A 56,496-nucleotide genomic window follows, 5' to 3' on the forward strand; every position below is an offset into this window, starting at 1 on the left:
CAGCATCCTCGTGATCTTCGGATCCTCAGCCACCGTGTTCGAGTTCAACACCTGCGAACCGGCCTTCTCGACCACCCAGCGACCCTTCTCCCACACCAGGTCGAAGTCGAACAACGTCAACCGCTGCCCCCACTTCAGCGGCTCGGACAGCACCACCTTCTTACCGGTCTGCTTGTTCTCCACGAAATACTCGGGAATCTCCGAATGCGCATGACCCACCAGAATCGCATCGATCCCCGGCACCTGCTCCGCCACCAGACCCGCCGCATTCTCCACATACGGAATCTGGTCACCGTACGACGACGTCCCACTGCTCCCCGAGTGCGCCGACACGATCACCACATCCGCACCCATCGAACGCAGCCGCGGCACATACTTCGCCGCCTGCTCCTCCAGCCCCGGGAACACCATCTTCCCGCCCACGTTCGCCTTGTCCCAGATAGCGATCCCCGGGTTGGTCAGACCAAGAATCGCGACCTTCACATCCCGGCCGTGCGGCGTACGCAGCTTCTTGATCACATACGGCGCGAACGCCGGCCGCAACGTCTTCGCATCCAGCGCGTTCGCACCCAGCAGCGGGAAATCACACTGCTCCTCGAACTTCCGCAGCACCGGAATGCCGTAGTTGAACTCATGATTGCCGAGCGCGGCCGCGTCATAACCGATCGCGTTCATCGCCTGCGCCATCGGGTGCACCGGCCCGCGCTTCGCCGTGATCGGATCGATCTTCGCGTAGTAGTACGACAACTGCGTGCCCTGGATCGTGTCACCCGCGTCGATCATCAGGGTGTTGTGACGGCCCTTCTCCCGACGCACCTGGTCCACCAGCGTCGAGATCTTCGCCAGACCCACATCGTTGTGAGCCTTGTCGTCGAACTCCTTGTCCGTGAAGTAGTCCCAGTTGAAGACGTTCCCGTGCAGGTCCGTCGTCCCCATCACGGTGAACGAGTACCGCTTCTGCGGACGCCCGGGCCCGTGGCCATGCGCCTCGGCAGGCACCGCCCCCGCACCCACCATGGCCACACCGGCACCCGCCGCGGCCGATGTGCCCAGGAACGTCCTTCGGTTCAGCGGCATCTCGTCTCCCACATCTCTGATCTCTCCGTGCACAGTTCTGTCCGCACAACGCGCGTAGACCCCACGCACGCGTGGACAACGCGCGTAGATAATCACCCACGAACCACACCCGGCAACACCCCCAACAGGTTTCTATTCGATGACCACCCGCAGTCACCCCCGCAGCCCCGCAGCCCCGCAGCCCCGGCGTCACCCAGCAGCCGCCCCGCTGCCAACCCTTCCGGCACAACCACTGTCACACCCGAGTGCCAGGCTGAACCCCATGACCCACACCACACAGCCCTACGGCACCCCCGACCAGCCCCGCCTCGCAGTCCAAGGCAAAGCCCGCCTCCAGGTCGACCCCGAAATCGCCCGCCTCACCATCACCGTCAGCGCCCGCGGCAAAGACCGCCGCGCCGCACTCGAAGACCTCACCCGACGCAACACCACCGTCCTCGAACTCGCCCGCAGCTACGGCGAAGCCATCGAAAAACTCGAAACCGGCACCCTCTCCATCACACCCGAACTCCACCAACGCGGACGCGACGAAAAAATCCGCGCCTACCACGGCCGCGTCCACATCACCGCCACCCTCAACGACTTCACCGCACTCGGCGAATTCACCACCCGCGTCGCCGACCTCGACATGACCCGCATCGACGGACCCCGGTGGGCCCTGCGCCCCGACTCACCCGCCCACGGCCAAGCCCGCCGCCAAGCCGTCCGCGAAGCCGTCCAGCGCGCCCGCGAATACGCCGACGCCCTCGGCGCCCAACTCGCCGCCCTCGTCGAACTCGCCGACCTCGGAGCCGAGAACACGGCCCCCGCCTCCTTCGCCCGCGGCGCCTACGGCGGCCCGCCGCCCCTCGCGGGAGGCGCCACCCCCGGCGCAGCCCCCGCACTCGACCTCGAACCGCAACAGCAAACCGTCCACGCCCAGGTGAACGCCCGCTTCATCATGACCCCACCAAAACTCTGAAACCCCGAACTCTGAATCACCGAACCGAATGCTCATCCGAGCACCCCGCCGCACAATTCAACACTTGTCAAAAACCCTTCACCCAAAGGTTGTTGAGCAGTCATCCGCAGCCAATTAACTACCCGTAAGTAAGGTTTAGGCTCACACCATGCGCCGAGCCAAAATCGTATGCACCCTGGGACCCGCAACCGACACATACGACCAGATCAAAGCCCTGGTCGACGCCGGAATGGACATCGCCCGCCTCAACCTCAGCCACGGCACCTACGCCGAACATGAAGACCGCTACCACCATGTACGCAAAGCATCCGACGAAGCCGGACGCAGCGTCGGCATCCTCGCCGACCTTCAAGGCCCGAAGATCCGCCTCGGCCGCTTCCGCGAAGGACCCGTACTCCTTGAACGCGGCGACGACTTCACCATCACCGTCGAACCCATGGAAGGCGACCGCCACACCTGCGGCACCACCTACACCGGCCTCAACGCCGACGTCACCGCCGGCGAACGCATCCTCATCGACGACGGCCGCGTCACCCTCGAAGTCACCGAAGTCGACGGCCCCCGCGTCCACACCACCGTCATCGAAGGCGGCATGGTCTCCGACCACAAAGGCCTCAACCTCCCCGGCGTCGCCGTCTCCGTCCCCGCCCTCTCCGAAAAGGACATCGAAGACCTCCGCTGGGCCCTGCGCACAGGCGCCGACATCATCGCCCTCTCCTTCGTCCGCAGCGGACGCGACATCGAAGACGTCCACCGCATCATGGACGAAGAGGGCCGCCGCCTCCCCGTCATCGCCAAGGTCGAAAAACCCCAGGCCGTCGACAACATCGACGACATCGTCGCGGCCTTCGACGGCATCATGGTCGCCCGCGGCGACCTCGGCGTCGAAATGCCCCTGGAACAGGTCCCGATCGTCCAGAAGCGCGCCATCAAACTCGCCAAGCGCAACGCCAAGCCGGTCATCGTCGCCACCCAGATGCTCGACTCGATGATCGACAACTCCCGCCCCACCCGCGCCGAAGCCTCCGACGTGGCCAACGCCGTCATCGACGGCACGGACGCCGTGATGCTCTCCGGCGAGACCAGCGTCGGCAAGTACCCCGTCGAGACGGTCCGCACGATGTCCCGCATCGTCGAAGCCGCCGAGGAGGACATCCTGGCCAAGGGCCTCCCGCCCCTCACCGACCGCAACAAGCCCCGCACCCAGGGCGGCGCGGTCGCCCGCGCGGCAGCGGAGATGGGCGACTTCCTCGGAGCGAAGTTCCTGGTCGCCTTCACCCAGAGCGGTGACACGGTCAAGCGCCTCTCCCGCTACCGCTCACCCATCCCGCTCCTGGCCTTCACCCCGGACCCGGCCACCCGCTCCCAGCTGAACCTCACGTGGGGCGTGGAGACGTTCCTGGGGCCGCACGTGGACTCGACGGACGCGATGGTGGCGCAGGTCGACGAGGAACTGCTGAAGATCGGCCGCTGCCAGAAGGGCGACGTCGTGGTCATCACGGCCGGCTCCCCTCCCGGCGTCGCAGGCTCGACGAACCTGGTGCGCGTGCACCACATCGGCGAGGACGACAGCCCGAAGTAGGGGGCTGGCTCAGTATTTCGGCCCGACGTGTGCATCCATGAGTGCGACGGATGCCCGTCGGGCGACAGAGATGTTCTTGCGGCTGGCGCGCTTCCACTCGACTCCTACCTGGTCGAGTGTGCTGGTGAAGAGCCCCAGGATGTCGGCCGACAGGTTGGTGAAGAAGTAGCGGGGGTACTCGTACCGTCGTTGCTCGCCGCCGACCGGGCGCGTGGCCCAGTTGATGATCCGGCAGCCGTCGGAGTGGATGAGGCCCCGGATGAACTCCCAAGGGTGCGTGTCCACGATGATTTGCTGCCAGTCGGCGAGAGTGATCCTGCGGTCGTGCTTCTTGCCGGGGCCGTGTTGGGGAAGCAGGCAAGGCCAGTGTTTGCTGGAGCTTGTGACGTACTGACAGCCCGGACTCGACACGAGGCCTACTTTGTTGGCCGGTCGCGCGATCTGTACGGCTTTGACGCAGGCGTCGATGAGTCCCGGCCAGGCGTCGGCGCATGCGATGCGGAGGCTGTATACGCCTCGCTTGGTCGCACTGATGCAGCCGTCGCCGAGGTAGAGGCCAAGTAGGTACGCGTATGCGGCAGGGGAGTCGGGGGGCCTTGGTGCATCGCCACATCGAGGACATTCACGGCCGCGGTCGTGTCCGAGGGGCTCTATTCGCACAAGCCAGGAACGGATGGCGGCTCGAGAAATTCCAGTCTGCTTGCATACCGAATTCTGGCTGAAGCCCTGATCGAGGAGAGCCAGTGCATGCTTACGGGTTTCGAGGTCGTACACGTGGCCGAGCTTGAAGGGATCTTTGCGATCGAGGGAGGGAATGGTGATGCAGTCACACGATCACGTGAATCTGCGCCGTTTCCTTGAAACCTTGGAATCTAAGGAAAAGTGCCCCAGGTGGGATTCGAACCCACACTGTCCGCTGTTTGAGAGCGGCCTCTCTAACCAGTTGGAGTACTGGGGCCTTAGAAAGGAAGGGTATCCCCTGCCCTGTGTAGTGCCACCATATCGTAGCTAGGTAGGCTCGTGGGAGCTGTACCTGCCCTGAACCAAGGAGCCCCGTGACCACCCCCGAGTCGCCCCAGCCCGTCGCCGACGACGACAAGTCGCACGTCCCGCCGCTGACGACCCGCGTCGTCATCGCCGAGGACGAGGCGCTCATCCGCCTCGACCTCAAAGAGATGCTCGAAGAAGAGGGGTACTCGGTCGTCGGTGAGGCCGGAGACGGGCAGCAGGCGGTCGAGCTGGCCCGGGAGCACAAGCCGGACCTGGTCATCCTCGATGTGAAGATGCCGGTCCTCGACGGGATCTCCGCAGCCGAGAAGATCGCGGAGGAGTCCATCGCGCCGGTCCTTATGCTCACCGCGTTCTCGCAGCGTGACCTCGTGGAGCGGGCCCGTGACGCCGGGGCGATGGCGTACCTGGTGAAGCCGTTCAGCAAGAGCGACGTGGTGCCGGCCATCGAGATGGCGGTGTCGCGGTTCGCGGAGCTGAAGGCTCTGGAGGGCGAGGTCGCGGACCTGTCGCAGCGGCTGGAGACGCGGAAGCTCGTGGACCGGGCGAAGAGCATTCTGCAGACGGATTACGGGCTCTCGGAGCCGGCCGCGTTCCGGTGGATCCAGAAGACGTCGATGGACCGGCGGCTGTCGATGCAGCAGCTGGCGGAGGCGTTGATCGAGGACGCCGAGGAGAAGAAGCGGGCGGCGGAGTAGGCGTACCCGCCTCGCACTCGTACACGAAGAAGGCCCGCGTCCCGGAGCAGATCGTCCGGGGCGCGGGCCTTCTTCGTGTGCGGGGTCAGTCCTCGCCGAGGTACGCCTTGCGGACGGACTCGTCGTGGAGGAGGTCCGCTCCGGTGCCGGAGAGGACGATCTTGCCGATCTCCATGACGTGGCCCTGGTCCGCGAGGGAGAGGGCGGCCTGGGCGTTCTGCTCGACGAGCAGGATCGTGGTGCCTGCGGCCTTGAGCTCGACGATGGTCTCCATGATCTTCTGCATCATGATCGGGGAGAGGCCCATGGAGGGTTCGTCGAGCATGAGCAGTTTGGGCTGGGACATGAGGGCGCGTCCCATGGCGAGCATTTGCTGTTCGCCGCCCGAGAGGGTTCCTGCGGCCTGCTTTCGGCGTTCCCCGAGGATGGGGAAGAGGTCGTAGGCGCGCTGGATGTCCTTTTCGATGCCTGCCTTGTCGTTGCGGAGGTAGGCGCCGAGGAGGAGGTTTTCGGTGATCGTCAGCCGGGGGAAGATGTGGCGGCCCTCGGGGGAGTGGGCGAGGCCCAGGGCGACGATCTTGTGTGCGGGGATGTTGGCGAGTGGCTTGCCCTCGAAGAGGATGCGTCCGCCGATGGGCTTCAGCAGTCCGGAGAGGGTGCGCAGGGTGGTGGTTTTGCCGGCGCCGTTGGTGCCGATGAGGGTGACCACCTGGCCGGCGTCGACGGTGAAGGAGATGCCTTTGACGGCTTCGATCTTGCCGTAGGCGACGCGGAGGTCCTCGACCTCGAGCAGTGCGGTCATCGGGTGTCCTCCTCCTCGGTGGTGGTGTCCTTGGTGCTGGTGGGTGGTGCTGTCTCGTCTTCGGTTTCGGCGTCCGCTTCGGCCGCGGCCACGGCTTCGGCTGCTTCGACCTCGGCGACTTCTTCGGCGCCGGGGGCGCCTTCGAAGGGGGTGCCGAGGTAGGCGGCGATGACGCGTTCGTCGCTCTGGACGACTTCGGCGGTGCCTTCGACGAGTTTTTCGCCTTGGACGAGGCAGGCGACGCGGTCGCTGAGGTTGAAGATGAAGCGCATGTCGTGCTCGATGACGAGGACGGCGATGCCTTGGTCCCGGATGGCGAAGATGAGTTCTTCGGTGACGCGGGTTTCCTGGGGGTTCATGCCTGCGGTGGGCTCGTCCAGGAGGAGGAGGCCGGGGTCGCTGGCGAGGGCGCGGGCGATTTCCAGCTTGCGCTGGTCTCCGTAGGGGAGGTTGCGCGCGAGGTGGTCGGCCTTGTTGTGGAGGCCGATGAACTCCAGGAGTTCCATGGCGCGTTCGCGGCTGGCGTTCTCGGCCTTGCTGTAGCCGGGCAGGCGCAGGAGTGCTGACCAGAGGCCTTCTTTGGTTCTGGTGTGGCGTCCGACGAGGACGTTTTCCAGGACGGTCATGTTGGCGAAGAGCCTGATGTTCTGGAAGGTGCGGGCGATGCCTGCCTTGGTGACGAGGTGGGGCTTGGGTGGCAGGACGGTGCCTTTGTAGCTGACCTTGCCCTCGGTGGGGACGTAGAGGCCGGTGAGGCAGTTGAAGAAGGTGGTTTTGCCGGCGCCGTTGGGGCCGATGAGTCCGACGATTTCGCCTGCGTTGACGGTGAGGTCGACGTTGCGTACGGCGGTGAGGCCGCCGAAGCGCATGGTGACGCCGCTGGCGTCCAGGACGGGGGTCGTGGTTTTCGTGGTGGTGGTCATGGTGTTCACGCCCCCGCCTTGGTGATGCCGGCGTCGCTGTCTTCGGGCTGCCGTGGTTCGGGTACGACGACGGTTTCGTCGTTCTCGTGGAATTCGAGTTGTTTCCGGCGGTCGGCGACCAGGCCTTCGGGGCGGAAGCGCATCAGGAGGATGAGTGCGATGCCGAAGAGGAAGAGCTGGTAGTCCTGCATGAACTGCAGTTTGGCCGGGATGAGGTAGAGCAGTGCGGCGCCGACGAAGGGTCCGCTGAGGGTTCCCATGCCGCCGAGGATGACGGCGGCGAGGAGGAAGGCGGAGTTCGGGGGGACGGAGCCGGCGAACTGGTACTGCTCGGGTGTCACGGTGTAGTTGACGTGTGACTGGACGGTGCCGGCGAGGCCGGCGAGGGTGGCGCCGAGGGCGAAGGCGAGGAGCTTGAGCCGGAAGGCGTTGATGCCCATGGCGGTGGCTGCGGTCTCGTCTTCGCGGATGGCGACCCAGGCGCGGCCGATGCGGGAGTCTCCGGAGCGGCGGAAGACGAGGACGACGACGGCGGTGACGACGAGCATCAGCAGGTAGTAGTTGGCGGGCCTGCTGAGGGTGAAGGGGCCGATGTCGTGGCTGAGTCCGAAGTCGATGCCGAGCAGGTTGAGGTCGGGGATGCTCGGGATGCCTTGGGAGCCGTTGGTGAGGTCGGGTCCGCTGTTGCCGTTGAGGTTGTTGACGGTGACGCGGAAGATCTCTCCGAAGCCGAGTGTGACGATGGCGAGGTAGTCGCCGCGCAGTCGCAGGGTCGGTGCGCCGATGAGGACGCCGAAGATCAGTGAGACGGCGGCTCCGGTGAGGACGGCGGCCCAGAAGGGGAATTGGACGCCGATGGCGGAGAGGGGTGCGCCGGAGACGAGGGCGGCTGTGTAGGCGCCGACGCCGAGGAAGGCGACGTAGCCGAGGTCGAGGAGGCCGGCGAGGCCGACGACGACGTTGAGGCCGAGTGCGACGGTGGCGAAGATGAGGATGTTCGCGCCGATGAGGGCGTATTCCGCGGTGTCCTGGGTGAAGGGGAAGCAGAAGGCTGCGGCCAGGGCTGCGGTGAGGGTGACGTTGCGGTGCTTCGTGGTCAGCGCGGTGATGCGGGCGATGAGGCCGGCGCGGGTGAGTGCGGTGAAGGCGAAGGCCGCGGTGATGAGGAAGCCGATGAACTGTTCGGATTCTTCGGTGGGGATGTCGACGCAGAAGGTGAAGATGTAGAGCGCGGCGCCGAAGGCTGCGGTGATGATGAGGATTTCGGCCCAGGCGGGGAGGGGTTTGGCGCGGGCTGCGGAGGGTGCGGCGAGGCTGTTGCGGAAGAGTTTCCAGGCGCCTGGCCGGGGTTCGTCGGTGGGGAGTGGTTCGTCGCTGGGGAGTCCGAGGGCGGCGAGGAGGGCGATGAGTGCGCCGATGCCGCTGACCCAGGCTCCGGGTTCGAGGTTGACGACGCCGCCGAGCTCGTAGGTGATGGCGCCGATGGTGTAGCCGGTGACGCCGAGGGTGCCGAGGGCGAGGAGGCGTACGGGGCTGTTGGTGCCGCCGGGGGTGAGCCAGCGGAGGCCGGTGATGCCGTATCCGCAGAGGGTGAAGAGGAGGGTGAGGACGGCGCCGGTGAGGGTGAGGATCTGGAGGCCGCCGGGGTAGCCGGTGACGGTGAGGTCGCCGGGGAATTCGGAGGTCCAGGTCCAGGGGAGGAAGGTGCCGGCGAGTGCGATGGCTGCGCCGGCGGCGGTGGCGATCCGGGCGATCGGTGCGGGGAGGGGGATGAGTGCTTTCTGGGTGGTCATCCGTATCACGCCCGATCCGCGACGCGTTCGCCGAGCAGGCCTTGGGGCCGGAGCAGGAGGACGACGATGAGGAGGACGAAGGCCCATACGTCCTTCCAGGCGCCGCCGCCGAAGAGGTCCATGCCGGGGACGTCGCTCATGTAGCCGGTGGCGAGGGATTCGGCGACGCCGAGTACGACTCCGCCGAGCATGGCGCCGTAGATGTTGCCGATGCCGCCGAGTACGGCTGCGGTGAAGGCTTTGAGGCCCATGATGAAGCCCATTTTGAAGCCGATCTGGCCGTTCTTGAGCCCGTAGGCGACGGCGGCGACGGCTGCGAACGCGGCACCGATGGCGAAGGCCATGACGATGATGCGGTCGGTGTTGATGCCCATGAGTTTCGCGGTGTCGGGGTCCTGGGAGGTGGCTTGCATGCCGCGGCCGGAGCGGGTCTTGGAGACGAAGAGGCCGAGGGCGATCATGCAGACCGGTGCGGCGATGAGGACGAAGAGGTCACCGCGCTGGATGTGGGCGCCGAAGATGTCGAATGCTTCGCCCTTGAACTGGGGGAAGGGGCGGTCCTTGGTGGCGTCGGGGTACCACTTCCAGATGGCCTGCTGGAGTGCGAGGGAGAGTCCGATCGCGGTGATCAGCGGGGCGAGTCTGGGGGCGGTGCGCAGGGGCCGGTAGGCGAAGCGTTCGGCTGCGACGCTGATGGCGACGGAGCATATGACGCCGCCGATGATCATGAGTGGGACGATTGCGAGGAGGTTGGCGCCGGCCGGCATCCAGAGGTACACGGTGAGAGCTCCGAAGCCTCCGATCATGAAGATCTCGCCGTGGGCGAAGTTGATGAGCTGGATGATTCCGTAGACCATCGTGTAACCGATCGCGATGAGTCCGTACATCGCGCCGAGGATGAGTCCATTGGCCAGCTGTTGCGGCAGTTCGTGCACCGCAGGGCCTCCGTGGAGTGGTTCGGATATGGCACCGCGCGGGAGCGCTCGTAGCGCTCCCGCGCGGTCTGGTGTCAGTCAGTGCGTGACCGGGAGCTTGTTACGGCTTGTAGGCCTCGCTGAGCTTGGACGTCCACTTGCCGCCGTCGACCTGGTAGGCGGTCATCATGGTGTTGGTGGTGTCGCCGAACTCGTCGAAGGAGACGGGGCCGGTGACGCCTTCGAAGCTGACCTTGCCGACGGCGTCGAGGACCTTGGCGCGGGCGTCGTCGGGGAGCTTGCCGTCGTTGGCTGCGACGACGGCCTTGACGGCCTCGATGATGGCCCAGGTGGCGTCGTAGGTGCCGCCGCCGTAGGCCTCGTAGGCGTCCTTGTATCCGGCGGTCTTGTAGTTCGCGATGAAGGTCTTGGCGGAGTCGAGCTCCTCGACGGGCTTGCCGACGGAGGTGGCGATGTCGCCCTGGGCCTTCTTGTTGAGCTTGATGAAGTCGGCGCTGTACATGCCGTCGCCGCCCATGAGGGGGATCTGGACGCTGTCCTTGAGCTGCTGGCTCAGGGGCGCGCCGGCGGGGTACTCACCGCCGTAGTAGACGGCCTTGGCGCCGGACTTCTTGACCTTGGTGACGACGGCGTTGAAGTCGCGGTCGTCGGGGTTGACGTGGTCGGAGCCGACGATCTTTCCGCCGAGGCCGGTGAAGGTCGCCTTGAAGGAGGCGGCGAGACCGGCGCCGTAGGGCTTCTGGTCGTCGATGAGGTAGACCTGCTTGATCTTCGCGTTGTTGTACAGGTACTTCGCGGCGAAGGCGCCCTGGATCTGGTCCGTGGTGGCGGTGCGGAAGTAGGTCTTGAAGGGGCGCTTCTTGTCGCCGGTCTTCCAGTTGTCGCCCTGGGTCAGCTCGGTGCCCGTGTTGGCGGGGGAGATCTGGGTGAGGCCGGCGTCGTTGAGGGGCTTCTGCATCGACTGGGAGACGCCGGAGTTCAGCGGTCCGACGACGCCGAGGACCTTCTTGTTGTCGATGAACTTCGTGGCGTTCTGCTGGCCGACGGAGGGCTGGGCCTGGTCGTCGAGGGGCTGGACCTCGAATGTGATGCCCGGGACCGTCTTGGCCTTGTTCGCCGTCTTGGCGGCGAGGTCGGCGGAGTTCTTGATGCCGAGGCCGAGGGCGGAGAGGTCACCGGTGAGCGGTGCGTCGACGCCGATGACGACGGTCTGGTTGCCGCTGCTCTCGCTGCCCTTCTTGTCGTCGTCGCGCGACCCGCAGGCGGTGAGTGTCAGTGCTCCTGTGGTGAGCACTGTGGTGAGGATGAGCAAAGAACGGTGTCGCACGAAAAGTCCTTTCCCTGGCGCGGCCTCCTCTGCTTGAGGTGCCGTGTCGTTCGCCGGGCCGTACTGATTGGTACAGGGCCGTGCTGCAGACGCGCCCGGCGGCGCGGTGACTGGCGGTGACTCTAAGGGCAGGGGTGGGGGTCGGGGATGGGGGTGGCGCAGGATGTGACTGTCTTGTTATGCCCTTGAGCAAGGCTTGAGGTGGCTGTGTGGACATGTACGGCTTTTTACCGGACGGTGAAGTGACCGCATGGTGAGAACGCGCAGCTCTGTTAAGGGGCTTGGGGTGATCTTGATGCTGTCGCGTGAGGGGGGTGTGTGGAGGTGCGGGAGGGCGTGCCTCGGTGCCCGGTGCCTGCGGGGCCGGGTTCTCTGTGTTGCGTGGGGTGGGTGCACATTGCGCGCTTGTTACGCAGTGTTACATCCGGGGTGGTGTGGTCGACGATGTGTGGTGGTGCGCAGGCGGGTTGTGGCTGATGAGTGGGCCATGGAACGGGGTTGGTGGTCAAGGGGGTTGGCTGCCGGTGTTGTGCAAGTTCGGTGTGTGTGGCGGTGGTTGTGCCCGGATATGGGTCTGCCCGGCCGGATTGGGGTTCCGGCCGGGCAGGGGTGGTGCGGGGTGGTGTGTGGTCAGGGGGCTTCGGGTTTGGGGGTGTCGCGGAGCAGGCAGGTGAGGCGGGCGGTACAGACGCGCTTGTCCTGTTCGTCGGTGATGACGATCTCGTACGTGGCGGTGGTGCGGCCGCGGTGTACGGGGGTGGCGACGCCGGTGACGTGGCCGCTTCGTACCCCTCGGTGGTGGGTGCAGTTCAGGTCGACGCCGACGGCGACCTTGGTGGCGCCGCCGTGGAGCATGGTGCCGACGGAGCCGAGGGTTTCGGCGAGGACGGCTGAGGCGCCGCCGTGGAGGAGTCCGTAGGGCTGGGTGTTGCCTTCGACGGGCATGGTGCCGACGACGCGGTCCGCGGAGGCTTCGGTGATCGTGACGCCCATGCGTTCGCCGAGGTGGCCTGCGGAGAAGAGGGCGGGCAGGTCGACGCCGAGGGAGGCGTACTCGTCGATGATCTCCTGGGGGAACTTGGGTGTGGTGTGCTCGCCCATGGGTCCGGCTCCGATCGTCTGCGGTGGGTCGCTGCTGTGTGCACGTTCCTGCCTGTGTGCACTGTCCTGCGTGTGTGCACTGTTCATACCAGACGGCTGAGCGGGCGCTTAGTGCCGCCTGTCCGGGGGCGTCAGCGCAGGTTCTCGAAGCGGACCACGACGGATTTGCTGGCGGGTGTGTTGCTGGTGTCGGCGGTGGAGCCGAGGGGGACCAGGACGTTGGTCTCGGGGTAGTACGCGGCGGCGCACCCGCGGGCGGTGGGGTAGTGGACGACGCGGAAGCCCGGGGCGCGTCGTTCGACTCCGTCCTTCCATTCGCTGACGAGGTCGGCGTAGGTGCCGTCGGCGAGGCCGAGGGCGGTGGCGTCGTCGGGGTTGACGAGGACGACGCGGCGGCCGTTCTTGATGCCGCGGTAGCGGTCGTCGAGGCCGTAGATGGTGGTGTTGTACTGGTCGTGGGAGCGCAGGGTCTGCAACAGGAGGCGGCCTTCGGGGAGTTCGGGGAACTCGACGGGGGCGGCGGTGAAGTTGGCCCTGCCGGTGGCGGTGGGGAAGCGGCGGGAGTCGCGGGGGCCGTGGGGGAGGGTGAATCCGCCGGGGTGGGCGATGCGCCGGTTGAAGTTCTCGAAGCCGGGGACGACGCGGGAGATGCGGTCGCGGATGGTCGCGTAGTCCTTCTCGAACTCTTCCCAGGGGGTGGTGGAGGCGGGGCCGAGTACGGCGCGGGCGAGGCGGGCGACGATGGCGGGTTCGGAGAGCAGGTGGGGGCTTGCGGGGGTGAGGTTGCCGCGGGAGGCGTGCACCATGCTCATGGAGTCCTCGACGGTGACGAACTGCTTGCCGCCTGCCTGGACGTCCTTGTCGGTGCGGCCGAGGGTGGGCAGGATCAGGGCCCGGGTGCCGGTGACGGCGTGGGAGCGGTTGAGCTTGGTGGAGACGTGGACGGTGAGGCGTGCGGTGCGCATCGCGGCCTCGGTGACGTCGGTGTCGGGGGAGGCGGCGACGAAGTTGCCGCCCATGGCGAAGAAGACCTTGGCGTCGCCGTCGCGCAGGGCCTGGATGGAGCGGACCACGTCGTAGCCGTGGTGCCGTGGTGAGGTGATGGAGAATTCCTTGTCGAGGGCGTCGAGGAACGCGGGTGAGGGGCGTTCGAAGATGCCCATGGTGCGGTCGCCCTGGACGTTGGAGTGGCCGCGGACGGGGCAGACTCCGGCGCCGGCCCGGCCGATGTTGCCGCGCAGCAGGAGGAAGTTGACGACTTCGCGGATGGTCGGCACGGAGTGCTTGTGCTGGGTGAGGCCCATGGCCCAGCACACGATGGTGCGCTTGGACGCGAGGACCATGGCGAGGGCTTCTTCGATGGCGGCGCGGTCGAGTCCGGTCGCGGCGAGGGTCTGCTCCCAGTCGGCTTCCGCTGCTGCGGCGGCGAACTCCTCGTAGCCGTGGGTGTGTTCGGTGACGAAGGTTTCGTCGACGGCGCCCTGGGTGCCGAGGATCATCTTGTTGAGGAGCCGGAAGAGTGCCTGGTCGCCGCCGATGCGGATCTGCAGGAACAGGTCGTTGAGGGCGGCGCCCCTGACCATGCCGAGGGGGGTCTGCGGGTTCTTGAAGCGTTCGAGTCCGGCCTCGGGCAGCGGGTTCACCGAGATGATCTTCGCTCCGGCGGACTTGGCCTTCTCCAGGGCGGAGAGCATCCGGGGGTGGTTGGTGCCGGGGTTCTGTCCGGCGACGATGATCAGGTCGGCGTGGTGGAGGTCCTCCAGGGAGACGGATCCCTTGCCGACGCCGATGGTCTCGGTGAGTGCCGAGCCGGAGGACTCGTGGCACATGTTGGAGCAGTCGGGGAGGTTGTTCGTGCCGTATTCGCGGGCGAACAGCTGGAGGAGGAACGCGGCCTCGTTGCTGGTGCGCCCGGAGGTGTAGAAGAGCGCCTCGTCGGGGGAGGCGAGGGCGCCGAGCTCCTCGGCGATGACGGCGAAGGCGCGCTCCCAGGTCACGGCCTCGTACCGGTCCGCGCCCTCGGGCAGATACATAGGTTGCGTGATGCGTCCCTGCTGGCCGAGCCAGTAGCCGCTGCGGGCGGCGAGGTCGGCGAGGGGGTGTGCGGCGAAGAAGTCCGGGGTGACGCGGCGCAGGGTGGCTTCCTCGGCGACGGCCTTGGCACCGTTCTCGCAGAATTCGGCGGTGTGCCGCTTGTCGCCTTCGGGCCAGGCGCAGCCGGGGCAGTCGAAGCCGTCCTTCTGGTTGACCTTGAGGAGGGTCTGCGCGGTGCGGCGGATGCCCATCTGCTGCTGGGCGATGCGCAGGCTGTGGGCGACGGCGGGCAGTCCGGCGGCGGCGTGCTGGGCCGGCTCGACCTGGGGCGCGTCCTGGACCGGGTCTCCTGCGGGCGGCTTGGTGGCCATCGTGCTCCCCTTCGGGCCTGCCGCGGACCTCGTGCGGTCCGCTGTGCGTGTTTCCTTCTTCTCGATCCTGGCACGCGGTGCGGGCGGGCCGCCCGGTGAGCGGTCGCGGGGCGGCCGGGGGCGGTCGACGGTCCGGATTGTCAGTGGTACGTGGCAGGATCGGGGTGTGGCTGAGACGGCATCGAAGAAGACGGCAGACAACCGACCGCGCCTGCTCCTGATGGACGGGCACTCCCTGGCGTACCGGGCGTTCTTTGCGCTGCCTGCGGAGAATTTCACGACGGGGGCGGGGCAGCCGACGAACGCGGTGTACGGCTTCGCGTCGATGCTCGCGAACACGTTGCGTGACGAGGCGCCGACGCATTTCGCGGTGGCGTTCGACGTGTCGCGCAAGACGTGGCGCTCGGAGGAGTTCCCCGAGTACAAGGCGAACCGGTCGAAGACGCCGGACGAGTTCAAGGGGCAGGTCGAGCTGATCGGTGAGCTGCTGGACGCGATGCACGCCGACCGTTTCGCGGTCGACGGCTTCGAGGCGGACGATGTCATCGCGACGCTGGCGACCCAGGCCGAGGCGGCCGGGTTCGAGGTGCTGATCGTCACGGGTGACCGTGACTCGTTCCAGCTGATCACTGACAACGTGACGGTGCTCTACCCGACCAAGGGTGTGTCGGAGCTGACGCGGTTCACCCCGGCGAAGGTCGAGGAGAAGTACGGGCTCACTCCGCAGCAGTACCCGGATTTCGCCGCGCTGCGCGGTGACCCGTCGGACAACCTTCCGGGCATTCCCGGGGTGGGTGAGAAGACGGCCGCGAAGTGGATCAACCAGTTCGGTTCGTTCGACGAGCTCGTGGCGCGGGCCGAGGAGGTCAAGGGGAAGGCCGGGCAGAATTTCCGCGACCACCTCGACGCGGTGCGGCTGAACCGGCGGCTGACCGAGATGGTCCGCGATGTGGAGCTGCCGAAGACCCCGTCGGATCTGGAGCGTGCTCCTTACGACCGCACGGCGGTCACCGGGGTGCTCGATGTGCTGGAGATCCGCAACCCGAGCCTGCGGGAGCGGCTGCTCGCGGTGGACCCGGGCAAGGCCGAGGACGAGGCCCCGGCGCCCGCCGCCGGTGTCGAGCTGGACGGGTCGGTGCTGGGCGCGGGTGAGCTCGCCCCCTGGCTGGCCGAGCACGGCGCCCAGCCGCTCGGCGTCGCCACGGTGGACACCTGGGCGCTCGGCAGCGGCACGGTCACCGAGATCGCGCTCGCCGCGGCCGGCGGGGCCGCCGCGTGGTTCGACCCGGCGCTGCTCGACGCGGCCGACGAGCAGGCGTTCGCGGCGTGGATCGCGGACGCGGACCGGCCGAAGGTCATGCACAACGCGAAGAGCGTGATGCGGGTCTTCCCGGAGCACGGCTGGCGGACCGAGGGTGTCTCGATGGACACCGCGCTCGCCGCCTATCTGGTCAAGCCGGGCCGGCGCTCCTTCGCGCTGGACGCCCTCGCCGTGGAGTACCTGGGCCGTGAGCTCGCTCCGGCGTCCTCGTCCGACGGGCAGTTGGCGTTCGGTGCGGACGACCAGGCCGAGGCCGATGCCCTGATGACGCAGGCCCGTGCGGTCCTTGACCTCGGTGACGCGTTCACGACGCGGCTCAAGGAGGTCGGGGCCGCCGAGCTGCTGCACGACATGGAGCTGCCGACGTCGGTCCTGCTGGCCCGTCTGGAGCGGCACGGCATCGCGGCTGACCGGTCCCATCTGGAGGGCATGGAGCAGCAGTTCGCCGGCGCCGTGCAGCAGGCGGTGAAGGAGGCGCACGCAGCGGTGGGCCGCGAGTTCAATCTCGGTTCGCCCAAGCAGCTCCAGGAAGTCCTCTTCGGCGAGCTGGGTCTGCCGAAGACGAAGAAGACGAAGACGGGCTACACGACGGACGCGGACGCGCTGGCGTGGCTGGCCGGGCAGACCGAGCACGAGCTGCCGGTGATCATGCTGCGCCACCGTGAGCAGGCGAAGCTGCGGGTCACGGTCGAGGGCCTGGTCAAGACGATCGCTGCGGACGGCCGTATCCACACCACGTTCAACCAGACCGTGGCGGCGACGGGCCGGCTCTCCTCCACCGACCCCAATCTGCAGAACATCCCGGTCCGCACCGACGAGGGCCGGGCGATCCGCCGGGGCTTCGTCGTCGGCGAGGGTTTCGAGACGCTGATGACGGCGGACTACAGCCAGATCGAGCTGCGGGTGATGGCGCACCTCTCCGAGGACGCGGGCCTGATCGAGGCGTTCACGTCCGGTGAGGACCTGCACACCACGGTCGCCTCGCAGGTCTTCGGTGTCGACAAGTCCGCGGTCGACCCGGAGATGCGGCGCAAGATCAAGGCCATGAGTTACGGGCTGGCGTACGGGCTGTCGGCGTTCGGCCTGTCCCAGCAGCTGAACATCGAGGCGGGCGAGGCCCGGGGCCTGATGGACACGTACTTCGAGCGGTTCGGCGGAGTCCGTGACTATCTGCACCGGGTGGTGGAGGAGGCCCGCGCCACCGGCTACACGGAGACGGTCTTCGGCCGCCGCCGCTATCTGCCGGACCTCAACAGCGACAACCGCCAGCGCCGTGAGACGGCCGAGCGGATGGCGCTCAACGCACCGATCCAGGGCACGGCCGCGGACATCGTCAAGGTCGCCATGCTCCACGTCGACCGGGCGCTGACCGAGGCGAAGCTGAAGTCGCGGATGCTGCTCCAGGTGCACGACGAAATCGTGCTGGAGATCGCCACGGGTGAGCGGGAGCGGGTGGAGGAGATCCTGCGCCACGAGATGGCGACGGCGGTGCAACTGCGGGCGCCGCTGGACGTGTCGGTCGGGGTGGGCGCTGACTGGGAGTCCGCCGCGCACTGACGCGACGCGGTCTCTGTCGGGGGTGTTGCGTCCGCGCTGGCGCGACGCGGTCTCTGCCGGGGCGCCGTGCTCTCGGGCGCCGGTCCCCTCGGTCGCCGTTCCTCTCAGTCGCCGGTCCGGGTCGTGTCCCGGGCCGGGCCGGGGACGGGGAGCGCCGGTGTGCCGGCGCCCCGGCCGCGGAGCCGCGTCCACGCCCCGTACAGCACGAGTCCGGCCGCCAGCCCGGCGCCCGCGCCGAAGCAGGCGGTCGGAATGATGTCGAGCGGTGTGCCGATGTGTCCGAAGTACGCGTACCAGCGCGCGCAGCGGTGCACGGTGCCCAGCAGGACGCACAGCCCGAGGAACGCACATGCCCACCACCGCGCCCGCCGGTCCAGGACGGGCAGGGACGCCGGTGCCGGCCGGGCCCCGGTGCGGCGCAGCCCCGACACGGTGAACCACACGAGCACGGTGAGGGCCAGCGCCGAACTTCCGTACTGCACCAGCTGGAACACCGGGTGTCCGGCGGTGTTCCGCCCGAGCACGGGCACCAGCCGTACCCCCCACCGGTCGTGGTGGGTGAAGGCGTCCCAGACGACATGTGTGGCGGCACCGATGACGGCCGACACCACGAACCACGCGGCGTCCCGCAGGCCCCGCGGCCCCTGTTGCGGTGGGCGCCGGGCTCCGCGTACCCACGCGTGTACACGCCCCTGCCACGGGGCGGGCAGCAGTGCCACGAGGGGTTCGCGCAGCAGCAGCCAGAGTGCCACGGTCGCCGCGGTGATCAGGACGTCCACCGTGAACACGCCCCACCACGCGTGGGTGACCTGCCCGAACTCCATGGCGCCGGGGATCGCGGTGTCCGCGTAGTACGTCATGTCGGGGGCGAACGAGCCGGCGACGAGAGCCGAGGCGAGGAGCGGTCCGTGCCCTGTTCCGTCGCGGCGGATCCCGGGGAGGACGGCTGCGGCGTGGCTCAGCGTGAACGGCATGGGGGAAGTATGCGTGAGCTGCCGTCACGAACCCCTCGTGAACTGGACAACGTGCTGGCCGGAAGGTGAGAAACCGGTAAGAAGCGGTCCGGCCGCCGTGTTCGGGTCGCACAAGTTGCCGTAGGGTCGCCTGAGTCCAGGCGCAGGGGAGCGCGGACAGCCGACGAGGGGGAGGGCCCACACGTTATGGCAGCGCAATTCGGTCGCCGACTGCGCAGAGGGGCGACCACGACTGCCGTGGCCGCCGCCGCTGTGGCGGCGCTCACCGCTTCGCAGGGCCCCGGTTCACCCCTGGTGGCGGCAGAGGGTGACCAGTCGAACCAGTCGAACCAGCCGACCGCCGGTTCGGTGCCCTCGGGTGACGACGGTGCGTCCGGCAACTCGCCCTACTTCACAGACCTGCCGCCGCTGAACACGCCCAACAAGCCGGGCACCTCCGTCAATCTGCCCGTGACGGGCAGTGCGGAATCGGGCATTCCGGCCTCGATCCTGGCGGCGTACAAGAAGGCCCAGCAGACCGTCGCGGGTACGGACGCCGCCTGCCGGCTGCCGTGGCAGCTCCTCGCCGCGATCGGCAAGGTCGAGTCGGGCCAGGCCCGCGGCGGCCGGGTCGACGCGCAGGGCACCACGTTGTCCCCGATCCTCGGACCGGCTCTCAACGGCCAGGGCTTCGCCCTGATCAAGGACACCGACAACGGCGTCTACGACGGTGACTCGACGCATGACCGTGCGGTCGGCCCGATGCAGTTCATCCCGTCCACCTGGGAGACCTGGGGCCAGGACGGCAACGCCGACGGCCGCAAGGACCCCAACAACATCCACGACGCGGCGCTCGCCGCCGGGCGCTATCTGTGCGCCGGCTCCCGGGACCTGTCGCTCGCCACGGACCTGGACCGGGCGGTCCTGAGCTACAACCACTCGGACGAGTACCTGCGTACCGTCCGCACCTGGTTCGAGTACTACAACCGGGGCACCCACGAGGTTCCGGACGGCACCGGCGTCCTGCCGAACCAGACCAGCACGGGAACCCACCACAACGCCGGCTCCGGAACCCCGCACACCACCCCGTCGCCCTCGCCGACGCCCACGCCCGTTCCGACGCCCTCGCCGAAGCCTCCGGCGAAGCCGAGCCCCGGGCCCACCGATCCGGGTAAGCCGACGACGCCTCCGCCGACGCCCGATCCCACCCCGTCCCCGGTCCTGGCCGCCGTGCAGAACGCGGGCACCGGCGAGCTGACCGCCACGGCCGGCGACGCGTTCGCCGAGCGGATCAAGGTCCGGGCGAAGAGCAGCCTCGGTACTCCGCTCGCCAAGGTGTCCGTGACCTTCACCGTCACCGGTGACACGGATGCCGCGTTCGACGGTGCGAAGAGCACCGTCACCCTCGTCACCGGGGCGGACGGCACGGTCACCGCGCCGGTGCTGAAGGCGGGCGAGAAGACGGGCGCGTTCACCGTGACGGCGACGGCCACCGGCTCGTCGCTGCCCGCCGTCACGTACGCGGCGACCGTCACCGCCCGGCAGGCCGACGCCATCGCCAGGACGGGCACCGCGGACCTGACCGCCGTGGCGGGCCAGACGTTCGCCGACGTCACGGCCGAGGCCACGTACAAGGGCGCGGCCGCCGACCGGGTCGCCGTCACGGCCACCATGATCACCGATGGTGACGAGCCGGTCGAGAACGACAAGGGCCCGTACTTCACGAACGACGACGGCGACCCGGTCCGCACCCTCGTGCTGACCACGGACGCCGACGGCAAGGTCGCCCTGCCGAAGATCTACGCCGACGGGGCCGCGGGCACGTACAAGCTGCGCCTGACCACCGAGGGCGGCGCCACCGTCGTCATCGAGCTCACGGTCGAGGCCCCTGCTGCCGCCTGACGCGCACCAGGGCTCACCACGCCCAGGACAGCCCCTTCGCCGGCTCCCGGCCAAGGGGCTGTTCTACGTGTTCTCATATCGCGCCCCGGTTGCTACGGTGCCCCAGCCCTGACGACCCATCAGTTCTGAGCTCCGGGAGGCCGAGCATGCGCGCCCTGATTGCCGCCGCCATCGGACTGGCCGCCGCCCTCGCCCTCGTACTCACCATCAGTGCGATCGGCGCACCGCCCGGCGAGACCTCGCCCAAACCCCTGCTGACCACGGTCCCGGGTCCGAAGCAGTAGCCGACCGCACCGAGAAGTAACCGTCCGCACCACGTCATGCGGACGGAATGCAGAGGGAGGACACCCCATGCGCCGCCGAGCCAGCCTCATACTCCTGGCCTTCGCCGTCTTCTTCGCCGCACTGTCACCACTGCTGCGCTGGTACGCGTTCCCGCGGCTCGCGAAGATCCCGCCGAACCAGTACCAGGAGACCGTGCTGGAGGCGCGGCCCGCGACCCTCCTCAACTACAGCACCCTGAAGGCCGAGAAGGTCGACAAGATCACCATCGTGCAGACCCTCAAGGGCAACGTGGAGGAGTCCGAGAAGATCGAGCGCAGCGCCGGCCGTGACGTCGTCGTGTGGGACGCGCTGTCCTACGTGCAGGGACCCGACGGCAAGATGGTCTCCAAGATCCCCGAGCGCTACATCTTCGACGCCCACAGCCAGGACCCGGTCCACGCCACCGGCGAGTCGGTCGACGGCGACCCGGTGAGCCGCGAGGGCATCGAGTTCAAGTGGCCCTTCCTCACCGAGAAGCGCGACTACGAGTACTTCGACGCCCAGACCCGCACCAGCTCGCCCATCCACTACGAGGGCACCCGGAACTTCCGGGGCATGTCGGTCTACTACTTCGAGCAGACCATCCCGTGGACCAAGGTCCCCATGCCGAAGACCATGCCGATCAAGAACATCACCCCGGCGCAGATCGCCAAGACCGGCATGACCCGCTGGTACACCACCAAGCGGATGTTCTGGGTCGACCCCGTCACCGGGGCGCCGGTCAACGGCGAGGAGGTCCACCGGGAGGAACTGCGGAACGCGAAGGCGATGGGCATGGCCCAGGACACCGTCACCGTGTTCGCCGGGCATGTGAAGATGCGCGAGGACTACGTCGTCTCGATCGTCGACCTGGTCAAGTCCCAGCGGCTGCTCGTCCTGCTGCTGACCTCGTACCTGCCCTGGGGCTTCCTCGTCCTCGCCCTGGCGCTGCTGGCCCTGTCGCTGTGGCTGGAGGCCCGCTCCCGCCGTCCGGGCGCGGCGGAGGCCGCCGGGCAGCGGGAACCCGAACCCGCGCCTACTCCCGCCTGAGCCGTGCCTTCGTGAACCGGGTCGCCTCCACCGTCGTCGGGTCCTCGGGCCACGGGTGCCGCGGATAGCGGCCGCGCAGCTCCGCCCGCACCGCCTTGTAGCCCTCCCGCCAGAACGACGCCAGATCCGCCGTCACCGCCGCCGGGCGGCCTGCGGGGGAGAGCAGGTGCACCAGGACCGGGACCCCCGCCACCCGCGGGGTCTCCTGGAGACCGAACAGTTCCTGGAGCTTCACCGCGAGCACGGGCTGGGCGCCGCCGTACTCCACCCTGATCCGCGAACCGCTCGGCACCTCGATCCGCTCCGGGGCCAGTTCGTCCAGCCGGGCCGCCTCACCGGTCGCCCACGGCAGCAGCCTGCGCAGCGCCTGCCCCGCGTCGATCCCGGCCAGGTCGGAACGGCGGCGGGCGCGTGACAGCTCGGGCTCCAGCCACTGCTCGGTACGGTCCAGCAGCGCCTCGTCCGAGACGTCCGGCCACGGCTCGCCGAGCTCCCGGTGGAGGAAGGCCAGCCGCTCCCGCAGCTGCCCCGTGTCGCGGCTCCAGCGCAGCAGCCCGAGCCCCTCCCGCCGCAGCCCCTCCACCAGGGCCTCGCGGACCAGCGCGGCATCCGGCCGCTTCAGCGGGCGCGCCGACAGCTCGACCGCGCCGAGGCGCTCCACCCGGCGGGCCACCAGGTCGCGGCCGTCCCAGCGGACCTCCTCGCCCGTGAACAGCAGATGCCCGGCCGCCAGCCGTGCAGTGTCCTCGTCGATGACGGCGGCGAGCCGGACCTGCGCCGATGCCGCGTGGGACGGACGGTCGGCGACCGCGACCGCCAACCACGGCGCGCTGCGCAGCCGCGAGCCGTCCCGCAGCTCCGCGCCCGTGCCGGACGCCATCAGGAACGTTCCCTCGCCCCTGGCCCGCGCCACCCGCTCGGGGAACGCCAGGGCGGCCACCAGGCCGACGGCGGCGTCGTCCGTGCCGGAACCGCCGGTCCCGGCGCCCTTCGAGGAGGAGGAGGAGAGCCGTCGCACCTCCTGGCGCCAGCGGGCCGCGTAACCGTCCTTGCCCAGCCGCGCGGTACGCAGCGCGGCGGCCAGGTCGTCCCCGTAGTCCCGCGGCGGCTCCTCGCTGAGCAGCGCCACAACTTCCGCGGCCCGGCGCCCGCCGACCTCGGCCGCCCCGTCCAGCAGGGCCCTGGCCAGCCGGGGATGCAGCCCCAGCCGGGACATGCGTACGCCCCGCTCGGTCACCCGTCCGTCCGCCCCCACCGCGCCGACCGCCGTCAGCACCTCGCGGGCCGCGGCCATCGCCCCGGCAGGCGGCGGGTCCAGCAGTGCGAGTCCCGTGGCGTCCGGATCGCCCCAGCAGGCCGCCTGGAGGGCGAACGCCGCCAGATCGGCGACCTTGATCTCGGGCGAGGGGAACCGGGCGAGCCGCCCGTCCTCGGCCTGCTCCCAGCAGCGGTAGACCGTCCCGGGAGCCTCACGCCCGGCCCGGCCCGCCCGCTGGCGGCCCGCCGCCTGCGAGGCCCGTACCGTCGTCAGTGCGCTCAGCCCCCGAGCGTGGTCGGTGCGCGGCTCCCTGGCCAGCCCCGAGTCGACGACGGTCCGCACCCCCGGAACGGTCAGCGACGATTCCGCCACCGAGGTCGCCAGCACCACCCGCCGCCCCTCGGACGAACCCGCCAGCACCGCGTCCTGCACCGCGGCAGGGGCCCGTCCGTGGACCTGGAGCACCTCCGCGGCCACCCCGGACAGCTGTCCTGCCACCCTGCCGATCTCGCCGACGCCGGGCAGGAAACACAGCACGTCGCCGGCCCGCTCGGCCAGCGCCCGCCGCACCACGGCGGCGACATGGCTCAGCAGCGCCGGATCGACCCGCATCCCGTGCGGCGGCCGCACCGGCCTGACGGGCGGGGCCCACACCACCTCCACCGGGTGCGACACGCCCTGCGCCTCGATCACCGGGGCGTCGCCGAGCAGCCGCGCCCAGCCCTCGGCGTCGGTGGTCGCGGACGCGGCGACCAGGCGCAGGTCGGGGCGGAGCGCCTCGCGCACGTCCAGGAGGAACGCGGCCACGGTGTCCGCGTCCAGGTGGCGCTCGTGGCACTCGTCGATGATCACCGCATCGATGCCGGCGAGTTCCTGGTCGCGCTGGAGCCGCTGGAGCAGCACCCCGGTGGTGACGACCTCCACCACGGTGTCCGGCCCCACCACCCGCTCCCCGCGCACGGTGAACCCGACGCGTTCGCCGGTGCGCTCACCGAGCAGCCACGCCATGCGCCGGGCGGCCGCCCGAGCGGCGATCCGCCGAGGTTCGGCGACCACGACCCGGCGTACCGGCCCTTCTCCGGTCAGGCCGGCGAGGACGAGCGGGACGAGGGTCGTCTTGCCGGTGCCGGGCGGCGCGCACAGCACCGCGACCCCTCGGTCGTCGAGTGCCTGCCGCAGCGCGGGCACGGCGGTGCGGACGGGCAACTGGTCCAGGGCGTCGGTACGGATCACGCCCTCAGTCTCGTACGGCGGGGCCCCGCCTCCCGCACCGGCCGGTGCCCCCCTCCCGCACGCGGGCCGCAACCGTGGCCCCCGTGCTCAGTCCCGTACGCAGACGAAGATCGCGGTTCCCGGGATCAGGTTGCCCCGCAGCGGCGACCAGCCGCCCCACTCCTGGTTGTTCCACGCCGGCCATTCCGGCTCGACCAGGTCGGCCAGGCGGAAGCCGCCCGCGACCACGTCCCGCACCCGGTCGCCGAGCGTGCGGTGGTGCTCCACGTACACCGCGTCGCCCCGCTCGTCCTGCTCGACGTAGGGGGTGCGGTCGAAGTACGAGGCGGCGACGGACAGGCCCTCGGGGCCCGGTTCGTCCGGGAAGGCCCAGCGGAGCGGATGCGTGACGGAGAAGACCCAGCGGCCGCCGGGGCGCAGGACCCGGTGGACCTCGCGGAACACCTGGACCGGGTCGGCGACGAACGGCACCGCGCCATAGGCGGAGCAGGCCAGGTCGAAGGAGCCGTCCCGGAAGGGCAGCACTCCGGCGTCCGCCTCGACCAGGGGGATGCCCTCGCCGATCCGCAGCGCGTGCTGGAGCTGGCGGTGGGAGAGGTCGAGGGCGACCGGCCGGGCGCCCTGAGCGGCCAGCCAGCGCGAACACTGCGCGGCACCGGCGCCGATCTCCAGGACGTCCAGGCCCTTCAGCGACTCCACGGGGCCGAGGAGGCCGGCTTCGGCCTCGTCGAGCCCCTCCGGACCCCAGACGAAGCGGTCGTCGCCGAGGAAGCCGCCGTGGTCGTTCTGGTACTCGTCCGCGTTCCGGTCCCACCAGCCGCGGCTGGCCCGGCTGCTCTCGGCCTCGCCGGCGTTGCGGCGTGTCGCCTCGGGTTCGGCCGCGTAGATCTCTTGGCTCATCGTGTCCGTCGTTGTAGTTTGCCTTCACCCCGTCGTACGCGGTACGTACCAGGGGGGACCTGTGTGCACGGAACCCGTGTGTCCGGAACATCTTCGGGGCCGATGCGGCCTCGGAGAACCTGAGTTGTGCCGGGTATGGGTCGTTCCGCCCTCGGTGTGCGCCTTCGCGCATTGACCGTGCCCTGCTGCCCCCGTATGCTACAAGTTGCGCTGCGAGCCTGCGCGCCTCAGACCTAGCAGGCCGCGCTCGCATCTGTATGTATGTCCCCTCGGTTCACGAGAGGCGCCTCCCGGTTTCGGGATCGGCGCTTCCCAGGCTGTCCGGCTTCTGCAGAGGCGATACGGGCTCACGGCGTAGCAGTAACTTCGACTCACTGTCCGTACCGGAGCCCTTTCCCACATGACGAGCAGCACCGAGACCACCGCCACCACTCCGCAGGTTGCGGTCAACGACATCGGCGACGCGGACGCGTTCCTCGCGGCGATCGACGAGACGATCAAGTACTTCAACGACGGCGACATCGTTGACGGTGTCATCGTCAAGGTTGACCGCGACGAGGTTCTCCTCGACATCGGTTACAAGACCGAAGGTGTCATCCCGAGCCGCGAGCTCTCGATCAAGCACGACGTCGACCCGAACGAGGTCGTCAAGGTCGGCGACGAGATCGAGGCCCTGGTTCTCCAGAAGGAGGACAAGGAAGGCCGCCTGATCCTCTCGAAGAAGCGCGCTCAGTACGAGCGTGCCTGGGGCACCATCGAGAAGATCAAGGAAGAAGACGGCATCGTCACCGGTACCGTCATCGAGGTCGTCAAGGGTGGTCTCATCCTCGACATCGGCCTCCGTGGCTTCCTCCCGGCGTCGCTCGTCGAGATGCGCCGCGTCCGCGACCTCCAGCCGTACGTGGGCAAGGAGCTCGAGGCCAAGATCATCGAGCTGGACAAGAACCGCAACAACGTGGTCCTGTCCCGCCGTGCCTGGCTCGAGCAGACCCAGTCCGAGGTCCGCCAGACGTTCCTCACGACCCTCCAGAAGGGTCAGGTCCGCTCCGGCGTCGTCTCCTCGATCGTCAACTTCGGTGCCTTCGTGGACCTGGGTGGCGTCGACGGTCTCGTGCACGTCTCCGAGCTGTCCTGGAAGCACATCGACCACCCCTCCGAGGTTGTCGAGGTCGGCCAGGAAGTCACCGTCGAGGTTCTCGACGTGGACATGGACCGCGAGCGCGTGTCCCTGTCGCTCAAGGCGACGCAGGAAGACCCGTGGCAGCAGTTCGCCCGTACGCACCAGATCGGGCAGGTTGTTCCCGGTAAGGTCACCAAGCTCGTTCCGTTCGGTGCGTTCGTGCGCGTCGACGAGGGCATCGAGGGCCTGGTCCACATCTCCGAGCTGGCCGAGCGCCACGTGGAGATCCCGGAGCAGGTCGTCCAGGTCAACGACGAGATCTTCGTCAAGGTCATCGACATCGACCTCGAGCGTCGTCGCATCAGCCTCTCGCTGAAGCAGGCCAACGAGTCCTTCGGTGGCGACCCGGCCTCGGTCGAGTTCGACCCGACGCTGTACGGCATGGCCGCGTCGTACGACGACCAGGGCAACTACATCTACCCCGAGGGCTTCGACCCCGAGACCAACGACTGGCTCGAGGGCTTCGAGGCTCAGCGCGAGGTCTGGGAGACCCAGTACGCCGAGGCGCAGACGCGCTTCGAGCAGCACCAGGCCCAGGTCATCAAGTCCCGCGAGGCCGACGAGGCCGCTGCTGCCGAGGGCGCTGCTGCCCCGGCCGGCAGCGCTCCGGCTGCCTCTGGCGGCAGCGGTGGCGGCGGCTCGTACTCCTCGGAGTCCGCGGACAACTCCGGCGCCCTGGCGTCGGACGAGGCCCTGGCTGCCCTGCGCGAGAAGCTGGCGGGCGGCCAGAGCTGACGCTCCGACCTTCCGGCCGGTCATCGGCTGCAGTAAGTAGATGACAGTGAGGCCCGCTCCCTTCGGGGAGCGGGCCTCACTCGTTTTCCGCGACGGGATCCCTGCGGGGTTCCTGCGGACTTCTACGGGATTCCTGCGGGGACTTGGACTTCCGCGGGATTCCTGCGGGATTCCTACGGGGTGACGGTGATGTTGGTCAGGCCGTTGCCGCCGGTCACCGTGTTGCTCGCGTAGACGGTGGTGGGGCAGCTCGCTCCGTGGTTGGTGACGTTGACCGCGAGCCGTTTGTCGCCTGTCGCGCCGGACAGGTCCGAGGTGTTGTCCTTGAAGACGGTCCCGCAGCCCCATCCGCTCTGCTGGGTGTGGGTCTCGTAGCCGTTGTTGGTCGTACGGGAGCCGTGGTTGCCCTCGACCAGGACGTCGTTGCCCTTCACGTCGACCCAGGAGTCGTCGTAGTTGGCGCCGGTCAGCCCGCTGCCGTCGAAGGTGTTGCCGACGATGCGCGCACCGGTGGTGCCTTCCTTGATGTCGACGTTCTCGCCGCCGACGCCCGGCCCGATCGTGTTGTCCAGGATCTGTACCCGGTCGCTCCTGTCGGACAGGTCGCCCGCGGTGCCGACGTAGACGCCCTCGCCCATGCCGCGTCCGTCGTGCCCGGTGTCGTAGATCCTTGAGTTCCGGATGACGCCGTCGCTGCTGGACTTGCGGAAGTGGACGCCCTCCATGTCGAGGTCGTGCACGGTCACCGAGTCGATCACGACGCCGTTGGCACCGTCGGCCATGATGCCCTTCTGGCCGCCGGTGACGGTGACGCCCCGCACGGTCCAGTACGAGGCGCCGTTGAGATGGAGACCGTAACCGCCGCCGGCCGTGAGGACCGCCCCGGCGGAGCCGGTCAGGGTGATGCGTGCCGATGCGGTGCCGGGGACGAGTGCCTTGAAGTTGCCGGTGTACGTGCCGTCCGCGAGGTGGATCGTGCCGCCGGGGGTGACCGCCGTGAGCGCCGACTTCAGCTGGGCGGCGGTGCTCACCTCGATGACCGTCGCGGCGCCGGCCGTGGCGGCGGTGGCGAGGGTCAGGCCGCCGGTGGCGAGGGCGGTGGCCAGCAGGGCGGGGAACAGCGTGCGGGTGCGCATGGGGGTGCCTTCCCGTGAAGGGTTCAGGGCGTTCTCGTACATGAATGTGGGGCGAGTGTCTGAACTTTCTGCCCAGTGACGGTAGGGACGGGGTCGGGACATGTCAAGGTCTGGACCATTGCTCGCGGTGGTGGTGAGGTAGGTGAACACAGGGAAACGTGCGGGATACACGAGTAACTGATGGCCCGTAACACACCCTTGTCAGGATCCCCGCAACCTCAAGATCCGAAGGGGAGCCGGGACATGACTCACGCTTCGCACCACTCGCCCGCGATGCCGGGCGCGAGCCGCCGCACCTTTCTCCGCAACGTCGGGCTCTCCGGCGGGGCGGGCGCGATGTTCGCCACCATGGGGGCGCTCGGACTCGCCCCCACCGCCCAGGCCGCAAGCCGCGAACCGGCCTTCCGCGCCCCCAGTGAGGGCGACTTCAACCTGAAGGGCGGGGCCGCCGCCAAGGTGGTGGTCGTGGGAGGCGGCATCGCCGGTCTCGCCACCGCCTACGAGCTCGGCAAGGCGGGCTACGACTGCACGGTCCTGGAGGCCCGCAGCCGCACGGGCGGCCGCAACCTCACCGTGCGCGGCGGGGATTCCACCACCGACATCCACGGCGTCAAGCAGACGGCACGGTTCTCCGACGGGCAGTACATGAACGCCGGACCTGGCCGGATTCCGCAGTGGATGGTCACCCTCGACTACTGTCGCGAACTCGGCGTTCCCATCGAGGTGTTCACCAATGTGAATGCCAATGCCTATATCTACAACGAGAAGTCGGGCATGAAGGCCCCGACGCGCTACCGCACCGCCAAGGCGGATGTGTACGGCTACGTGGCCGAGCTCCTCTCCAAGGCCACCGACAACGGAGCCCTCGACCGGCAGATCACCGCCGACGACCAGGAGCGGCTGCTCGACTTCCTCAAGGACTTCGGCGACATCGGCGACACCCTCGACTACACCGGCAGCCCCCGGCGCGGCTACCGCGTCGACCCCGCGGCCGCCGGCACCCCCGGCGAGGAACTGGGCTCCGTCCCCTCCGCCTCCGAGGTCTTCGCCAGCGGCGTCGGGCGCTACTTCGCCTTCGAGTTCGAGTACGACCAGGCGATGCTGATGTTCCAGCCCGTCGGTGGCATGGACCGGATACCCGCCGCGCTCACCAGGGCCATAGGCGAGCGCAGGATCCGCACCGGCGCGGCCGTCACGGAGATCACCGACACCGCCCACGGCGTCACCGTCACCTACACGCAGTCCGGGCACACCCGCAGCATCGAGGCGGACTACTGCGTCGCCGCCCTGCCGCCCAACATCCTCGCCAAGACCGCCCACAACCTCGGCCCGGCCGTCCAGACCGCACTGGAGGCCTGCAAGCCGTCCTCGGCCGGGAAGATCGGGCTGGAGTACAGGAGCCGCTGGTGGGAGAGCGACCACCGGATCTACGGCGGCATCACGGAGACGGACATGGATCTCGCCCACATCTGGTATCCGTCCTACGGCCACCAGGGCCGGCGCGGCACCCTCATCGGGTACTACAACACCGGCTCCAACGCCGACGCGTACGCAGCCCTCACCCCGCGCGAGCGGGAGGCGCGGGCCGTCGCGCAGGGCGTGAAGATCCACGGGGAGAAGTACCGTACGGAACTCGCCACGTCGTTCTCCCACCACTGGCGGCAGACCCCGTACCTGGAGGCCTCCTGGCACTCCCTGCCGGGCGGCCCCGACGCCCCGGTCTTCGCACCGCTCAACCAGGCAGCGGGGCGGGTCTACTTCGCCGGTGACCACCTGAGCTACGCGGACGCCTGGCAGCACGGAGCGTTCACCTCCGCACGGAAGGCGGTCACGGCACTGCATACGCGGGTACTTGGGTAAACACCATGTGAAGGGGCGCGGGCGGGAATGCCCGTGCCCCCCGGGACGTTCTTCTTCAGGAACACAAGGAGGAGCGGTAACCGTGCTTGATCCGCAGAGTTTGTACGAATGGGAGCCGAAGGGCCTGGCTGTCGTCGACATGGCGCTCGCCCAGGAGTCGGCCGGCCTGGTCATGCTCTACCACTTCGAGGGATACATCGACGCGGGTGAGACCGGTGAGCAGATCGTCGACGGACTGCTCGAATCGCTGCCCCACCAGGTCGTGGCCCGCTTCGACCACGACCGCCTCGTCGACTACCGCGCACGGCGGCCGCTGCTGACGTTCAAGCGTGACCGCTGGTCGGCGTACGAGACCCCGACGCTGGACGTCCGCGTGGTCCAGGACGCCACCGGGGCGCCCTTCCTGCTGCTGTCCGGCCCCGAGCCCGACGTGGAGTGGGAGCGGTTCGCCAAGGCCGTCGAGCAGATCGTCGAGCGGCTCGGCGTCCGTCTCGCCGTCACCTTCCACGGCATCCCGATGGGCGTTCCGCACACCCGCCCGGTCGGCGTCACCCCGCACGGCAACCGCACCGACCTCATGCCGGGTCACCGCAGTCCGTTCGACGAGGCGCAGGTGCCCGGTTCCGCCGCCGCCCTCGTCGAGTACCGGCTGATGGAAGCCGGACACGACGTCCTCGGTGTCGCCGCCCACGTTCCGCACTACGTCGCCCGCTCCGCCTACCCGGACGCCGCGCTCACCGCGCTGGAGTCGATCACGGCGGCAACCGGACTGGTCCTGCCGACCGTCGCCCACTCCCTGCGCACCGAGGCGCACCGGACCCAGACGGAGATCGACCGCCAGATCGACCAGGGCGACGAGGAACTCGTCTCGCTGGTCGAGGGACTTGAGCACCAGTACGACGCGATCGCCGGTTCCGAGACCCGCGGCAATCTGGTCGCCGAGCCGGTGGACCTCCCGTCCGCCGACGAGATCGGCCTCGAATTCGAGCGGTTCCTGGCCGAGCGTGAAGGCGACGGCTGACCTCGGCCGGACCCGCTTTCCGCAGCGCCACGGGCAGGGCACTAGGCTGCCGCCCATGCTGAAAGTGGGCCTGACCGGTGGTATCGGCGCCGGCAAGAGCGAAGTGTCCCGGATGCTCGCCGGCTACGGAGCGGTCCTCATCGACGCCGACCGGATCGCCCGCGAGGTCGTCGAGCCCGGCACGCCCGGGCTCGACGCCGTCGTCGAGGCGTTCGGCACCGGCATCCTCACCTCCGAGGGCACGCTGGACCGGCCGAAGCTCGGCTCGATCGTCTTCGCCGACAGCGAGCGCCTCGCCGCCCTGAACGCGATCGTCCACCCGCTGGTCGGCGCCCGCTCCGCCGAGCTGGAGCGCGCCGCGGGCCCCGATTCCGTGGTCGTCCACGACGTCCCCCTCCTCACCGAGAACGGCCTCGCCCCCCTCTACGACCTGGTCGTGGTGGTCGACGCGGCGCCGGAGACCCAGCTCGACCGCCTCGTGCGGCTGCGCGGGATGACGGAGCAGGAGGCGCGCGCCAGAATGGCCGCGCAGGCCACCCGCGAACAGCGGCGCGCGGTGGCCGACCTGGTCATCGACAACGACGGGCCGATCGACGCACTGGAACCGCAGGTCCGCTCGGTCTGGGCGGAGCTGACCCGGCGAGCCGAGGCCGGCTGATCCCGGGCCGGAACACCGGCAGCCGGGCAGACGTTCATCCGACGGTGAACGAGGGAAGGATGCGACTGTGCCCGAGAGGAACCCCGAAACACACGTCATCGACTTCCGCGCGGCCGAGCAGCTGCTGGCGGCGCGCGACCCCCGGGGCGCGGTGCAGCTGCTCGACTCGGTGATCGCCGCCCACCCGGAGAACACCGCAGCCCGGCTGCTGCGCGCCAGGGCCTTCTTCGCTGCGGCCCAACTGCGGCCCGCCGAGCTGGAGTTCGAGCTCGTTCTGGAGCGGGAGCCGGACAACGCGTTCGCGCACTTCGCCCTCGCCCGCACCTTCGAGCGCTCCGGTCATCCGGAGCGGGCCACGCGCCACTTCCGGCTGGCGGCCGCACTGGACCCGAACCCGGAGTACCTGAAGGCGGCCCGCTTCGACGCGGAGGGCTGAGACCTCCGCGTCTCAGTGCCCGTACCGTCCCCGCCCGCCGTGATCGGGTTCGTACGGCGGGATGGTGCGGCCCGGCTGGTAGGGGGGGCCCTGATGCAGGTGGTGGACGATCACCGCCAGATCCACCAGGACCAGCACGAGGAGCACCCCGCAGGCCGCCGCCCACCCCGGCCTGCCGGTCCAGGTGAACGCCGCCACGCCGAAGACGGCCCAGGCCAGGCCCCATAGACTCAGCCAGAGCCGCATCCGCAGAGAACTGCGGGCAGTCGTCGGTTCACTACCGGTACGCATGGCCATCGCCTCTCCTACCAGCATGGACCCGCGACGACACGAGTGCGGTGCTCCGACGGAAGAGAGTGGGGGACGGCCGTGAACGGCACAGCACGGGGGGACGCCGCGGTCCGCAGGTCCCGGGTCCGCGGGTGTCTGCTGGGCGGGGCGATCGGGGACGCTCTGGGCAACCCGGTGGAGTTCCTGTCGCTCGCCGGTATCCGCCGGGCGCACGGGGACCGGGGCGTACAGGGCCTCACCGCCGACGAGGACGGGGTCGTCGGACGCGTCACGGACGACACCCAGATGACCCTCTTCACGGCCGAGGGGCTGATCAGGGCGCATTCCCGGGCCATGTCCGGGGGCATCCCCGGCGCCGAGACGGCCCTCATCAAGCACGCGTACCTGCGCTGGCTGGACACCCAGATCCATCCCGCGCCCCCGGCCGGTGACGAGCAGCACCCCGTACGCAGCGGGTGGCTCAGGCAGCAGCCCTGGCTGTACGCGCGCCGGGCCCCCGGAAACGCCTGTCTGACCGGCCTCACGTCCGGCCACACCCCCGACCCGCGGGGCCCGCTCGGAGTGCCGGGCCCCGTGAACACGCAGTCCAAGGGCTGTGGCACGGTCATGCGCTCCGCACCCTTCGGACTCACCGGGCAGGACCCGGCCCGGGGCTTCGCGCTCGCCGCCCGCTGTGCGCAGATCACCCACGGCCACCCCACCGGCGCCTACGCCGCCGGCGCGCTCGCGGCGATCGTCGCGCATCTGCTGGAGGGCGACTCCCTGCCGGGTTCCGTCCTGCGGGCCATGGACCTGCTGGCCCGCCACCCCGGCCACGAGGAGACGACCGCCGCCCTGCGCGGCGCCGTCGAGCTGGCCGCGCAGGGTGCTCCGAGCGCCGAGAAGGTGGAGTCGCTCGGTGCCGGCTGGGTGGCCGAGGAGGCCCTGGCCATCGCCGTGTACTGCGCCCTGGCCCTGCCGGAGGCCGGCCAGGTCGGCGAGTCGCTGCTGCTCTCGGTCAACCACTCGGGCGACAGCGACTCCACCGGGGCGGTCTGCGGCAACCTGCTCGGCACCCGCCACGGCGACGCACGGCTCCCGTCGTCGTGGCTGGTGCTCACCGAGGGCCGGGCCGTGATCGCGGAGATGGCCGACGACCTGTCCCTGGAGTTCGAGCAGCCGGTGGCGTGGCCGCCCGGCCGGTACCCGGTGTGCTGACCGGGCGGTCCGGTCAGCCGGTCAGCATTTTGGCGCGCAGGGTCTCCACGGTCGCCGCGTCGAGCTTCAGCCCCTCGCGCACGTACGTGTCGAAGTCGCCGTAGATGTGATCGACCTCGGCGAACGCCGCGCGCAGCCAGCTCAGTTCGACGGCCTTCGGGTCGCCGGTGTACTGGTTGCTGGCGAGGAAGTCCGCCTCGACGGTGGCCCGTGGGACGCCGAGCAGGGTGAGCAGGACGGCGGTGCCCCAGCCGGTGCGGTCCTTGCCGGCGCTGCAGTGGAAGACCGTGGCGCCCGAGCTGTTCGTGGCGACGGCGGTGACCAGGTCGTGGAACGCGTAGTCGGCGCCGACGAAGTTGACCATGAACGGGTAGCCGATGGACTGGCCAAGGTCGGACGAGCCGGAGAAGAGACCGGCCGCGATGGCCTCGGCCAGCGTCATCAGGGCCGAGTCGTGGAAACGGATGCCGTGGCTGAGCGAGACGACGTCGGCGACCTGGTACGCCACGCCTGCGGGCAGCCGGTCCGGGTCGTCCTTGCGCTCCTGGACGTTGCGCAGGTCCACGTCGAGCGTGAGGCGCTGGGAGACCAACCGCTGCTGCTCGGCATCGGTGAGGCTGTTCAGCTTGTTGGAGCGGTAGACCAGGCCGGAGCGCACCCAGCGCCCGTCCGTGGTGCGGTAGCCGCCGATGTCGCGGAAGTTGCGGGCGGAAGCCAGCCCGAGGGAGCGGTCGGCGACCACGAGGGCGCTGCCACCGTCCGGGACGAGCCGGAAGTACCAGCGCCCGGCCTCCGGGAGCGTTCCGGCCGGGACGGTCAGCGAGCCGGTGCCGGGGGCCGTGCCGAGGGCGATGCCGGTGGTGGCGTCGGGGGAGGTGACGGCGGTGACGGTCACCGAAGCGGCGGGCGAGGCCCAGGAGACGGCGTGACCGCCGTCGGCGGCGCGCACGGCGCCGGCGGAGGTGAAGGGGACCGCGGCCTGCGCGGAGGCCGATGCGGCGGTCGGTGCGGCGAGCGCGGACGGGGTCAGTGCCGTACCGGCGAGGAGGGCGGCCGCGACGGCGGCTCCGGCTATGCGGTGCGTACGCATGGTGCTCCTTGTCTGTCCCCCGCGGGAGGTCGTGCCCGGCGGGGAGGGGGCGTCAGGAGGTCGGTGTGGCGGTGCACGGGGTGGTGCCGCAGACATTGATGACACGGCCGGTGGTCAGGAAGGTGGCCTTCTGCTGACGTGCGGCGGGCGAGTTGCGGGGATCCTCGTGCGGGTCGTGGCCGTAAGCGGGCCCGGTGGGTGGGGTGTTGGTGAGCGGGGGCGTGGGGGTGCCGCTGTCCCAGACGGTCATGGCCGAGCCCCGGTAGGGCAGTTGTGCGGAGGTGATGCGTCGGATGCCCCAGTACGGGGCGGTGTCCGGGCTCCGGCCGGCGGCGACCGCGGGGGACAGCAGACGGGCACCGATCGTGCGCGCCTCCACGTCGGCCGCCGCGTTCGCGACCTGGTGGTCCCCGTAGGCGATGTGCATCAGCACCTGGTGGTGATCGGTGAGGTGGTTCGCGTACGCGTTCGTCTCGCCGCGGTCCCACACCATCTGGAACAGCTGGAGGACGAGCTGCTGGTCCAGCCTGTCCGGGTAGGCCACGTCCAGGACCTGCTGGAACGGTGCGAAGTCGGCGCTCCGGTTCAGGAGCAGCCCGTAGTTCATGGCGGTGACGCCCAGGACCCCGCGCCGGATGTCGGGCGAGGCGGCGACCAGGGCGCCGCCGAGGATGCCGCCCTGGCTGTTCCCGTCGTACGCGAGGCCGTGCCGGGTGTCGACGAGCGGACGGCCCTCGGCGGTGCGGAACGCGGCGTCGCTGCCCAGACCCTTGGAGTGGATCAGGGCGCGGCCGAGGAACAGGGCGTTCAGCATGCCCTGTTCGCTGCGCTCGGGAACGGCCGGGAAGAGGTTCGGGTCGGCGAGTGCGCCGAGGACGACGGGGATGTCCTCCTTGGCCATGCCGGCCCAGTCCGTGGAGCAGAAAGTGAAGTTGTGCTCGGCCGCCATGTCCTTGACGTTGCCCGCGCCGACCTCGGAGCGGGAGCCCAGCAGTCCGTGTCCGTAGAGGGAGGGACGGGAGGGCGTGAGGAATGCCGAGCGGGGGATCTCGCAACGGAACGTGGCGAGCTGGGTGTTGAGGGGGAGCCGGCGAGGTACGCCGTCGCGGTCTCGGTTCAGGGCGGAGCCGGGAGGGCCTCCCGGCAGGCTGAGATAGCTGGGTACGGTGATCTGCCCGGTGACCTCGCGGGCGATCCGGGCGTCCTGGGCGGCGGTGAAGTCGGTGACACCGGTGACGGTGAAGCCGGGAGACCGGTTGCCGAGGCGGCGGAAGGCGTCGTCGCGGATGGTGAAGAGGTCGCCGGTGAGGCTGCGCGTGGAGGCGACGGTGAAGTCCCACGCCAGGTGGAGCCCTTCGGTCGTGACCCCGGCCCTGCGCAGGGCTGTGAGGGCGGGGCGGAGCCGGTCCTGCCGGGCGCGCAGCGGATCGTGGGCGGGGAGCCGCTTGCCGGCGACGGCGGCGAACGGGGCGGCCGCCGGGATCGTGCGGCCGGCGCCGTCCTTGAGGTGGCGCAGGGCCACGGCGTAGTGGTGGCCGTCGCGGAAATTGCGGGCTGGGTGGATCAGCAGTGCCTGGCGCCCGGGGTCCGCGGCGTTGGCGTCGAGCTCGGCCCAGTACGGCCACCGCTCACCGGTCGTGGTGTCCAGGAGTACGACCGGGGCGTCCCGGTCGAGGGAGCGGCCGATGTCGGTGAGCGGCGCCGCACCGGTGGCCGCCGGGTCCAGGTCCGGCACCTGGGCGATGAGAGCGGAGCCGGGGGAGAAGCCGTCGGACCGGTTCCAGGCGGCCGGGTCGATGGGCAGTCCGGTCGTGGCGCGGGGCAGCACGGTGGTGCCGAAGTCCACCCGGCGGCCCGTGTCGGTGTCCGGGTCCGGCCGGGTGTACCAGTCGTTGGGGAACGGCAGCAGGCACTCGACGACCGCCAGCGGATCGCAGCCCCCCTCGGTCGGGTGGCCCGCCGGAGCCGCCTGGGCGGGCGGGGCGAGGAGGGCGGCTGCGCCGAGCGCCGCCGCGAGCAGGCCGTGGAGTACCCGCTGCCGCACGGGTCAGCTCCCCTGGAGGTGTGCGCCGATGATGCGGGCGTAGGCCGCCTCGCCCTGCCGGTTGGGGTGCAGCGGGGCGGCAGCCGCGGTCGGCACGTACCCCTCGACCCACTTGTCGGAGGGGGCCTGGCAGGCGTCGTGGCCCTTGCTGGGGGCGGCGACGTCGACGTACTCGGCGCCGTGGGCGGCGCTCTGCTCGGCGATCACCGTGTTCATCCGGTCGACGCTGCCCTGGAGGAAGTCGGCGTCCACCGGGAGCACGGGCTGCAGCGGCCAGCAGCCGCCCGGCTTGATGTAGAGCCCGTAGCCCGTGACGATCACGCGGGCCTGCGGCGAACGCTGGTGGATCCCGTCCAGTACGGCGGCCAGCCGGGGCGCGAACTCCGCGATGCGCTGTGCCACCTGGTCCACCCCGCCCTCGGTGAGCTTGTCCTTGCACGGGGTGGCGGTCGGGTCGAGCGTCATGCAGTCCTGTGCGATGCCGACCAGACCGGCGTCGTTCCCCCCGATCGTCAGGGTCACCAGGTCGGTGTCCGCGCGCAGGGCTTCGAACTGGGGCGGCGCCGATCCCATCGGGATGTCGAGCAGCGAGAGCGACTGCTTCTCCGTCATGTGCTTGGACTTGGCCCCGCTGCAGGTGACGTCGTGCAGCGAGGCGCCGATGCTCGCGGCCAGCTCGTGTGCGTAGTTGTGCGTGGAACGGCCGCAGGCCACCGGGCCCGTGATGTCCGGGATGAGGGGCCCGGAGGCCATCGAGTCGCCGAGCGCGACGTACGACGTGGTGTCGTCACCCGCCGCCGAGGCGCCGGAAGCGCCCGTTCCGATGGCCAGTCCGGCCAGTGCGAACGCAGTCACGGATGCTCTGACGGTCCGACAGAATGCTTTGTTGCGGGGCGAGTTCACGGCGACCTCCGATGGTGGGGCGAGGTGGGGGCATGGCGGGTGTCGCCGGTCATCATGCAGACTCGAACGCCGTCGTTTAACTGGTGGGTAACGCAGACTTCCGCGGGGGCTTTTGTGACGCATGACAAAGGGCGTGTTGCTGTGACGGGCGGAAGCGTGGACCGGCGAGCCGATACGCGGCGGCCGCTGTGCATCGGCGGCCGTCCGGTGGCGGCCCAGTTGCGGGCCCGTGCCCCCGCCCTGACCGCCCGCGTCGTCGCCCGGCTGCTCAGCGATCTGCCGGTCTACGCGGAACTGCCGCACGAGGAGATCGCGGGCGACATCGCGGACATCGTGCAGCACAATCTGCGGCTCTTCGCCGACGTCGTCGAACACCGCAGACCCGCCACCGACGCCGAACTGGCCCAGCAGCGGGACTCGGCTGCCCAGCGGGCCGAGGAGGGCGTGCCGTTGGACGCCATCCTCACCGCGTACCAGGTGGGCATCGGGATGTGCTGGGAGGAGACCGCCCGGGACGCCGTACCCGGAGACCTGCCTGCCGTGCTGGAGATCATGAACCACATCATGGTTCTCCAGCAGCAGCTGACCTCCGCGGTGAGCGGGGCCTATCTGGAGGCCCGGCAGATCCTGGACAGTCAGGAACACGGCGGCCGGCACGCCCTGATGGCTGCCCTGCTGACGGGCGAGGACCTGGACCGCTTCACCCGGCGTACCGGGCTGCGCCCGGCCGCCCGGTACCTGACGATGACCCTCGCACTCGGCCGGCACGACGACGAGGTGGGCCAGGCGCCGGGCCCCGGTACAAGGGTGGCGGCCCGCCGCAAGATCCGCCGGATCCGCACGGCCCTGGACCGGTTCGCCGGTACGCCCGCGCTGACCGCCCTCGACGAGACCGGCGGCACGGTCCTGCTGCCCGTCGCCGAGCCGCCGCCGTGGAGCGGGCCGGGCGGTCTGTGCGACCTCATCGCCGAAGCCACCCGGGCCGCGGGTGTCCCGGTCGTCGCGGCCGCGGAGACCACGGAACCGGCGGCGGTGCCGGCCGCCGTGGCCCGCAACGCCGAGATCGTCGACCTCGTCGCCCGCACCGGACGGCCCGCCGGCCTGTACCGGCTGTCCGACGTCCTGCTGGAGTACCAGCTGAGCAGACCGAGCGCGGCCCTGAACGGGCTGGCGCGGCTGCTCCAGCCACTGGAGGCGAAACCGGAACTGCTGCACACGCTGGAGACCTACCTCGCCCACGGCCTGGACCGCAGGGCGGCGGCGGCAGCGCTGCATGTACACCCGAACACCGTCGACTACCGCATCCGCCGCATCGGCCGTCTGACCGGCCTTTCACCGGCCCGCCCCACGGACCTGCAGCACCTCAACGCGGCCCTGGTGGCGCGCCGTTCGGTGTGAGCCAGGGAACGGCGGGTGCGGACCGTTCGTTCGCCGGGTATGAGTGGACGAGTGGTACGTGAGGGATATTCCGGGACGGGTCCCGGCGCGATCACCCCGGACGGGTGCGCGGTCGAGCTGTACACCCGCCTCGCCGTCGGTGACGAACCGGACGTCATCGCCGCGTCCGTACCCGCCGGATCGGGCATTCTCGAACTGGGCTGCGGAGCGGGCCGGGTGACGCACCCGCTGGTCGACCGCGGCTTCGACGTCACGGCGGTGGACGAGTCGGCGCAGATGCTGGAAAAGGTGCGCGGCGCACGGACGGTGCAGAGCCCCATCGAGTCCCTGGACCTCGGTGACGAGACCTTCGACGTGGTCATGCTCGCGTCCTTCCTGGTGCATGCGGGCGACCACCGGGTGCGGGACGGGCTGTTGCGGACCTGCCGGAGATACGTGCGCGACGGCGGAGTGGTGCTCATCCAGCGCGAGGGAGAGGGCTACCACACGGAACTGCCGCGCGAGCGCGTCCATCCGGCCGGGTACACGACCCGGATCGTCTCCTCGGAACCGGTCGGGGACGGGGTGCATTCGGTGCGCGCCGAGTACGACTTCGACGACGCGCGGTGGTCGCAGACGTTCCTCGCGCGGCCGCTGTCGAAGGAGCAGTTCGAGGGCCATCTGGAGGCGGCAGGGCTGCGGGTGGACCGCTATCTCACGGACGATGGCGTCTGGGTGCGGGCCGTGGCCGGGTAACCGGGAGGCGGGGCGGATCAGCGGGCGGCGGAGCGAGTCAGCGGCGGCGGGGTGAATCAGCGGGCGGCGGAGCGATGAGTTGTCGTCCGGGAGCCGGTCTGACCTTGTGTGAGCGACACCGCGCACCGCTTCCCCGAGGAGACCGCCATGTCCGATGTCACGACGTCCGCAGCCACGCCCGCCGCCTCCGCCCCTGCTTCCCCTGCTTCCCCTGCTGCCGCCGCAGGCGCCGCTTCCCGCCCTGCCGCTGCCACTGCCGCCGCCGGCACCCGTGGCCGGGGCGCCGTCGCGCTGAGTGCGGCGCGGTACGTCCTCGCCCTCTTCCTGGGCTTCAGCGGGATCGCCAAACTGATCGCCCATGAGTCCGCCGTCGAGTCCTTCGGCCGGATGGGCTGGAGCCACGGTGCGATGTACGCCATCGGCGGGCTGGAGACGGCCGGGGCGATCGCGCTGCTGGTCCCGGTCCTCGCCGGGGTGGCGGCCATCGCCTTCTGCGGACTGCTGGCAGGGGCGTCGATCGTCCAGCTGGCACTGCTCGACCCGCCGAACGCGGTCATGCCCGCGGTGCTCATCGTGGTGATGGTCCTGATCGCCCGGGACCGCCGGGCCGGAACGGCCGCACTGATCGCTCACGTCCGCCGCGGCGCCTGAGGCGGGTGCGGGCACCCGGTGGCGCCGGGCTCCCGCGGCGGCCGGGCCCGGGGGACCTCAGGGGCCGGCGGGCCTGAGGGCCCGGCGGACCTGAGGGCCCGGCGGGGCGGGTCAGTGGACGGTGCTGAAGCTGCGCCAGGGCAGCGCGCTGGCCGCGTTGACGTCGGAGAGCGTGGTCGCGAGATACGTCGTTCCCGGGCCGGTGCAGTCCCTCGTGCGGTACAGGATGATGTCGATCAGGGTGTCGTTGACGACTTCGTTGGCGCCCGCGGGTGCGAGCCGGTGGCATCCCTTCACGGAGGGACTGTTCACCAGGACCACGGCGTCCCGTTCGGTGGTGTAGATGACCGGACCCACAGCGGTCCGGCCGAGGCCCGAACAGCCTGCGACGGTGAGGGTCAGGAGCGCGGTCCCGGCGGCGATGCCGAGACGGCGGCGTCGATGGTCGATCACGGGCATGGGCGGGTCCTCGTCTGTCTCGTCCGGCTCATCCGTACGCACTCCGTCACGCCACCCCGTACGCCACGGGGGACGTGCTGACGCTGGTCACCCTGCCCGCTCACGGCGGGCGCGGCATCCGGGATGCGGCCGGGCGGGGGACGGGAGGACGGGCCGGGGTTCGCCCGCTGTTCAAAGGGGGCATAACGTGGTAATAGCGCTGATTGTGGCGTGAGGTAGATGTTCCGGTACTTCCGGATGGCAGGGGGCCGTCATGGTCCAGGAGCTCTTGATCGCAGTGGTTGCGGCAGTATCGGCGGGTGCCGTGTACACGGCGGCGGCCGCCCGGGTCGTCAAGCAGTACGAACGGGGCGTGGTGCTCAGACTCGGCCGGCTCCGCAACGACATACGCGGGCCCGGATTCACCATGGTGCTGCCCGGCGTCGAGCGGTTGCGCAAGGTCAACATGCAGATCGTGACCATGCCCGTGCCGGCGCAGGACGGGATCACCCGGGACAACGTCACCGTGCGCGTGGACGCGGTCATCTACTTCAAGGTGGTCGACGCGGCGAGTGCGGTCGTGGAGGTGGAGGACTACCGGTTCGCCGTCTCGCAGATGGCGCAGACGTCGTTGCGTTCGATCATCGGCAAGAGCGATCTGGACGATCTGCTCTCCAACAGGGAGAAGCTCAACCAGGGCCTGGAGCTGATGATCGACAGCCCCGCGGTCGGGTGGGGTGTGCAGATCGACCGGGTCGAGATCAAGGATGTCTCGCTGCCGGAGACGATGAAACGCTCCATGGCCCGCCAGGCGGAGGCCGACCGTGAGCGGCGCGCCCGTGTCATCAACGCGGACGCGGAACTCCAGGCGTCCAAGAAGCTGGCCGAGGCGGCATCGGAGATGTCCTCCCAGCCTGCCGCGTTGCAGCTGAGGCTGCTGCAGACCGTGGTGGCGGTGGCGGCGGAGAAGAACTCCACCCTGGTGCTGCCGTTCCCGGTGGAGCTGCTCCGTTTCCTGGAACGGGCCCAGCAGCCGGCGCAGCAACAGCAGCAGATCGCGCAGCAGCAGCAACAACAGCAACAGCCCGCTCAGAAGCAGCCCGCTCAGCAGCATTCGGCCCAGCAGCTTGTTCAGCAGCAGCAACAGGCCGACCCCGACCAGCCGGTGCCGCAGTCCGTGGACCGTGCACCGGACCAGCACCCCGGCGACCGTGGACCGGAGGCGTCGAGCGGGCCGGCGGAGCCCGCCCCGCCCGCCCCCTCCGAGCCGCCGGCCCCGGGCCCCGGGCGCCTGCGCCCCGCCGCGCCGACGAAGTCGGCCCCGGCTTCCGGGAGGCCCCGTCCCACCGGCTCGAAGCCGCTCGCCAGGCACTGACCCCGTCACGCGCCAGGCACTGACCCGGCCGCTCGCCAGGCACCGACCCTCCCGCCTGCCAGGCGGAGCCGGTCGCTTGCCGGACAGCGACCCGACCGCCTGCTGGGGCGCAGCCCGGGTCACGCGACGGGCGCAGGCCCGGTCACGTGCCGGGAACCGACTCGGCGGCCACGCGATGGGCGCCCACTCGGCGGCCACGCGCCGGGCGCGGACCCGGTCACTCGCCGGGCACCGCTCCACCGCTCGCCATGGGCCGGCCCGACCGCCTGCCGGCCATTGCCCCGGTCACGATTCTCCGGTCGCTGCCCGACCCCGTACGAGCTGCGGGCACGGCGGCGGCCGGTCCGCTGTCAGTGCCCCCGCCTAGACTCGCGAGTCAGAGGGTTTCCGTCCTGCCGGGCTGACCAGGCAGGAAGACCGGGGACGTGAGAACACAAGGGCCCATGAGCGGGCCCGGACGGGAAGGGGAGGAGCCGGTGGCCATCGCACCGCCGCCGCAGGACGCGGCCGTCGGCCGCCTGCTGCGCTGTGCCGCGGTCTTCCTGCCCGCCGCGCTCCCGCGAGAGGGGCGTATCGCGTTCTGGGACCCGGAAGGGCACCCGCTGCCCGAGCCGGGCGACCTGTGGGGGCCCGGCGCCGCGGGCCCGGCAGGCACCGCCGGACCCGCCGAGGCGGACGGCTCGGGCGTGCGGACCTCCGAGATCACGGTCGTCCGGCACCACGGCGAGCAGGGGGACGTCCGCCGGAGCACCGTGCCGGCCCTGCTGCTCCCGGTGGCCGAGGCCGTGCCCCTGCTGGCCCGTGCCCGCCACCAGCGGTCCGCCCACCCCGCCACCCGTTGCTGGGGTGCCGCCACCCTGCACGCGCTGCACCTGGTGTCCCGCGGCCGGATGCTTCCCGGGTTGACGGCCGACGACCACGACGCCTGGCGGGCCGGACCGCGTGACGCCGCGGACATCGCCCACCTGCGTGCCGTCGCCGCGGCCATGCCCGCCGAGGGCTACGCGATCCCCTTCCCGGACCGCACGCCCCTCCAGGTCCCCGACCCCGAGCCGCTCATCGGCTCCTTCCTCGACGCCGTGGCCGACACCCTGCCCCGGACCCCCGCGGCCGCCTTCGCCATGGGGGCGCCGTTCGCGGCCCGGGAGGCCAGGCACCTGCCCGGCGCCCGGGAGTGGGCGGTGGAGGTCGCGGCCGGACTGGACGCGGGCGTAAGGGTGTCGCTTCGCCTGGACCTGTCCGCGTACGAGCTCTTCGACACGACCGGCGCCGATGACAGGGCCGGTACGGCCGACGACGCGACCGGCGGCCGCACTCCGGCCGCCGCGCGGCATGCCGGCGCCGCCATCACCCAGGTGCACAGCCTCGCCGACCCCACCTACGTCGTCGACGCGGCCGCCCTGTGGAACGGCACGGCGGGCGAGCCCTTCGGCCCGCGCTCCCGGATCGACGCCGTGCTCGCCCTGCGCCGCGCCGCCCGCGTATGGGCCCCGCTGGAACGGCTGCTGGACCAGCCCGTCCCCGACGTACTGGCCCTCACCGAGGACGAGTTGCAGGAGCTGCTGGGCGCCGGCGGGGCACGGCTGTCGGCCGCCGGGGTGAGCGTCCACTGGCCCCGGGAGCTCGCCCGCTCCCTCACCGCCGAGGCGGTCGTACGGCCGGCCCCCGGCTCAGCCACCGACGGCACCTCCTTCTTCGACGCCGAACAGCTCTTCGCGTTCAACTGGCAGCTCTCGCTGGGCGATCAGAAGCTGACCGAGGCAGAAATGGACGTGCTCGCCGAAGCGCACCGGCCCGTGGTGCGGCTGCGCGACCAATGGGTCGTCGTCGACCCCGCTCTCGTACGCAAGGCGCGCAAACGGGAGCTGGGGCTGCTCGACCCGGTGGACGCGCTGGCCGTCGCCCTGACCGGCAGCGCCGAGGTGGACGGCGAGCAGGTCGAGGCCGTGCCGGTCGGCGCGCTGGCAGCGCTGCGCGCCCGCATCGTCGAGGACGACACCCTCATCGCGCCGCCACCCGGCCTCGACGCCACCCTCCGCGACTACCAGCTGCGCGGCCTGGCCTGGCTGGACCGGATGACGTCGCTGGGTCTCGGCGGCTGCCTCGCCGACGACATGGGCCTGGGCAAGACGATCACCCTCATCGCACTCCACCTGCACCGCGCCCACCCCGCGCCCACCCTGGTGATCTGCCCCGCCTCGCTGCTGGGCAACTGGCACCGGGAGATCAACCGCTTCGCGCCCGGCGTCCCCGTCCGGCGGTTCCACGGCGCCGACCGCACCCTCGCCGAGCCCGACGGCGGATTCGTCCTCACCACCTACGGCACGATGCGCTCCAGCGCGGCCGAACTGGCCGCCCACAGCTGGGGACTGGTCGTAGCTGACGAGGCACAGCACGTGAAGAACCCGCACTCCTCCACGGCGAAGGCGCTGCGCACCATCCCGTCGCCGGCCCGGGTCGCCCTGACCGGCACCCCCGTCGAGAACAACCTCTCCGAGCTCTGGGCGCTGCTCGACTGGACCACCCCCGGGCTGCTCGGCCCCCTCAAGGCGTTCCGGGCCCGCCACGCCCGCATCGTGGAGAACACCGGCACCGCTGCCGGGATCGCCAACGACGAGGCGGTGGAGAGGCTCTCCCGGCTGGTCCGGCCCTTCCTGCTGCGCCGCAAGAAGTCGGACCCCGGCATCGCACCCGAGCTGCCGCCCAAGACGGAGACCGACCACCCCGTCTTCCTCACCCGCGAACAGGCCACGCTCTACGAGGCCACGGTGCGCGAGACCATGGCGTACATCGAGGCCTCGGAGGGCATCGCCCGGCGCGGCCTGATCATGAAGCTGCTGGCCTCCCTCAAGCAGATCTGCAACCACCCCGCGCAGTACCTGAAGGAGGAGCCGACCCGCCTCGCCGGCCGTTCCGGGAAGCTCGCCCTGCTCGACGAACTCCTCGACACGATCCTCGCCGAGGACGGCTCGGTGCTCATCTTCACCCAGTACGTGACGATGGCCAGGCTGCTCTCCGCGCATCTCACCTCGCGCGCGATCCCCTCGCAGCTCCTGCACGGCGGTACGCCGGTGCCCGAGCGGGAACGGATGGTGGACCGCTTCCAGTCCGGCGAGGTGCCGGTCTTCCTGCTCTCCCTCAAGGCCGCAGGCACCGGACTGAACCTCACCCGGGCCGCCCATGTCATCCACTACGACCGCTGGTGGAACCCGGCCGTCGAGGAGCAGGCCACGGACCGCGCCTACCGCATCGGGCAGACCCAGCCGGTCCAGGTGCACCGGCTGATCGCGGAGGGCACCGTCGAGGACCGGATCGGCGAGATGCTGCTGGCCAAGCGGGCGCTGGCCGACGCAGTGCTCGGCACCGGGGAGACCGCGTTGACCGAGCTCAGCGACCGCGACCTGGCCGACCTCGTCTCGCTCCGGAGGCCGTCATGAGCCCCCGTCCCGGCTCCGGGGCGTCGGCCGCCCGCCGCCCCGATCCGCGGCCCGCCGCCCGGTCCCGCCCGGGCCCCGACGACCTGCGGCGGACCTTCGAGGCCGTGCCGGCGCGCACGTCCGGCGACGACGAGCCGTTCGCGGACAGCTGGTGGGGCCGGGCCTGGGTGACGGCGCTGGAGGACCTCTCGATGGACGCGCCGCGGCTCGCCCGCGGACGCGCGTACGCGGACAGCGGGAACGTCGCCGCGGTCACCGTCACCCCGGGACGCGTCGTCGCCTATGTGCACGGCAGCCGCCCCCGCCCCTACCGCGCGGAGCTCCGGCTGCGCACACTCACCGACGCCGACTGGGACACCTTCCTCGACGCGGTCGCCGCCCGCCCCGGCCATCTCGCCACCCTGCTCGCCAAGGAGATGCCGCACTCCCTCGCCGACACGGCCGCCGCCGCCGGCGTCACCCTGCTCCCCGCGGCGAACGACCTCGACCCCGGCTGTTCCTGCCCCGACCACGGCTGGCCGTGCAAGCACGTGGCCGCGCTCTGCTACCAGATGGGCCGCCTCCTGGACACCGACCCGTTCGTCCTCCTGCTGCTCCGCGGCCGGGGCGAGCGCGAACTCCTGGAGGACCTGGGCCGCCGCAACGCCGCACACTCCGCGCGGGAGCGGCCCGCGGCGCCCGCCGCACCGTCCGTACCGGCGCGCGAGGCGTTCGCCGACCGCTTCCTGCCGCCACTGCCCGCCCCCTTCCCGGTGGAACGGCAACCGGGCCAGCCGCCCTCGTACCCGGAGTTCCCCGGCGCCAGGGACCCGCTCGCCCTCGACCAGCTCGCCACCGACGCGGCCGCCCGCGCCCACGCGCTGCTGGCCACCGGCAACGACCCGCTGGCCGGGCTCACCGCCTGGCAGGACGCGGTCCGGCTGGCCGCGGCCCGCCCCACGGCCGGACTCACCGCCACCACCCGCGCCCTCTACCGCGAACTGGCATCCGCGACCGGCCGCAACACCACCGATCTGGCCCGGGCGGTGGCCGCCTGGCGCCAGGGCGGACCCGAGGGGCTCGCCGTCCTGGAGACACCGTGGGACCCGCCGGCCGGCCCGTTCGACCGTGCCCGCCCGGCCCTCGCGGCGGCCGGCTTCCCGCGCTTCCAGCCGTGGCGCAACCACCTCACCCACCCCGGCGGCACGCTCCAGCTCCGCTTCGGCCACGACGGCCGGTGGTACGGCTACGAGTCCGACCCCGGCGAGGACGAGTGGTGGCCCAGGGCCGCCCCGGACTCGGACCCGGTGGGCGCGCTCCTGGAGCTCAGCGGCGGCTGACCCGGCCGGCGGGTCAGTTGTTCAGGAAGATCAGCAGACCGATCAACAGCACGGCGACGACAGGCAGCATGATGAGCCGCGCTTTGCGGAACGACTCGTTGTCCTCCTGTACCAGCCCCCGGCCGGCGCCGTGGACGGACTCCAGGTGCTCGCCGGCCATGTCGATGATCCGCCGCGTCGTCAGGAGCGACGGCGACCAGTCGCAGTGCGTGCAGACGAGGAAGTCGCGGTACGGGTCGTACCGGAAGTCCCGCTCCAGGTTGACCGTGAAGACCTGCCCCTGCTCGGTCGTCGCGGTGAAGTGACGTACGGGCGTGCCCATCTGGCGTGCTCCCTGCTGGTCGACGTCCGGTGCCCCGGCACCCGGCCGCGGAACAGTACCCGACGGCTCAGGGTCTGCGTAGGGCGGGCATCACCGCGTCGGGCGGGCAGCACGGCTTCCGCCGTCCGGGATCAGAAATCCGCCGTCGTGCGCTCCTCCAGTCGAGCCACCGAGTCCTGGGCGTACGCCTTCTCGTACGCGTTGCGGATCCGCTCGATCTGCGGGTCGCGCACGCGGGCCTCGGACGCCGGGTAGAGCAGGGTCAGTTCGTAGCTGCGCTCCCGCTCGATGACCCCGTTGGAGTCCCGCCACTGGCCTCGGCCGTCCTGGATGGTCAGCCCGTTCGGGAAGCGCGGAGTGACTTCCGCGTCGACGAAGTCCAGGAACTGCCGGTCGGTCACATCCTGGCCGCCGTCGGGGCGTTCGGTGCCGAAGAACAGCCGCGTCTCGACGTAGTCCTTGCCGCGCACCGCTGCCGCCGTGGCCGGCCTGGGGTCCGAGGGGGAGCTTGCGCCCAGCGTGGCGTACGCGACCGGTGTGCCCACGGCCAGGACCGCGAGGCCGGCCGTGGCCGCTGCGAGTGCGGCCCGGCGCCGCGGCCGGTTCCGGGAGCCCGGGGAGACATCGGGGGAGCCCGGGACGGCCGGGTTCATCGCGCCGGTGAAGCGGGGAAGGCGAGACATGGGGAAGGCCCTTCGTTCCAGGTGCGGGAGAGGCGCGGGACGCCTGGGGCCCACTGTGGCAAGCCGCTCCCGCCGGTCGGCGGCGGGACATGGGCGTCGTACGGAAACCACCCGAACGCGCGGGCGCAGCAGACCCACCGGGTGCACCGCAGTGCGGCAAAAACCGCTGGTGCGGCCCGTGTTGCTGTTGCTAGGTTCCTGCACGTGGCGAAACTCAATCAGATCATCGCAGTGGAGAAGGGCGTCAAGTCCAAGGCTCACCAGGACCTGACGGCGGCGCATCACGGCCTCCAGAAGGCCGGTCTGCTGGCCGGGATCTCCCGGACCTACCAGCCGAAGGACGAGGAGGGCGAGCAGTTGCCGCCCGAGTCGACCCTGGTGCAGGTCAAGGCCGAGGACGTGCTGCGGGAGACCGCCGCGACCCTCACCCGGCTCTTCGACGTGACCGCCACGAAGGACTGGGCGAACTGCGGGGCCCGCGCCGACGTCTCGGTCGACGGACGCGTCCTCGTGAGCGGCGTGCCGGTGTCGTATCTCCTCTTCCTGGAGAAGCAGCTCACGGACATCAACACCTTCGTCCGCAAGCTCCCGGTGCTCGACGCCTCCGAGGCGTGGGCACAGGACCCGTCGACGGACTCCTGGAAGACCGAGCCGGTGCGGACCCTGCGGACGAAGAAGGTACCCCGCAACCACGTGAAGGCGGAGGCCACCGAGAAGCACCCGGCGCAGGTCGAGGTGTACTACGAGGACATCCCGATCGGCTACTGGACGACCGTGAAGTTCTCCGGGGCGCTGCCCGCGCGGCGGATCAACGAACTGCTCGACCGGGTGGAGAAGCTCCAGCAGGCCGTCAAGTTCGCCCGCGAGGAGGCCAACGGCGTGGACGTCACGGACCAGCGGGTGGGTGATGCGGTCTTCGGTTACCTCTTCGGATGAGGTGACCGACCATGGAATCCCCGGCGGCGGTCGACGCGGCCGGGGTGCGCGAGGAGCGCAAAGCTGACACTGAAGTTTGTCGTGACGACGCGGTTCAGGTGGAGGTTCGAGTCCTCCCCCCGGCACTTCCGTACCTCCCGTACGGATGCGGGCCGGGGTGGCCCAACTGGCAGAGGCAGGCCGCGATCAATCTCAGACTATTGCTCCAGACTCAGCATGCGCCGCCTATCGCCGAATCGACCGGGCCCGTGCCCGTGCGCGTCGAGATGCCGGTTCGACTCCGGCCCGCGGAGCTTCGGTCCGCGGTCGTCTAAAGGCAGGACGCGGCGACATCAGACTGACACGGGACCCTTAAAAGTGTCGGCGTGCCGTACAGGCGGCAATCACAGGGCCCGGGGGCCGGCTACGCCCTCGGGTCCGCTCCCGTTCCGGGCCCCGCACGTCATCCCGTCGCGCGCAGCGACATCCCGCGCCCGGCGAAGAAGCGCTCGAAGTCGGCCGGCTGCAGCTCCGCGGTCCGGGTCTCGGCGGTCGTGCCGGACGGGTTGTGGAAGTGCACGCCCGTCCCGTCGGCCGTGCGGGACGTCAGGAGCACCAGGTGGCCACCGCGCCCCGGCGCGGGCCGCCCCGGATGGCGGATCGCGTAGTGCACCGACGCCATGACGGACCGGCCCTCGTCCAGCAGGTCCAGGATCTCCGCCGTTGCGAGCCGGCGGTGGACCGTCGCTTCCAGGCCGTGCTTCTCGCGTACGTACGTGGCGAACGGGGCGTAGACCAGTCCCCGGATCCCGCCGTCGCCGTCCTCGGTGTACGCGCCGTACTCCAGCGCTCCGTCCCGCAGCGCGAACAGCGACGGGGCGTCGGTGCCCAGCGCCATGCGCAGACAGGTCACGCCGCACAGATGGCCTGCCCAGCGCGCGTACTCCGCGGGCGACTTCGCGCCCGAGTCCGCCCAGGCGGGGTCGGAGGCCGGGTCCAGACCGCCCTCGACGATCGGCCCGACGAGGTCGAACGAGACGAACTGGGTGTGCACGGGGACCCGGCAGGTGGGGCAGCTCACGATCGGGCTCCGTTCATCTCCGGCGTCCGGTCACTGCCGGTATCCGGTCAGGAAGCGGCCGATGCGGCTGATCGCCGCGTCAAGATCGTCAGCGTACGGGAGGGTCAGGATCCGGAAGTGGTCGGGCCGCGGCCAGTTGAAACCGGTTCCCTGCACGACCTGGATCTTCTCCCGCAGAAGCAGGTCCAGGACGAACTTCTCGTCGTCGACGATCGGGTGCACCTTCGGATCGATGCGCGGGAAGGCGTACAGGGCGCCCTTCGGCTTCACGCAGGACACGCCGGGGATCTCGTTCAGCTTCTCCCAGGCGCGGTTGCGCTGCTCGTACAGCCTGCCCCCGGGCACCACGAGCTCCCGGATCGACTGGCGGCCACCGAGGGCGGCCTGGATCGCGTACTGCGCCGGGGCATTGGGGCACAGCCGCATGGAGGCGAGCATGGTCAGCCCCTCCAGGTAGCTGCGGGCGTGCTGCCTGGGACCCGACACCACCATCCAGCCCGAGCGGAACCCGGCCACGCGGTACGTCTTCGAGAGCCCGCTGAAGGTGAGGCAGACCAGGTCGGGGGCGAGGACCGCCACGCTGTGGTGCTCGGCGTCGTCGTACAGGATCTGGTCGTAGATCTCGTCGGCGAACACCATCAGGCCGTGCCTGCGGGCCAGGCCGAGGATGCCTTCGAGGACCTCGCGCGGGTAGACGGCGCCCGTCGGATTGTTCGGGTTGATGATCACGACGGCCCGGGTGCGGTCGGTGATCTTCGAGGCCATGTCCGTGAGGTCCGGGTTCCAGTCCGAGGCCTCGTCGCACACGTAGTGCACGGCCTTCCCGCCGGCCAGCGTCGTCACCGCGGTCCACAGCGGGTAGTCGGGGGACGGGATGAGCACCTCGTCGCCGTCCTCCAGCAGCCCCTGCACCGCCATCGAGATCAGCTCGGAGACACCGTTGCCGAGGAAGATGTCGTCGACGCCGACCTCCGTCAGCCCCATCGCCTGGTAGCGCTGCGCGACGGCACGGCGGGCGGACAGGATGCCGCGCGAATCCGTGTAGCCGTGGGCCTGCGGGAGCATCCGGATCATGTCCTGGACGATCTCCTCCGGCGCCTCGAACCCGAAGAGCGCCGGGTTTCCCGTGTTGAGGCGGAGCACGCTGTGCCCGGCCTCCTCAAGGGCGTTGGCGTGCTCGATGACGGGGCCCCGGATCTCGTAACAGACCTCGTTGAGCTTGCTGGACTGGCGGAATTCCATGCGGTGCTGCCTCCCCGACCCGATTGCGATACTTGGTTTTACCAAGCTTGGGCTTGGAAAGTCCAACAACATGTCTAGACTGCGTCGCATGCCACGTCAGCAACAGCCCGCAACCCGCCCGGTCCGCCGTCGGAGTTACGACCAGTTCTGTGCCAGCGCCCGGGCTCTGGACGCCGTCGGTGACCGGTGGAGTCTGCTGATCGTCCGTGAACTGCTGGCCGGCCCCCGCCGCTACACCGATCTGCATGCCGACCTGCCCGGAGTCAGTACGGACGTCCTGGCATCGCGGCTGAAGGACATGGAGCAGGGCGGGCTTGTCACCCGTCGCAAGCTGCCCCCGCCCGCAGCCGCGTCGGTGTACGAACTCACCGAGCGCGGACAGGGACTGCTGCCCGTCCTCGCTGCGCTCGCCGAGTGGGGGGCGCCCGCGCTGGTGGAGAGGCGGCCGACGGACGCGGTCCGGGCGCACTGGTTCGCCCTTCCGCTGCTGCGCGCACTGGACGGCTTCGGGGGAGCGGTCGCCGGCGGGGTGGTCGATGTGAGCCTCGACGAGGGCGAGTTCCATGTCCGTACGGGTAAGCCGACGGTGGGTGAACCGGCCTACGGCGACGGGCCCGCCGGGCGTGCCGATGTGCGCATCGCCCTTGATTCCGAGCTCTGTCTCAGCCTGGGACGCGGTGAGCTGACCTTCGCCGAGGCCGTGAAGGACGGGCGGATCGAGGTGACCGGTGACGGGCCGCTGGCCGCGGAGTTGCGCGGTGCGTGACGAGCGCGTGGTGGCGTGATTCGATCGGTCAACTTCTGGGTAGCGTCGGGGCATTTGGGATGTCAGGGACACCGATGCAGAGGAGTTGCCCGTGAGAATTGGCAGACGGCGTGAGCGGCGGGAGCAGCAGGGGCCGCAGAAGCAGCAGGCGCGGCTGGGCAAGGCGCTCGTCATCGGCGGCTGCGTGGCCGCGCTCGGCTTCGTACCGGCGGCGGCCGTCGCCACCCCCGGCAGTGGCGTGAGCGCCACGGTCGTCGCGGAAGGCACCTCGGTGGGCAAGTTGAAGGTGAAGACGCCGAAGGGGCGCACCGACGTCACCTTCCGGACGATCACCGTCGAGCCCGGCGGCTCCACCGGCTGGCACACGCACCGCGGTCAGCTGATCGCCGTCGTCAAGTCCGGCACGCTGACGCGCACCCTGGACGACTGCTCGGTCGAGGTGACCCCTGCGGGCACGTCCTTCATCGAGCCGTCCGGAGCGAAGCACCGCCACATCGGGCGCAATCTGGGCACCGAGCCGGTGGTCCTCTGGGTGACCTATCTGCTGCCCGAGGGCAGTGAACTCTCCGACGACGCCGAAGCGGTGGACTGCGGCAAGAAGAAGTGAGGCGCGGCACCCGCCCTCTGGCGCCCCGGCCGGCCACCGGGCCACCGGGCGCCGACCGTCAGCGGGCGAGTGTCTCCCCGTACGCGCCGAGGCCGGCGCCGACCAGGCCGTCGCGGAAGGTCAGGACCTCGTAGACCCGGCCCCCGATCTGATTGCGGTAGTCGATCACCAGCGTGTCGACGCTCGCCCGCACGTCCATCACCTCGAACTCGAGGTCGGGGATGAGCTCCAGGCCCCGGGCCCAGTACGCGCGCAGCTCACCCTTGCCCCGGACCGTGCCGGAGGCGTCGCCGGTGAACTGCGCGATCATCGGGGAGCTGAACGTCACGTCTTCGTGATAGTGCGTCAGGATGCGTTCCAGGTCGTGGGAGTTCCAGGCGGCCTGCCACTCGGCGGCGAACGTGCGGGCGAATTCGAGATCCATGGACAGGACCGTAATAGGTGGAATCGGCGAACGCCGCAGGTTTTCGGCAACGGGGGCACTGCGCCGCGGGACACGCGAAGGCGACGGCCGGCCGTGGCGAGTGAGTGAGGGAGAGGGCTCCGCGGCGATTGGGGGCGACGACCGGCCGGGTCCCGCAGGTGCTTTCGCCGACGTGGGCGCCGCTGTGGAGGCGGTGCTGCGGGGACAGGGCGGCGCACCCGGGCGTGAGTCGGGGGAGCGGTTCGGGGTGCCGTTCCGCTCGCAGGGCCCGAGGCGCCGGACGACCGGTCGCCGCAGGTGGTGGGACGGCTGTAGCTGAGATGGTCGCGGGGGAGGCCATGATGGATGTGTGCGATTCGAAGCGATCACCTGGGAACGGCTGGCGGACGAGCTTGCCGCCCACGCCGACGTACTGAAGCCGGCCGGCGGCGGGCCCTGGCTCAGGATCGCCGTCGACGGCGCCCCGGCCGCCCCCACCGGCGAGCTGGCCGAGGCCGTCGCCCAGGGGCTGCGGCTGCGCGGCCGGGCGGTACTCCCGGTGTCCACCGCGGGGTTCCTGCGGCCGGCCAGTCTGCGGTACGAGTACGGCAGGCGGGACCCCGACTCGTACTACGGCAGCTGGTTCGACACCGGGGCCCTGTGGCGTGAGGTGTTCGGTCCGCTGGAGCCGGGCGGCAGCGGGCAGGTGCTGCCCGATCTGTGGGACCCGGCGACCGACCGGGCCACGCGGAGCCCGTACCGCCACCTGCCGGAAGGCGGAGTGCTGGTGCTGCACGGGCCGCTGCTGCTGGGGCACTGGTTCCCGTTCGACCTCAGCGTCCACCTGCGGCTGTCGGCGGGTGCGCTGGGAAGGCGTACGCCGGAGGAGGAGCAGTGGACCCTGCCGGCCTTCGCCCGGTACGAGGACGAGGTGGCGCCCGCGGCGAGCGCGGACGCGGTCGTCAGGGCCGATGACCCGCGCCATCCCGCCTGGACCGGACTGCGGCAGGACGGGTAGCCCGAGAGGAGCCCGGCCCGGTCCTCCTCGGCGGGCAGGGTGAACGGGACTGGGCAGGTCCGGAGTGCGGTCGTACCCACTCGTGGGCAGGTGGCAGCCGGTGTGGGCAGGGGTGCGCCGGCGCGGGCAGGTCCGGAGTGCGACCGGCTCACTCGGTGGGCAGAGGTGGCCGTCCGCCCACGGTCATGACGGCCTCCGCCCCCGCGCGGCACCCGGCCGCCGCAGCCGACGCGTCATCGGCGCCCGCCAGCCGGGCGGCCAGGAAGCCCCCGGTGAACGCGTCGCCGGCCCCGGTGGAATCCACGGCCGCGGGCACCGGTTCGGCCGCAATGTGGGCGGTCACTGCCCCCGCGGTGGCCAGCAGGACGCCGCCCTCGCCCAGGGTGACGGCTACCTGGCGGACCAGCAGGCTCAACTTGGCTGCCGCGTCGGCCGGTTCGGGTAGCCCGGTCAGTAGCCTGGCCTCGTCCGCGTTGGGCAGCAGGAGGTCCGCCCCCTCGGTCAGGGCCAGGAACCGGTCGACGCCCAGTTCGGCGAGGAACCCGGCCGAAGCCGGGTCGATGCTCACCGGGATGTCCCGCCGTCCCGCCTCCCGCAGGGCGAGCAGGGCGGTGGCACGGCTGGTCGCCGCGAACAGGAGGTAGCCGGACAGATGGAGGTGGGCGATGCCGTCGAGCATCGACGGCGACCAGTCGTCGGGGGAGAGCCGCAGCACCGCCCCGCTGTCGGTGAGGAAGGTGCGCTCGGCGGACGGGTCGACCAGTGCGACGACGGTGCCCGTCGGTGCCCCCTCGTCCACGGTCAGCAGCCCTCGCACCCCCGCACGCCGCAGCAGGTCCCGGTGCCAGTCCGCGGAGTCGGCGCCCACGCGGGCGACCAGCCGCACGTCCCGGCAGCCCGAACGCGCAGCCCAACAAGCCGTATTGGCCCCCGCGCCACCTGCTCGTGTCCGGATTCCGGCCGCCGTGTCCGTGCCGTGGACCAGTGCCGAACCGTGTCGTGCGACCACGTCCGTGACGACGTCCCCGACGACGAGAAGGCCGCCGGTCACCGGGCGGCCCAGGCGGTGGCGATCCTTGCGGCGAGCGCCACATTGCCACGGACGGCCGCCAGGTTGGCCTCCAGCGAAGCCCCGCCGGTACCCCGCATCAGATGGTCGAGCAGAAAGGGCGTGACGGCCTGCCCGGCGATGCCGCGCTCCCGGCACGCGTCCAACGCCTCGGCCAGCACCCGGTCGTGCAGGACGGGATCCAGCTGCTCGGCCCGCGGTACGGGGTTGGCCACGATCAGTGCCGCCGCCGGGCCACCGAGCGCGTCCTGCGCCCCCATCACCTCGGCGACCTCCTCGGGCGACCGCACGGTCCAGTCGACCGGCTCACCCGAACTGCTCAGATAGAAGCCGGGGAACCGGTCGGTGTCGTATCCGAGTACCCCGACCCCGAGAGTCTCCAGACGCTGCAGCGTGGCGGGCACGTCCAGGATCGACTTCACCCCCGCACAGACCACGGTGATGTCCGTCCGCGCCAGCAGCCGCAGGTCGGCGGACTCGTCCTGTGTCTCGGTCCATCCCCGGTGCACACCCCCGAGCCCACCGGTCGCGAACACGCGCAGGCCCGCGCGCGCGGCGAGGAACGCGGTCGCCGAGACCGTCGTCGCCCCGCTCGCACCCGTCACCAGTGCGGGCGCGAGGTCCCGGTGCCCCAGCTTGCGCATCGCCGGATCCTCGGCCACCCGCTCCAACTGGGCCTTGTCCAGGCCGACCCGGGCGCTGCCGTCCAGCACGGCGACCGTGGCGGGTACGGCACCGGCCGCTCGCACGATCCCCTCCAGCTCCTCGGCGACCCGCAGATTGCGGGGGCGGGGCAGGCCGTGGGCGATGATCGTCGACTCCAGGGCGACGACGGGCCGGTGCGCGGCGAGGGCGACTTGCACCTCCGCGGAGAGGACGGGCGCGTAGGGGGCGGCGTCGAACCGCTCAGTCAGTGACATGTCCACATCCCTGTCGCGGACGGGCCGCACTCAAACGTGTGCGGTCCGGGCGGCTGGAAGTCGCTCTGCTCCGCGTTAACGTCGGGCCATGGAGTCTTCGACCGGTCGCTCGTCGCCCACGGTTCGGCGTTTCTACGACGACCTCGCCGCGGAGTACGACCTCATCTACGCGGACTGGGACGCGAGCATCGCACGGCAGGCGGCGGCGCTCTCGGCCCTGGTCGGTGAGCCGGTCCGGGCCGGCGCCGTTCCCGGGGACGGCGGTGCGGGCACGGGCGATGCGGCCGCGCCGGGCGGTGGGACACGTTCCGGTGACGAGGCCGTCGCGTACGACGTGCTGGACTGCGCCTGTGGCATCGGGACCCAGGCGTTGGGGCTGGCCGCACTGGGGTACCGGGTCACGGGCAGCGATCTGAGCCCCGTGGCGGTGGCCCGTGCCGCGAAGGAGGCGGCCTCGCGAGGGCTGAGGCTGCGCGT

Annotated in this window: 49 protein-coding genes and 2 tRNA genes (2 of these 51 only partly in view); 25 read left to right on the plus strand and 26 right to left on the minus strand. The window is 70.5% G+C overall.

Annotated features, from left to right (window positions below; translation table 11 throughout):
- Positions 1-1,077: the 5' portion of a bifunctional metallophosphatase/5'-nucleotidase gene (locus ABT025_RS01815; RefSeq protein ID WP_350988934.1), read on the minus strand. It extends 723 nt beyond the left edge of the window; 1,077 of the gene's 1,800 nt are visible here — the first part of the coding sequence; the start codon lies at positions 1,075-1,077; its stop codon lies beyond the left edge, outside the window.
- 262 nt (positions 1,078-1,339) lie between these two features.
- Between ABT025_RS01815 and ABT025_RS01820 the strand changes: the two genes are divergently transcribed.
- Positions 1,340-2,038: an SIMPL domain-containing protein gene (locus ABT025_RS01820; RefSeq protein ID WP_350988683.1), complete on the plus strand. Its 699-nt coding sequence runs from the start codon at positions 1,340-1,342 to the stop codon at positions 2,036-2,038.
- A gap of 148 nt (positions 2,039-2,186) precedes the next feature.
- Positions 2,187-3,620: a pyruvate kinase gene (gene pyk / locus ABT025_RS01825; RefSeq protein ID WP_350988685.1), complete on the plus strand. Its 1,434-nt coding sequence runs from the start codon at positions 2,187-2,189 to the stop codon at positions 3,618-3,620.
- Positions 3,621-3,629: 9 nt separating this feature from the next.
- Here the strand turns inward: pyk and ABT025_RS01830 are convergent, their stop codons facing one another.
- Positions 3,630-4,394 carry a transcriptional regulator gene (locus tag ABT025_RS01830; protein WP_350988687.1) on the minus strand — a complete coding sequence of 255 codons (765 nt, stop codon included), beginning with the start codon at positions 4,392-4,394 and terminating at the stop codon, positions 3,630-3,632.
- Positions 4,395-4,503: 109 nt separating this feature from the next.
- A tRNA-Leu gene (locus tag ABT025_RS01835) sits at positions 4,504-4,578 on the minus strand.
- Between the two features lie 97 nt (positions 4,579-4,675).
- Between ABT025_RS01835 and ABT025_RS01840 the strand changes: the two genes are divergently transcribed.
- Entirely contained in the window at positions 4,676-5,326 is a 651-nt protein-coding gene (locus tag ABT025_RS01840) for an ANTAR domain-containing response regulator (RefSeq protein ID WP_148015825.1), read from the plus strand.
- 85 nt (positions 5,327-5,411) lie between these two features.
- On the opposite strand, the gene ABT025_RS01845 is transcribed toward ABT025_RS01840, so the two are convergent.
- The 7 genes from ABT025_RS01845 to ABT025_RS01875 all read right to left on the minus strand — a co-directional run bounded on the left by ABT025_RS01845 (position 5,412) and on the right by ABT025_RS01875 (position 14,612).
- Positions 5,412-6,128, minus strand: coding sequence for an ABC transporter ATP-binding protein (locus tag ABT025_RS01845; RefSeq protein ID WP_350988690.1), 717 nt, complete (start codon positions 6,126-6,128; stop codon positions 5,412-5,414).
- On the minus strand, positions 6,125-7,051 hold the full coding sequence (locus ABT025_RS01850) for an ABC transporter ATP-binding protein (protein ID WP_350988936.1): 927 nt from the start codon (positions 7,049-7,051) through the stop codon (positions 6,125-6,127). The genes ABT025_RS01845 and ABT025_RS01850 overlap by 4 nt, the downstream gene beginning before the upstream one ends.
- A 5-nt stretch (positions 7,052-7,056) precedes the next feature.
- Positions 7,057-8,844 carry a branched-chain amino acid ABC transporter permease gene (locus ABT025_RS01855; protein ID WP_350988692.1) on the minus strand — a complete coding sequence of 596 codons (1,788 nt, stop codon included), beginning with the start codon at positions 8,842-8,844 and terminating at the stop codon, positions 7,057-7,059.
- 5 nt (positions 8,845-8,849) lie between these two features.
- Positions 8,850-9,779, minus strand: a complete 930-nt coding sequence (locus ABT025_RS01860) for a branched-chain amino acid ABC transporter permease (protein WP_350988694.1) — start codon at positions 9,777-9,779, stop codon at positions 8,850-8,852.
- A gap of 100 nt (positions 9,780-9,879) precedes the next feature.
- The gene (locus ABT025_RS01865) at positions 9,880-11,091 is read right to left on the minus strand and encodes a branched-chain amino acid ABC transporter substrate-binding protein (RefSeq protein ID WP_350988938.1); all 1,212 of its coding nucleotides are present in this window, start codon (positions 11,089-11,091) and stop codon (positions 9,880-9,882) included.
- Positions 11,092-11,736: 645 nt separating this feature from the next.
- Positions 11,737-12,207: a PaaI family thioesterase gene (locus tag ABT025_RS01870; protein WP_350988696.1), complete on the minus strand. Its 471-nt coding sequence runs from the start codon at positions 12,205-12,207 to the stop codon at positions 11,737-11,739.
- Between the two features lie 131 nt (positions 12,208-12,338).
- Entirely contained in the window at positions 12,339-14,612 is a 2,274-nt protein-coding gene (locus tag ABT025_RS01875) for an FdhF/YdeP family oxidoreductase (RefSeq protein ID WP_350988698.1), read from the minus strand.
- Between the two features lie 166 nt (positions 14,613-14,778).
- Here ABT025_RS01875 and polA point away from each other — a divergent pair, with 166 nt between their 5' ends.
- Positions 14,779-17,490 carry a DNA polymerase I gene (gene polA / locus ABT025_RS01880; RefSeq protein WP_350988700.1) on the plus strand — a complete coding sequence of 904 codons (2,712 nt, stop codon included), beginning with the start codon at positions 14,779-14,781 and terminating at the stop codon, positions 17,488-17,490.
- Positions 17,491-17,594: 104 nt separating this feature from the next.
- Here polA and ABT025_RS01885 read toward each other — a convergent pair whose 3' ends face one another.
- Positions 17,595-18,464 carry a DUF4184 family protein gene (locus ABT025_RS01885; protein ID WP_350988702.1) on the minus strand — a complete coding sequence of 290 codons (870 nt, stop codon included), beginning with the start codon at positions 18,462-18,464 and terminating at the stop codon, positions 17,595-17,597.
- Between the two features lie 186 nt (positions 18,465-18,650).
- Here ABT025_RS01885 and ABT025_RS01890 point away from each other — a divergent pair, with 186 nt between their 5' ends.
- From ABT025_RS01890 to pgfA, 3 genes are all read left to right on the plus strand, one after another.
- Complete coding sequence (locus ABT025_RS01890; protein WP_350988704.1) at positions 18,651-20,345, plus strand: lytic transglycosylase domain-containing protein; 1,695 nt, start codon at positions 18,651-18,653, stop codon at positions 20,343-20,345.
- A 146-nt stretch (positions 20,346-20,491) separates the two neighbouring features.
- Positions 20,492-20,629, plus strand: a complete 138-nt coding sequence (locus tag ABT025_RS01895) for an SPW_0924 family protein (RefSeq protein WP_350988706.1) — start codon at positions 20,492-20,494, stop codon at positions 20,627-20,629.
- 67 nt (positions 20,630-20,696) lie between these two features.
- Positions 20,697-21,698, plus strand: a complete 1,002-nt coding sequence (gene pgfA / locus ABT025_RS01900) for a cell envelope lipid trafficking protein PgfA (RefSeq protein WP_350988708.1) — start codon at positions 20,697-20,699, stop codon at positions 21,696-21,698.
- Here the strand turns inward: pgfA and hrpB are convergent.
- On the minus strand, positions 21,685-24,189 hold the full coding sequence (hrpB, locus tag ABT025_RS01905) for an ATP-dependent helicase HrpB (protein WP_350988710.1): 2,505 nt from the start codon (positions 24,187-24,189) through the stop codon (positions 21,685-21,687). The two genes, pgfA and hrpB, sit on opposite strands and share 14 nt — an antisense overlap.
- Before the next feature lie 87 nt (positions 24,190-24,276).
- Positions 24,277-25,089 carry a class I SAM-dependent methyltransferase gene (locus tag ABT025_RS01910; RefSeq protein WP_350988712.1) on the minus strand — a complete coding sequence of 271 codons (813 nt, stop codon included), beginning with the start codon at positions 25,087-25,089 and terminating at the stop codon, positions 24,277-24,279.
- Positions 25,090-25,489: 400 nt separating this feature from the next.
- Here ABT025_RS01910 and rpsA point away from each other — a divergent pair, with 400 nt between their 5' ends.
- A complete protein-coding gene (rpsA, locus tag ABT025_RS01915) occupies positions 25,490-27,004 on the plus strand; it encodes a 30S ribosomal protein S1 (protein ID WP_266777527.1) in 1,515 nt (504 codons plus the stop codon).
- A gap of 173 nt (positions 27,005-27,177) precedes the next feature.
- Here the strand turns inward: rpsA and ABT025_RS01920 are convergent, their stop codons facing one another.
- On the minus strand, positions 27,178-28,140 hold the full coding sequence (locus ABT025_RS01920) for a right-handed parallel beta-helix repeat-containing protein (protein WP_350988715.1): 963 nt from the start codon (positions 28,138-28,140) through the stop codon (positions 27,178-27,180).
- A gap of 336 nt (positions 28,141-28,476) precedes the next feature.
- Here ABT025_RS01920 and ABT025_RS01925 point away from each other — a divergent pair, with 336 nt between their 5' ends.
- The 4 genes from ABT025_RS01925 to ABT025_RS01940 all read left to right on the plus strand — a co-directional run bounded on the left by ABT025_RS01925 (position 28,477) and on the right by ABT025_RS01940 (position 32,115).
- Positions 28,477-30,000, plus strand: coding sequence for a flavin monoamine oxidase family protein (locus ABT025_RS01925; RefSeq protein ID WP_350988940.1), 1,524 nt, complete (start codon positions 28,477-28,479; stop codon positions 29,998-30,000).
- Positions 30,001-30,082: 82 nt separating this feature from the next.
- Positions 30,083-31,021 carry a PAC2 family protein gene (locus ABT025_RS01930; protein ID WP_350988717.1) on the plus strand — a complete coding sequence of 313 codons (939 nt, stop codon included), beginning with the start codon at positions 30,083-30,085 and terminating at the stop codon, positions 31,019-31,021.
- A gap of 55 nt (positions 31,022-31,076) precedes the next feature.
- Positions 31,077-31,679 (plus strand): dephospho-CoA kinase, encoded by a 603-nt coding sequence (coaE, locus tag ABT025_RS01935; RefSeq protein WP_350988719.1) that lies wholly within the window; start codon positions 31,077-31,079, stop codon positions 31,677-31,679.
- Positions 31,680-31,746: 67 nt separating this feature from the next.
- Positions 31,747-32,115 (plus strand): tetratricopeptide repeat protein, encoded by a 369-nt coding sequence (locus ABT025_RS01940; RefSeq protein ID WP_350988721.1) that lies wholly within the window; start codon positions 31,747-31,749, stop codon positions 32,113-32,115.
- A gap of 12 nt (positions 32,116-32,127) precedes the next feature.
- Here ABT025_RS01940 and ABT025_RS01945 read toward each other — a convergent pair whose 3' ends face one another.
- Entirely contained in the window at positions 32,128-32,406 is a 279-nt protein-coding gene (locus ABT025_RS01945; protein ID WP_350988942.1) for a DUF6343 family protein, read from the minus strand.
- Positions 32,407-32,484: 78 nt separating this feature from the next.
- Here ABT025_RS01945 and ABT025_RS01950 point away from each other — a divergent pair, with 78 nt between their 5' ends.
- Positions 32,485-33,603 (plus strand): ADP-ribosylglycohydrolase family protein, encoded by a 1,119-nt coding sequence (locus ABT025_RS01950; protein WP_350988723.1) that lies wholly within the window; start codon positions 32,485-32,487, stop codon positions 33,601-33,603.
- A gap of 13 nt (positions 33,604-33,616) precedes the next feature.
- Here the strand turns inward: ABT025_RS01950 and ABT025_RS01955 are convergent, their stop codons facing one another.
- The 3 genes from ABT025_RS01955 to ABT025_RS01965 are packed head-to-tail and all read right to left on the minus strand — an operon-like array spanning position 33,617 to position 37,640.
- Positions 33,617-34,693 (minus strand): tyrosine-protein phosphatase, encoded by a 1,077-nt coding sequence (locus ABT025_RS01955; RefSeq protein WP_350988725.1) that lies wholly within the window; start codon positions 34,691-34,693, stop codon positions 33,617-33,619.
- A gap of 52 nt (positions 34,694-34,745) precedes the next feature.
- Complete coding sequence (locus tag ABT025_RS01960) at positions 34,746-36,737, minus strand: hypothetical protein (RefSeq protein WP_350988727.1); 1,992 nt, start codon at positions 36,735-36,737, stop codon at positions 34,746-34,748.
- A 3-nt stretch (positions 36,738-36,740) separates the two neighbouring features.
- Positions 36,741-37,640, minus strand: coding sequence for an SGNH/GDSL hydrolase family protein (locus ABT025_RS01965; RefSeq protein WP_350988729.1), 900 nt, complete (start codon positions 37,638-37,640; stop codon positions 36,741-36,743).
- Positions 37,641-37,826: 186 nt separating this feature from the next.
- Here ABT025_RS01965 and ABT025_RS01970 point away from each other — a divergent pair, with 186 nt between their 5' ends.
- The 3 genes from ABT025_RS01970 (at position 37,827) to ABT025_RS01980 (ending at position 40,424) form a co-directional block, all read left to right on the plus strand.
- On the plus strand, positions 37,827-39,038 hold the full coding sequence (locus ABT025_RS01970; RefSeq protein WP_350988944.1) for a PucR family transcriptional regulator: 1,212 nt from the start codon (positions 37,827-37,829) through the stop codon (positions 39,036-39,038).
- A gap of 39 nt (positions 39,039-39,077) precedes the next feature.
- A complete protein-coding gene (locus ABT025_RS01975; protein ID WP_350988731.1) occupies positions 39,078-39,773 on the plus strand; it encodes a class I SAM-dependent methyltransferase in 696 nt (231 codons plus the stop codon).
- 147 nt (positions 39,774-39,920) lie between these two features.
- Positions 39,921-40,424 (plus strand): DoxX family protein, encoded by a 504-nt coding sequence (locus tag ABT025_RS01980; RefSeq protein WP_350988733.1) that lies wholly within the window; start codon positions 39,921-39,923, stop codon positions 40,422-40,424.
- Between the two features lie 111 nt (positions 40,425-40,535).
- Here ABT025_RS01980 and ABT025_RS01985 read toward each other — a convergent pair whose 3' ends face one another.
- Complete coding sequence (locus ABT025_RS01985; RefSeq protein WP_350988735.1) at positions 40,536-40,883, minus strand: hypothetical protein; 348 nt, start codon at positions 40,881-40,883, stop codon at positions 40,536-40,538.
- A gap of 253 nt (positions 40,884-41,136) precedes the next feature.
- On the opposite strand from ABT025_RS01985, the gene ABT025_RS01990 reads away from it, so the two are divergent.
- From ABT025_RS01990 to ABT025_RS02000, 3 genes are all read left to right on the plus strand, one after another.
- The gene (locus ABT025_RS01990) at positions 41,137-42,237 is read left to right on the plus strand and encodes a slipin family protein (protein ID WP_350988737.1); all 1,101 of its coding nucleotides are present in this window, start codon (positions 41,137-41,139) and stop codon (positions 42,235-42,237) included.
- Between the two features lie 443 nt (positions 42,238-42,680).
- The gene (locus tag ABT025_RS01995; RefSeq protein WP_350988739.1) at positions 42,681-45,674 is read left to right on the plus strand and encodes an SCO1167/SCO6262 family helicase; all 2,994 of its coding nucleotides are present in this window, start codon (positions 42,681-42,683) and stop codon (positions 45,672-45,674) included.
- Positions 45,671-46,993 carry an SWIM zinc finger family protein gene (locus tag ABT025_RS02000; RefSeq protein WP_350988743.1) on the plus strand — a complete coding sequence of 441 codons (1,323 nt, stop codon included), beginning with the start codon at positions 45,671-45,673 and terminating at the stop codon, positions 46,991-46,993. The genes ABT025_RS01995 and ABT025_RS02000 overlap by 4 nt, the downstream gene beginning before the upstream one ends.
- Before the next feature lie 13 nt (positions 46,994-47,006).
- On the opposite strand, the gene ABT025_RS02005 is transcribed toward ABT025_RS02000, so the two are convergent.
- Both ABT025_RS02005 and ABT025_RS02010 read right to left on the minus strand, forming a co-directional pair.
- Positions 47,007-47,315: a hypothetical protein gene (locus ABT025_RS02005; RefSeq protein ID WP_350988745.1), complete on the minus strand. Its 309-nt coding sequence runs from the start codon at positions 47,313-47,315 to the stop codon at positions 47,007-47,009.
- Between the two features lie 131 nt (positions 47,316-47,446).
- Complete coding sequence (locus ABT025_RS02010; protein ID WP_502971876.1) at positions 47,447-47,998, minus strand: DUF3574 domain-containing protein; 552 nt, start codon at positions 47,996-47,998, stop codon at positions 47,447-47,449.
- A 204-nt stretch (positions 47,999-48,202) separates the two neighbouring features.
- Here ABT025_RS02010 and ABT025_RS02015 point away from each other — a divergent pair, with 204 nt between their 5' ends.
- Both ABT025_RS02015 and ABT025_RS02020 read left to right on the plus strand, forming a co-directional pair.
- Positions 48,203-48,934: a DUF7873 family protein gene (locus tag ABT025_RS02015; RefSeq protein ID WP_350988747.1), complete on the plus strand. Its 732-nt coding sequence runs from the start codon at positions 48,203-48,205 to the stop codon at positions 48,932-48,934.
- 38 nt (positions 48,935-48,972) lie between these two features.
- A tRNA-OTHER gene (locus tag ABT025_RS02020) sits at positions 48,973-49,059 on the plus strand.
- Between the two features lie 317 nt (positions 49,060-49,376).
- Here the strand turns inward: ABT025_RS02020 and ABT025_RS02025 are convergent.
- A complete protein-coding gene (locus tag ABT025_RS02025; RefSeq protein ID WP_350988752.1) occupies positions 49,377-49,994 on the minus strand; it encodes a cysteine peptidase family C39 domain-containing protein in 618 nt (205 codons plus the stop codon).
- 30 nt (positions 49,995-50,024) lie between these two features.
- On the minus strand, positions 50,025-51,236 hold the full coding sequence (locus ABT025_RS02030; protein ID WP_350988754.1) for a pyridoxal phosphate-dependent aminotransferase: 1,212 nt from the start codon (positions 51,234-51,236) through the stop codon (positions 50,025-50,027).
- Between the two features lie 88 nt (positions 51,237-51,324).
- On the opposite strand from ABT025_RS02030, the gene ABT025_RS02035 reads away from it, so the two are divergent.
- Positions 51,325-52,002 carry a winged helix-turn-helix transcriptional regulator gene (locus ABT025_RS02035; protein WP_350988756.1) on the plus strand — a complete coding sequence of 226 codons (678 nt, stop codon included), beginning with the start codon at positions 51,325-51,327 and terminating at the stop codon, positions 52,000-52,002.
- An 85-nt stretch (positions 52,003-52,087) separates the two neighbouring features.
- Positions 52,088-52,609, plus strand: a complete 522-nt coding sequence (locus ABT025_RS02040) for a cupin domain-containing protein (RefSeq protein ID WP_350988758.1) — start codon at positions 52,088-52,090, stop codon at positions 52,607-52,609.
- Positions 52,610-52,667: 58 nt separating this feature from the next.
- Here the strand turns inward: ABT025_RS02040 and ABT025_RS02045 are convergent, their stop codons facing one another.
- Positions 52,668-53,033 (minus strand): nuclear transport factor 2 family protein, encoded by a 366-nt coding sequence (locus ABT025_RS02045; protein ID WP_350988760.1) that lies wholly within the window; start codon positions 53,031-53,033, stop codon positions 52,668-52,670.
- Positions 53,034-53,382: 349 nt separating this feature from the next.
- Here ABT025_RS02045 and ABT025_RS02050 point away from each other — a divergent pair, with 349 nt between their 5' ends.
- Positions 53,383-54,030 (plus strand): nucleoside/nucleotide kinase family protein, encoded by a 648-nt coding sequence (locus tag ABT025_RS02050; protein ID WP_350988762.1) that lies wholly within the window; start codon positions 53,383-53,385, stop codon positions 54,028-54,030.
- Positions 54,031-54,178: 148 nt separating this feature from the next.
- Here ABT025_RS02050 and ABT025_RS02055 read toward each other — a convergent pair whose 3' ends face one another.
- On the minus strand, positions 54,179-55,081 hold the full coding sequence (locus ABT025_RS02055; RefSeq protein ID WP_350988764.1) for a carbohydrate kinase family protein: 903 nt from the start codon (positions 55,079-55,081) through the stop codon (positions 54,179-54,181).
- Entirely contained in the window at positions 55,078-56,019 is a 942-nt protein-coding gene (locus ABT025_RS02060) for a pseudouridine-5'-phosphate glycosidase (protein WP_350988766.1), read from the minus strand. Before ABT025_RS02060 ends, ABT025_RS02055 begins: the two co-directional genes overlap by 4 nt.
- An 88-nt stretch (positions 56,020-56,107) precedes the next feature.
- Between ABT025_RS02060 and ABT025_RS02065 the strand changes: the two genes are divergently transcribed.
- Positions 56,108-56,496 carry the beginning of a class I SAM-dependent methyltransferase gene (locus tag ABT025_RS02065; protein ID WP_350988768.1) on the plus strand. 514 nt of this gene lie beyond the right edge of the window, so 389 of the gene's 903 nt are visible here — the first part of the coding sequence; it begins with the start codon at positions 56,108-56,110; its stop codon lies beyond the right edge, outside the window.

The organism is Streptomyces sp. NPDC002809 (assembly GCF_040295435.1).
In the GTDB taxonomy this organism is placed as follows: domain Bacteria; phylum Actinomycetota; class Actinomycetes; order Streptomycetales; family Streptomycetaceae; genus Streptomyces.

What these genes read in the sequence shown, in the direction of transcription:
- ABT025_RS01820 (WP_350988683.1), top strand. Translation starts at nt 1,340, where the DNA reads ATGACCCACACCACACAGCCCTACGGCACCCCCGACCAGCCCCGCCTC.
- pyk (WP_350988685.1), top strand. Translation starts at nt 2,187, where the DNA reads ATGCGCCGAGCCAAAATCGTATGCACCCTGGGACCCGCAACCGACACA.
- ABT025_RS01845 (WP_350988690.1), bottom strand. Translation starts at nt 6,128, where the DNA reads ATGACCGCACTGCTCGAGGTCGAGGACCTCCGCGTCGCCTACGGCAAG.
- ABT025_RS01850 (WP_350988936.1), bottom strand. Translation starts at nt 7,051, where the DNA reads ATGACCACCACCACGAAAACCACGACCCCCGTCCTGGACGCCAGCGGC.
- ABT025_RS01855 (WP_350988692.1), bottom strand. Translation starts at nt 8,844, where the DNA reads ATGACCACCCAGAAAGCACTCATCCCCCTCCCCGCACCGATCGCCCGG.
- ABT025_RS01870 (WP_350988696.1), bottom strand. Translation starts at nt 12,207, where the DNA reads ATGGGCGAGCACACCACACCCAAGTTCCCCCAGGAGATCATCGACGAG.
- ABT025_RS01875 (WP_350988698.1), bottom strand. Translation starts at nt 14,612, where the DNA reads ATGGCCACCAAGCCGCCCGCAGGAGACCCGGTCCAGGACGCGCCCCAG.
- ABT025_RS01885 (WP_350988702.1), bottom strand. Translation starts at nt 18,464, where the DNA reads ATGCCGTTCACGCTGAGCCACGCCGCAGCCGTCCTCCCCGGGATCCGC.
- ABT025_RS01890 (WP_350988704.1), top strand. Translation starts at nt 18,651, where the DNA reads ATGGCAGCGCAATTCGGTCGCCGACTGCGCAGAGGGGCGACCACGACT.
- ABT025_RS01895 (WP_350988706.1), top strand. Translation starts at nt 20,492, where the DNA reads ATGCGCGCCCTGATTGCCGCCGCCATCGGACTGGCCGCCGCCCTCGCC.
- pgfA (WP_350988708.1), top strand. Translation starts at nt 20,697, where the DNA reads ATGCGCCGCCGAGCCAGCCTCATACTCCTGGCCTTCGCCGTCTTCTTC.
- ABT025_RS01910 (WP_350988712.1), bottom strand. Translation starts at nt 25,089, where the DNA reads ATGAGCCAAGAGATCTACGCGGCCGAACCCGAGGCGACACGCCGCAAC.
- rpsA (WP_266777527.1), top strand. Translation starts at nt 25,490, where the DNA reads ATGACGAGCAGCACCGAGACCACCGCCACCACTCCGCAGGTTGCGGTC.
- ABT025_RS01920 (WP_350988715.1), bottom strand. Translation starts at nt 28,140, where the DNA reads ATGCGCACCCGCACGCTGTTCCCCGCCCTGCTGGCCACCGCCCTCGCC.
- ABT025_RS01925 (WP_350988940.1), top strand. Translation starts at nt 28,477, where the DNA reads ATGTTCGCCACCATGGGGGCGCTCGGACTCGCCCCCACCGCCCAGGCC.
- coaE (WP_350988719.1), top strand. Translation starts at nt 31,077, where the DNA reads ATGCTGAAAGTGGGCCTGACCGGTGGTATCGGCGCCGGCAAGAGCGAA.
- ABT025_RS01945 (WP_350988942.1), bottom strand. Translation starts at nt 32,406, where the DNA reads ATGCGTACCGGTAGTGAACCGACGACTGCCCGCAGTTCTCTGCGGATG.
- ABT025_RS01955 (WP_350988725.1), bottom strand. Translation starts at nt 34,693, where the DNA reads ATGCGTACGCACCGCATAGCCGGAGCCGCCGTCGCGGCCGCCCTCCTC.
- ABT025_RS01975 (WP_350988731.1), top strand. Translation starts at nt 39,078, where the DNA reads ATGAGTGGACGAGTGGTACGTGAGGGATATTCCGGGACGGGTCCCGGC.
- ABT025_RS01980 (WP_350988733.1), top strand. Translation starts at nt 39,921, where the DNA reads ATGTCCGATGTCACGACGTCCGCAGCCACGCCCGCCGCCTCCGCCCCT.
- ABT025_RS01985 (WP_350988735.1), bottom strand. Translation starts at nt 40,883, where the DNA reads ATGCCCGTGATCGACCATCGACGCCGCCGTCTCGGCATCGCCGCCGGG.
- ABT025_RS01990 (WP_350988737.1), top strand. Translation starts at nt 41,137, where the DNA reads ATGGTCCAGGAGCTCTTGATCGCAGTGGTTGCGGCAGTATCGGCGGGT.
- ABT025_RS01995 (WP_350988739.1), top strand. Translation starts at nt 42,681, where the DNA reads ATGAGCGGGCCCGGACGGGAAGGGGAGGAGCCGGTGGCCATCGCACCG.
- ABT025_RS02000 (WP_350988743.1), top strand. Translation starts at nt 45,671, where the DNA reads ATGAGCCCCCGTCCCGGCTCCGGGGCGTCGGCCGCCCGCCGCCCCGAT.
- ABT025_RS02005 (WP_350988745.1), bottom strand. Translation starts at nt 47,315, where the DNA reads ATGGGCACGCCCGTACGTCACTTCACCGCGACGACCGAGCAGGGGCAG.
- ABT025_RS02010 (WP_502971876.1), bottom strand. Translation starts at nt 47,998, where the DNA reads ATGTCTCGCCTTCCCCGCTTCACCGGCGCGATGAACCCGGCCGTCCCG.
- ABT025_RS02030 (WP_350988754.1), bottom strand. Translation starts at nt 51,236, where the DNA reads ATGGAATTCCGCCAGTCCAGCAAGCTCAACGAGGTCTGTTACGAGATC.
- ABT025_RS02035 (WP_350988756.1), top strand. Translation starts at nt 51,325, where the DNA reads ATGCCACGTCAGCAACAGCCCGCAACCCGCCCGGTCCGCCGTCGGAGT.
- ABT025_RS02045 (WP_350988760.1), bottom strand. Translation starts at nt 53,033, where the DNA reads ATGGATCTCGAATTCGCCCGCACGTTCGCCGCCGAGTGGCAGGCCGCC.
- ABT025_RS02060 (WP_350988766.1), bottom strand. Translation starts at nt 56,019, where the DNA reads ATGTCACTGACTGAGCGGTTCGACGCCGCCCCCTACGCGCCCGTCCTC.